This window comes from Bradyrhizobium sp. Leo114, from assembly GCF_055229415.2.
This window is the reverse complement of record NZ_JBUYEN020000048.1, coordinates 1-49,893: the sequence shown is the minus strand read 5'-3', so window position 1 is coordinate 49,893 and position 49,893 is coordinate 1. Positions and strand designations below refer to the sequence as shown.

Annotated in this window: 45 protein-coding genes and 2 pseudogenes; 19 read left to right on the top strand and 28 right to left on the bottom strand. The window is 63.8% G+C overall.

Features of this window, described 5'->3' with window-relative positions; all coding sequences use genetic code 11:
• The 3 genes and pseudogenes from ACZIRK_RS36850 to ACZIRK_RS36840 all read left to right on the top strand — a co-directional run.
• Positions 1–109: pseudogene (locus ACZIRK_RS36850) on the top strand (IS5/IS1182 family transposase); the annotation flags it as partial.
• Positions 110–137: 28 nt separating this feature from the next.
• Entirely contained in the window at positions 138–1,811 is a 1,674-nt protein-coding gene (locus ACZIRK_RS36845; RefSeq protein WP_474419180.1) for a S8 family serine peptidase, read from the top strand.
• Positions 1,812–2,258: 447 nt separating this feature from the next.
• The gene (locus ACZIRK_RS36840) at positions 2,259–2,717 is read left to right on the top strand and encodes a TIGR03809 family protein (RefSeq protein WP_130229375.1); all 459 of its coding nucleotides are present in this window, start codon (positions 2,259–2,261) and stop codon (positions 2,715–2,717) included.
• Between the two features lie 3 nt (positions 2,718–2,720).
• On the opposite strand, the gene ACZIRK_RS36835 is transcribed toward ACZIRK_RS36840, so the two are convergent.
• The 14 genes from ACZIRK_RS36835 to ACZIRK_RS36770 form a co-directional block, all read right to left on the bottom strand.
• The gene (locus ACZIRK_RS36835) at positions 2,721–4,091 is read right to left on the bottom strand and encodes a TIGR03808 family TAT-translocated repetitive protein (RefSeq protein ID WP_474419179.1); all 1,371 of its coding nucleotides are present in this window, start codon (positions 4,089–4,091) and stop codon (positions 2,721–2,723) included.
• A 95-nt stretch (positions 4,092–4,186) separates the two neighbouring features.
• Complete coding sequence (locus ACZIRK_RS36830; RefSeq protein ID WP_130227241.1) at positions 4,187–4,849, bottom strand: pyroglutamyl-peptidase I; 663 nt, start codon at positions 4,847–4,849, stop codon at positions 4,187–4,189.
• Entirely contained in the window at positions 4,846–5,832 is a 987-nt protein-coding gene (gene meaB / locus ACZIRK_RS36825; protein ID WP_130227240.1) for a methylmalonyl Co-A mutase-associated GTPase MeaB, read from the bottom strand. The genes ACZIRK_RS36830 and meaB overlap by 4 nt, the downstream gene beginning before the upstream one ends.
• Positions 5,829–6,611, bottom strand: coding sequence for a DUF3298 and DUF4163 domain-containing protein (locus ACZIRK_RS36820; RefSeq protein ID WP_474419178.1), 783 nt, complete (start codon positions 6,609–6,611; stop codon positions 5,829–5,831). The genes meaB and ACZIRK_RS36820 overlap by 4 nt, the downstream gene beginning before the upstream one ends.
• Positions 6,608–6,904: a HepT-like ribonuclease domain-containing protein gene (locus ACZIRK_RS36815; protein WP_245474812.1), complete on the bottom strand. Its 297-nt coding sequence runs from the start codon at positions 6,902–6,904 to the stop codon at positions 6,608–6,610. Before ACZIRK_RS36815 ends, ACZIRK_RS36820 begins: the two co-directional genes overlap by 4 nt.
• A 43-nt stretch (positions 6,905–6,947) precedes the next feature.
• Positions 6,948–7,244: a nucleotidyltransferase family protein gene (locus ACZIRK_RS36810; protein WP_130227239.1), complete on the bottom strand. Its 297-nt coding sequence runs from the start codon at positions 7,242–7,244 to the stop codon at positions 6,948–6,950.
• A gap of 36 nt (positions 7,245–7,280) precedes the next feature.
• The gene (gene scpA / locus ACZIRK_RS36805) at positions 7,281–9,437 is read right to left on the bottom strand and encodes a methylmalonyl-CoA mutase (RefSeq protein WP_130227238.1); all 2,157 of its coding nucleotides are present in this window, start codon (positions 9,435–9,437) and stop codon (positions 7,281–7,283) included.
• A gap of 203 nt (positions 9,438–9,640) precedes the next feature.
• Positions 9,641–10,105 (bottom strand): GFA family protein, encoded by a 465-nt coding sequence (locus ACZIRK_RS36800; RefSeq protein ID WP_456642982.1) that lies wholly within the window; start codon positions 10,103–10,105, stop codon positions 9,641–9,643.
• Between the two features lie 2 nt (positions 10,106–10,107).
• Entirely contained in the window at positions 10,108–11,973 is a 1,866-nt protein-coding gene (locus ACZIRK_RS36795) for a methylmalonyl-CoA mutase family protein (protein ID WP_474419177.1), read from the bottom strand.
• A 151-nt stretch (positions 11,974–12,124) separates the two neighbouring features.
• Complete coding sequence (gene folK / locus ACZIRK_RS36790; RefSeq protein ID WP_028166174.1) at positions 12,125–12,613, bottom strand: 2-amino-4-hydroxy-6-hydroxymethyldihydropteridine diphosphokinase; 489 nt, start codon at positions 12,611–12,613, stop codon at positions 12,125–12,127.
• A complete protein-coding gene (gene folB, locus ACZIRK_RS36785; protein ID WP_130227235.1) occupies positions 12,606–12,986 on the bottom strand; it encodes a dihydroneopterin aldolase in 381 nt (126 codons plus the stop codon). The genes folK and folB overlap by 8 nt, the downstream gene beginning before the upstream one ends.
• Complete coding sequence (gene folP, locus ACZIRK_RS36780) at positions 12,983–13,819, bottom strand: dihydropteroate synthase (protein ID WP_474419176.1); 837 nt, start codon at positions 13,817–13,819, stop codon at positions 12,983–12,985. Before folP ends, folB begins: the two co-directional genes overlap by 4 nt.
• A 68-nt stretch (positions 13,820–13,887) precedes the next feature.
• Positions 13,888–14,295, bottom strand: coding sequence for a DUF4332 domain-containing protein (locus tag ACZIRK_RS36775; protein ID WP_130227233.1), 408 nt, complete (start codon positions 14,293–14,295; stop codon positions 13,888–13,890).
• Between the two features lie 37 nt (positions 14,296–14,332).
• Complete coding sequence (locus ACZIRK_RS36770; protein ID WP_130227232.1) at positions 14,333–14,698, bottom strand: DUF2267 domain-containing protein; 366 nt, start codon at positions 14,696–14,698, stop codon at positions 14,333–14,335.
• Between the two features lie 345 nt (positions 14,699–15,043).
• Between ACZIRK_RS36770 and ACZIRK_RS36765 the strand changes: the two genes are divergently transcribed.
• The 3 genes from ACZIRK_RS36765 (at position 15,044) to ACZIRK_RS36755 (ending at position 19,587) form a co-directional block, all read left to right on the top strand.
• Positions 15,044–16,666, top strand: a complete 1,623-nt coding sequence (locus tag ACZIRK_RS36765) for a helicase HerA-like domain-containing protein (protein WP_130227231.1) — start codon at positions 15,044–15,046, stop codon at positions 16,664–16,666.
• Between the two features lie 180 nt (positions 16,667–16,846).
• Positions 16,847–18,172 carry a glycosyltransferase family 87 protein gene (locus ACZIRK_RS36760; protein ID WP_245474810.1) on the top strand — a complete coding sequence of 442 codons (1,326 nt, stop codon included), beginning with the start codon at positions 16,847–16,849 and terminating at the stop codon, positions 18,170–18,172.
• 11 nt (positions 18,173–18,183) lie between these two features.
• Positions 18,184–19,587 (top strand): M20/M25/M40 family metallo-hydrolase, encoded by a 1,404-nt coding sequence (locus tag ACZIRK_RS36755; RefSeq protein ID WP_130227230.1) that lies wholly within the window; start codon positions 18,184–18,186, stop codon positions 19,585–19,587.
• A 193-nt stretch (positions 19,588–19,780) separates the two neighbouring features.
• Here ACZIRK_RS36755 and ACZIRK_RS36750 read toward each other — a convergent pair whose 3' ends face one another.
• Positions 19,781–20,560 carry a class II aldolase/adducin family protein gene (locus ACZIRK_RS36750; RefSeq protein ID WP_474419175.1) on the bottom strand — a complete coding sequence of 260 codons (780 nt, stop codon included), beginning with the start codon at positions 20,558–20,560 and terminating at the stop codon, positions 19,781–19,783.
• A gap of 105 nt (positions 20,561–20,665) precedes the next feature.
• Positions 20,666–22,315: a glycosyltransferase family 39 protein gene (locus ACZIRK_RS36745; protein WP_130227228.1), complete on the bottom strand. Its 1,650-nt coding sequence runs from the start codon at positions 22,313–22,315 to the stop codon at positions 20,666–20,668.
• Positions 22,316–22,649: 334 nt separating this feature from the next.
• On the opposite strand from ACZIRK_RS36745, the gene ACZIRK_RS36740 reads away from it, so the two are divergent.
• Positions 22,650–23,585 carry a DUF308 domain-containing protein gene (locus ACZIRK_RS36740; RefSeq protein ID WP_474419174.1) on the top strand — a complete coding sequence of 312 codons (936 nt, stop codon included), beginning with the start codon at positions 22,650–22,652 and terminating at the stop codon, positions 23,583–23,585.
• Between the two features lie 182 nt (positions 23,586–23,767).
• Positions 23,768–24,181 (top strand): Ros/MucR family transcriptional regulator, encoded by a 414-nt coding sequence (locus ACZIRK_RS36735; RefSeq protein WP_028166163.1) that lies wholly within the window; start codon positions 23,768–23,770, stop codon positions 24,179–24,181.
• Between the two features lie 41 nt (positions 24,182–24,222).
• Here ACZIRK_RS36735 and ACZIRK_RS36730 read toward each other — a convergent pair whose 3' ends face one another.
• A complete protein-coding gene (locus tag ACZIRK_RS36730; protein WP_130227227.1) occupies positions 24,223–24,654 on the bottom strand; it encodes a SufE family protein in 432 nt (143 codons plus the stop codon).
• Between the two features lie 91 nt (positions 24,655–24,745).
• On the bottom strand, positions 24,746–25,132 hold the full coding sequence (locus ACZIRK_RS36725) for a DUF5330 domain-containing protein (RefSeq protein ID WP_130227226.1): 387 nt from the start codon (positions 25,130–25,132) through the stop codon (positions 24,746–24,748).
• Between the two features lie 416 nt (positions 25,133–25,548).
• Between ACZIRK_RS36725 and ACZIRK_RS36720 the strand changes: the two genes are divergently transcribed.
• Positions 25,549–27,366: a sensor histidine kinase gene (locus tag ACZIRK_RS36720; RefSeq protein WP_165435310.1), complete on the top strand. Its 1,818-nt coding sequence runs from the start codon at positions 25,549–25,551 to the stop codon at positions 27,364–27,366.
• On the top strand, positions 27,359–28,117 hold the full coding sequence (locus tag ACZIRK_RS36715; RefSeq protein ID WP_165435309.1) for a peptidoglycan-binding domain-containing protein: 759 nt from the start codon (positions 27,359–27,361) through the stop codon (positions 28,115–28,117). Before ACZIRK_RS36720 ends, ACZIRK_RS36715 begins: the two co-directional genes overlap by 8 nt.
• A 74-nt stretch (positions 28,118–28,191) precedes the next feature.
• Here ACZIRK_RS36715 and ACZIRK_RS36710 read toward each other — a convergent pair whose 3' ends face one another.
• From ACZIRK_RS36710 to ACZIRK_RS36695, 4 genes and pseudogenes are all read right to left on the bottom strand, one after another.
• A complete protein-coding gene (locus tag ACZIRK_RS36710; RefSeq protein WP_130227224.1) occupies positions 28,192–29,499 on the bottom strand; it encodes an HlyD family type I secretion periplasmic adaptor subunit in 1,308 nt (435 codons plus the stop codon).
• Positions 29,496–31,250, bottom strand: coding sequence for a type I secretion system permease/ATPase (locus ACZIRK_RS36705; protein ID WP_130227223.1), 1,755 nt, complete (start codon positions 31,248–31,250; stop codon positions 29,496–29,498). The genes ACZIRK_RS36710 and ACZIRK_RS36705 overlap by 4 nt, the downstream gene beginning before the upstream one ends.
• Positions 31,251–31,399: 149 nt before the next feature.
• Positions 31,400–32,995: a phytase gene (locus ACZIRK_RS36700; protein WP_245474813.1), complete on the bottom strand. Its 1,596-nt coding sequence runs from the start codon at positions 32,993–32,995 to the stop codon at positions 31,400–31,402.
• A gap of 69 nt (positions 32,996–33,064) precedes the next feature.
• Positions 33,065–33,307: pseudogene (locus tag ACZIRK_RS36695) on the bottom strand (calcium-binding protein); the annotation flags it as partial.
• Between the two features lie 317 nt (positions 33,308–33,624).
• Between ACZIRK_RS36695 and ACZIRK_RS36690 the strand changes: the two are divergent.
• Positions 33,625–33,969 (top strand): DUF1491 family protein, encoded by a 345-nt coding sequence (locus ACZIRK_RS36690; protein WP_130227221.1) that lies wholly within the window; start codon positions 33,625–33,627, stop codon positions 33,967–33,969.
• A gap of 98 nt (positions 33,970–34,067) precedes the next feature.
• Here ACZIRK_RS36690 and ACZIRK_RS36685 read toward each other — a convergent pair whose 3' ends face one another.
• A complete protein-coding gene (locus ACZIRK_RS36685; protein WP_130227220.1) occupies positions 34,068–35,000 on the bottom strand; it encodes a DUF2336 domain-containing protein in 933 nt (310 codons plus the stop codon).
• Positions 35,001–35,307: 307 nt separating this feature from the next.
• Between ACZIRK_RS36685 and ACZIRK_RS36680 the strand changes: the two genes are divergently transcribed.
• Entirely contained in the window at positions 35,308–35,508 is a 201-nt protein-coding gene (locus tag ACZIRK_RS36680; protein ID WP_084799927.1) for a hypothetical protein, read from the top strand.
• Positions 35,509–35,524: 16 nt separating this feature from the next.
• Positions 35,525–36,304 carry a hypothetical protein gene (locus tag ACZIRK_RS36675; RefSeq protein ID WP_130227219.1) on the top strand — a complete coding sequence of 260 codons (780 nt, stop codon included), beginning with the start codon at positions 35,525–35,527 and terminating at the stop codon, positions 36,302–36,304.
• A 126-nt stretch (positions 36,305–36,430) separates the two neighbouring features.
• On the opposite strand, the gene ACZIRK_RS36670 is transcribed toward ACZIRK_RS36675, so the two are convergent.
• The 3 genes from ACZIRK_RS36670 to ACZIRK_RS36660 are packed head-to-tail and all read right to left on the bottom strand — an operon-like array spanning position 36,431 to position 39,937.
• Positions 36,431–37,051 carry a DUF1254 domain-containing protein gene (locus tag ACZIRK_RS36670; RefSeq protein WP_130227218.1) on the bottom strand — a complete coding sequence of 207 codons (621 nt, stop codon included), beginning with the start codon at positions 37,049–37,051 and terminating at the stop codon, positions 36,431–36,433.
• Positions 37,048–37,626: a DUF1214 domain-containing protein gene (locus ACZIRK_RS36665; protein WP_028166152.1), complete on the bottom strand. Its 579-nt coding sequence runs from the start codon at positions 37,624–37,626 to the stop codon at positions 37,048–37,050. The genes ACZIRK_RS36670 and ACZIRK_RS36665 overlap by 4 nt, the downstream gene beginning before the upstream one ends.
• 40 nt (positions 37,627–37,666) lie before the next feature.
• Positions 37,667–39,937: a transglycosylase domain-containing protein gene (locus ACZIRK_RS36660; protein WP_130227217.1), complete on the bottom strand. Its 2,271-nt coding sequence runs from the start codon at positions 39,935–39,937 to the stop codon at positions 37,667–37,669.
• 295 nt (positions 39,938–40,232) lie between these two features.
• Here ACZIRK_RS36660 and ACZIRK_RS36655 point away from each other — a divergent pair, with 295 nt between their 5' ends.
• The 3 genes from ACZIRK_RS36655 (at position 40,233) to ACZIRK_RS36645 (ending at position 44,624) form a co-directional block, all read left to right on the top strand.
• Complete coding sequence (locus tag ACZIRK_RS36655; RefSeq protein ID WP_028166150.1) at positions 40,233–40,748, top strand: YcgN family cysteine cluster protein; 516 nt, start codon at positions 40,233–40,235, stop codon at positions 40,746–40,748.
• Positions 40,749–40,907: 159 nt separating this feature from the next.
• Entirely contained in the window at positions 40,908–42,488 is a 1,581-nt protein-coding gene (locus ACZIRK_RS36650; RefSeq protein WP_474419173.1) for an MDR family MFS transporter, read from the top strand.
• 1,524 nt (positions 42,489–44,012) lie between these two features.
• Positions 44,013–44,624 carry a hypothetical protein gene (locus ACZIRK_RS36645; protein WP_349645125.1) on the top strand — a complete coding sequence of 204 codons (612 nt, stop codon included), beginning with the start codon at positions 44,013–44,015 and terminating at the stop codon, positions 44,622–44,624.
• Between the two features lie 390 nt (positions 44,625–45,014).
• On the opposite strand, the gene ACZIRK_RS36640 is transcribed toward ACZIRK_RS36645, so the two are convergent.
• On the bottom strand, positions 45,015–45,266 hold the full coding sequence (locus ACZIRK_RS36640) for a hypothetical protein (protein ID WP_165435537.1): 252 nt from the start codon (positions 45,264–45,266) through the stop codon (positions 45,015–45,017).
• Positions 45,267–45,530: 264 nt separating this feature from the next.
• Between ACZIRK_RS36640 and ACZIRK_RS36635 the strand changes: the two genes are divergently transcribed.
• The 3 genes from ACZIRK_RS36635 to ACZIRK_RS36625 are packed head-to-tail and all read left to right on the top strand — an operon-like array spanning position 45,531 to position 48,732.
• The gene (locus ACZIRK_RS36635; protein ID WP_474419172.1) at positions 45,531–47,612 is read left to right on the top strand and encodes an FUSC family protein; all 2,082 of its coding nucleotides are present in this window, start codon (positions 45,531–45,533) and stop codon (positions 47,610–47,612) included.
• Positions 47,609–47,806, top strand: a complete 198-nt coding sequence (locus ACZIRK_RS36630) for a DUF1656 domain-containing protein (RefSeq protein ID WP_130229511.1) — start codon at positions 47,609–47,611, stop codon at positions 47,804–47,806. Before ACZIRK_RS36635 ends, ACZIRK_RS36630 begins: the two co-directional genes overlap by 4 nt.
• Before the next feature lie 20 nt (positions 47,807–47,826).
• Positions 47,827–48,732 (top strand): efflux RND transporter periplasmic adaptor subunit, encoded by a 906-nt coding sequence (locus tag ACZIRK_RS36625; protein WP_130229510.1) that lies wholly within the window; start codon positions 47,827–47,829, stop codon positions 48,730–48,732.
• A gap of 8 nt (positions 48,733–48,740) precedes the next feature.
• Here ACZIRK_RS36625 and ACZIRK_RS36620 read toward each other — a convergent pair whose 3' ends face one another.
• Positions 48,741–49,658, bottom strand: coding sequence for a PaaI family thioesterase (locus tag ACZIRK_RS36620; RefSeq protein WP_130229509.1), 918 nt, complete (start codon positions 49,656–49,658; stop codon positions 48,741–48,743).
• Positions 49,659–49,893: the final 235 nt, after the last annotated feature.

Here is a 49,893-nt window from a genome sequence, read left to right as displayed (position 1 = left end):
CTTCTCGAAACTGAAGCGTTTCAGGCGCGTTGCTACGCGCTACGAAAAAACCGCACGAAATTACTTCGCTGTCGTCGCTATCGCCGCAACTCTGCTCTGGCTAACATAACTGTCCACGCGACCTAGCGCGAGATGCCATGACCCGTGAACGCTCGAAATGGCGGATCGAGATGGCGTTGGTGCTGATTTCGGCGCTGTTCATCGGTTCCACAGGTCCGGCCGCGGCGCAGAGCATCATGCGCACGCCGGAAATCCGCGTCGCCCCACGGGTGCCGAGCGTCAGCACGAATGTCGGGCCGCGGGTCAATACCAATATCGGCGGGGCGGCGGTTGCGCGGACCCCCTCGCGGATCAGCGTCACCACCATGCCCCGCATTGGTGTGCAGTCGACGCTGCCCTCCGCGCGCTATTCGCCCAACCTCCACCGCGCCTGCGACGCTGCCTATCGCGGTAGCGACGGCGAGTGCCTCGACCGTCCCGTCGTCTCCACTGCGGATGGCGGCAGTGGCGGCAAGGCGGCCGGCAGGAAGGCCAAGGGCGGATCGCGCAACAACGCGCCGCGAACCGCGGTTGATTTCCGCGCGGTGCCCAACGAACTCGTGGCCGAAATCGATGGTGCGCTGACCGACGCGCAGATCGAGGAGCTGGCGCGGCGTCATGGCCTGGCGCGGGCGGAGATACGGAACGTCCCGCTGCTCGGCTCCACCATCGGCCTGTTCCGCATCACCGATCGCCGCCCGGTGGACGTGGTGCGCCGGGCGCTGGCCGGCGACGGCCGCGTGCGCTCGGTGCAGCTCAACTTCCGCTACCTGTTGCAGGACCAGAAGACGGCACCGACCGAGGGCGACCCGGCGCAATACGCGCTGGCGCAGCTTCGCCTGCCGCAGGCGCACACACTCGTCCGCGGCATGAACGTGACCATCGCCGTGATCGATTCCGGCATCGATGCCGGCCATCCGGAACTGGCGAATACGATTGCCGACACGTTCGATGCGATCGGCAGCAATGAAGGGCCGCATGCGCACGGTACCGGCATCGCGGGGGTGATCGCCGCCCATGCCAGGCTGATGGGGAGCGCGCCGGAGGTGCGCATTCTCGCGATCCGCGCGTTCGGCGCGACCGCGAACGGGGCGCAGAGCTCGTCCTATGTGATCCTGAAGGGACTGGATTATGCGGTGCTGCACGGCGCGCAGATCATCAATATGAGCTTTGCCGGCCCCAAGGATCCACTGATCGAGCGGGCGGTCGCCGCGAGTGCGGCGCGCGGCATCGTGCCGGTCGCCGCCGCCGGCAATGCCGGGGCGAAATCGGCGCCGCTCTATCCCGCCGCGAACCCGAACGTGATCGCGGTCAGCGGCACCGATGCGCAGGAGAAACTGTTCTCCGCCTCGAACCGGGGCAACTACATCGCACTCGCTGCGCCCGGCGCCGATATCTTCCTGCCGGCGCCGGACGGCAAATACCAGATCACTTCGGGCACGTCGTTTTCCGCCGCCTTCGTCAGCGGCATTGCGGCACTGGTGCTGGAGCGCAATCCTGCGCTGAAACCGAACGAGGTGCGCTCGATCCTGACCGCCACGGCGCGCGATCTCGGCGCCCCCGGACGTGACGATCTGTTTGGGGCAGGGCAGGCCGATGCGTTCGCGGCGGTGTCCGCCGTCGCGCCAGTTCCGCTCGCCTCTGGCAAGCACGCACCGGCTGCGCCCGCGCAGGATAACACTTCTGTGAGCCGGGCGATGGAACAGTCGGCACCGGCCATGGCAGCGGACAAATCGGCCGAAAATGACGTGAAAAGCCCGGCCGCGCAGTGAGTTTTCCCCGCCTTCTGGCCGCAGGCCGTCGCCGCGGAAGGTTAAAAAAATCGAACCGGGATTTTGAACGTCGGGCAGGGTGTCGCGACCAATAAAGTGTGGGAGCGATCCATTCCTCCCCATTAGCTATATCAGGCGCGAGCGCCCATCCACCCCAAGCGCCCATATGGCTTGACCCGTCCGGTTGTCCCCCCGGACGGGTCTTCATTTTTGTGGACAGCGTGGACAACGCTTTCTGGTTGCGCCGTCAGTCATGCTGGCGTCGCGTCGACCGTCTAAGAGCCGCAAACCCAATAATCCGGTATTCCTGCGGACTTCTCTGCGTGCCCCGAGTCGTTTACGAAAAGGTGTTAGACTTTCTTTACCTTTTCCACAGAATATCCCAATCATGTTTTGATTCGGTTCGGTTGCGTCTTGCGTCCGTTTCTCTCCTTACGGGCTGTCTTAATGACAAATCGAACTGACGCGGCCAGAGGCCGCGAGATCGTGGCGCGCTGGTGCGCGCTGGCGGAAGCACGGCTGGAACACCTCACCGAACTGTTCGAATCCGGGCGCTGGCGCCGCTATCACAGCGAGGTGTCCTTCCTCGAGAACGTCCAGGAAGCCAAGCAGGCGGTCGAGACCTGGCGCGAGCTGTTGCGGCGCGAGGCCTCGCTGGACAATTCGCCGATCGACATCTCCTGGCTCGGCCGTGGCCACGTGACGCCGCTGCCGACCCCGGTGCGGTTGCAGCAGCGACCGGTCGAACGGCCGGCACCAGTGGCGCCGCCGGAGCCGCCGATCGAGATTGTCGCGCTCATGCAGGCTGTGGAAGAGGAAGCGCCGGCGCCGGAAGAGGCGCCGCTGCCGCTGCTCGACCTCGCCGCCATTCAGGCGCGCTATCCGCTGCTGCGCAACACGCTCTAGAAATTATCTCCGCACCGCGTTGCCGCCCAGCACGAGCTGCGCATATTGCTGCGCGCCGGCAAGCGATAGATCGGTCGTGATGACCCGCGCATGGTCGAGCCCGACTACGGCGCCGCGCGGCGTTTCCGAGATCATGTTGTTGTGGACCAGCGCGATCCCGGCGCCCGGTACCACCGAGACGCCGATACCGGCGAACGCCTTGCGGATCACGTTGCCGGTAATGGCGACGTCGCGCAGATATTTGCCCCAGCCGGCAACGATGCCGAAGGAGGGCGCGTTCTCGATCACATTGCCGGTGACCGCGGTATCCGCCTCGACATAGATGCCGATGCCGGCATCATCGTCCGGCGCGGTCCCGATCGGCCGCTTCGGGATCAGGTTGCGGATGACGTTGCCCTGGACCGCCGCGATGCGGCCGCCCTCGTTGAAATTGCACACGGAGACGCCAACGGCCGTGCCGTCGACCGTGTTGTTGGCGATGACGGCACCCTCGAAGGAGAACTCCGAGTAGAGCGCGACCTCGCGGACATCGCTGACGCTGTTGTCTGATATATGGATGTTCGACGCCGAATTGCCGCGCACGGCGGAATAGTCGCAGTTCTTGATGCGGTTGCCACGCACAATCACATTGCCGGCCCGGAAGGCGTTGATGGCGTTGCCGTACTGGCCGGAGCCGCCGGGGCCAGCCTTGATGTCCTCGATGCGGTTGTCTGCAACGATGGTGCCATCGTCGCCGATGGCGGTACGCAGGATCTCGATGCCGTTGTCGTTGGTGCCTGAGATCGTGTTACGCGAGACCATCAGGCCCAGCGCGTCGAACGAGACGATGGCGGTGGTCGCAATGTCGGTGAAGATGTTGCCGCTGACGTCGCCCGACACCTGCTCGAACCAGATGCCGTTGCCGCCGCTGCCTTTGATCTCGCATCCGGTGATGCGGACATCGCGCGCCGTGAGGCAATGCACGAGGCCGCGCCGCGTCGGCAGCGGCACACTGCCGCCGTCCAGCGTGAGGCCGGAGAGGCCGATGCCGTCGGCGCCCTCACCAAGAAACATCGACAGCCCGCCGTTGAAGACGAGTTTGGTCGCACCGCGCACGCCAATGAGCTGCGAACCGCGCTGCAGGCGGAGCAGGCCGGTGCGATAGACGCCCGGCGGCAGCGCCAGCGGTGCTTGCGCGCGTGCGGCCTCATCGATCGCGCGCTGCAGGACTTTGGTCTGGTCGTCGGGACTGCCGGGGCGGACGCCATACTGGGTGGCGTCGCGGCCGAGCGCGGAGGTGAGCGGCGCCGCGCGCGCAGCGTCCGCCGACAGCGCCAGCGCGCCGGCGGCGCCCGCTGCGGAAGCTCCGATGAGATGGCGGCGATTGACGTTCATGATGCGTGGCCCCGCGACGCCGCAAATCGTAGCGCAGATCGGCAGTCGCGCGTGGCGGACGCGAGGGCGCGCGCGGGTGATTGTTGGGGGTAGGGTTAATCGCGGGTGGAGATATGCGCTGGGCGCCGCGCCAGCTTCACCATTTCCGTCAGCAGCGCCTCGCCGGCATCGACGAGATCTTCCAGCGTGATGCGCTCGGTTCCCTTGCGCAGCGATGTGCCGTGGCGCGGGATCAGCGGCACATGCACGAATGCGGCGAGCCGCAGGCGGTCGGTCTTCTCCACGGCTTCGATCGCACGCCAGCTTAGGTAGTTGCAGAGATAGCTGCCGGCGTCGCGAGAGGCGCGCGCGTCGATGCCGGTCGCGAGCGCGGCGCGCAGCAGTCTTGCGGTATGCGGTCCGAACATTGTCGCGTCGGCGCCGCCAACGATCGAGCTCTTGCGCGCACGGCGGCGGCCGGCATCGGCGACCAGCGTGGTGACGGCATTGCGGACGCGGGTCTCGATCCGTAAGTGCGCGGTGCGGCTGGCAAGCCCGAACATCAGAAGCGCCCGCGGACGGACGCGCGCGATCAGTTCGGGCAATTCGCGATCGACGGTGTCGTAGGCGACGTGGAAGATGTGGCTCGTCAGCCTGACATCATCGAAGGCGGGACGGCGAAGCTGCGTCAGCCGCTTCACCAGCGGCATGGTCGGATTGAACGGCGCCCCGGGAAACGGACCGAAGCCGGTGATAAGTACGGAGAGCTTTTCGCTCATCGCAACAGTTCCGCGATCTGCTCGGCCGCCACGGCCGGCGAGATGCGGCCGTCAGCAACCTCGGCCTCCGTCTTCTTCACCTTGGCGCGGATCGCGGGGTCGGAGCGCAGGCGCGCCATGATCCGCTGCTCCAGCATTGACCACATCCATTTCACCTGCTGCTCGCGCCGTCGCGCCGCGAACTCGCTGGAGGCGTTCATCGCGGTGCGATGCTCGACGATCTTCTGCCAGAGCTTGTCGATGCCCGCGCCGGTCAAGGCCGAATAGGTTTCGACCGGCGGGTGCCAGTGTTGCGAACGCGGTGCCAAGATATGCAGCGCGCTGCGATAGTCGGCTGCCGCGACATTGGCGCGCTTGAGATTGTCGCCGTCGGCCTTGTTGATCGCGATCATGTCGGCGAGCTCGACCAGGCCCTTCTTGATGCCCTGCAATTCGTCGCCGGCGCCGGGCAGCATCAGCGCGAGGAAGAAATCGGTCATGTCGGAGACCGCCGTCTCGGACTGGCCAATGCCGACGGTTTCTACCAGCACCACGTCAAAGCCGGCCGCCTCGCAGAGCAACATCGCCTCGCGCGTTTTCGCCGCGACGCCGCCGAGCGTGCCGGAGGAAGGCGAGGGGCGGATATAGGCCTGCTCGGACGCCGAGAGCCGCGCCATCCGCGTCTTGTCGCCAAGGATCGAACCGCCGCTGCGCGCTGAGGACGGATCAACCGCCAGCACCGCGACCTTGTGCCCGTGCTCGATCAGGTACATGCCGAGCGCATCGATCGTGGTCGACTTGCCGACCCCGGGCGAGCCGGTGATGCCGACACGGAAAGCCTTGCCGGTGTCCGCGAGCAGCGCCTGCACCAGATCGCGCGCCGCCGCCTGGTGGTCGGCGCGACGGCTTTCGATCAGCGTGATCGCACGCGCCAGCGCCGCGCGGTTGCCGGCGCGCAGTTCATGAGCGAGGGCGTTGATGTCGAGCGCTTTGGTGCCGCTCATTGCTGATCGTCTTCATCCGCTTTGGGCCGCGATCCGCTAAAAACCTTTGCACCGTCCGGCGACAGATATGGCTTCAGCGTCTCCCACGGCACGAACGCGACGTATTGGCCCTCGGCGTAGGGGCCGACGGCATAGGGCGGATAGTGGAAGGTCAGGCCGGAGCTCTTGCCCGTCTCGGTCGAAGGCGCCAGCGTCACCGCGCCGATCTTGAGCAGCGTCGGCTTCAGTTCTTTGTACCACTCGGCGGTCGCGGTCTCATCGGCGCCGCGCTTCTTCTTCTCGGCGTTCAACGAGGCGATGACTGCCTCCAGCATCGCCTTCATGGTCGGTCCGTCGTCGGCGGTCTCCGTGAAGAACGGGCGGATGCTGATGCGCTTCTTGTCGGTGGAATCCCACAGGATCGTGTTGACGTCTGAATTCGGATGCGCGCCGCGAGTATTGATGTAGTCGTTGCGGACAATGCTCACGTAACGGCCACCGACAACCGAGCGGATGTTGTACTTGCGCTCGAAGGTCCAGCCGCCACGGTCGAACAGTTGCGGATCCTGCTTCCGCGTGGATGCCGCCTCCGCAGCGCTCTTGTCGACCCACTTCCTGCCTTCGGCAAGGCAGTCCGCCGCCAGCGCGGGATCGGCCTTGATCTTGTCGTCGAGATAGACGGTGGCTTCGATGCTCCTGTTCTTGACCAAAGCGTCGGGTTTGGGATCTGCGGCGAGAGCCGGCTGGATGCATATAACGCTCAATGCCAGCGCAATGCTCAATTTGTTCAGCAAGTTCAAGGCTTCGCTTCCTTGGCAATTTGTTCTGCAAAGTTCTTGAGAGGTTCGAGATCGTCCTCGACCATGCTCCAAAGCAAGTCCGCGTCGGTTCGGTGATAGGCATGCCGTAACCAGTTTCCAAGATCGGCTAAAGCCCTCCAATTGATGCGAGGCTCTTGCGCCTTCAGATCTATTCGAATGAACCGGGACGCCTCGCTGATGAGCAATCGTTCCACAGCCAGCCGTATCACCAGATCGTTGGCAAAGCTTTCGCGTGTATGCCCAGCGACGATACGTCGAATGTCATCGATCACTATGAGGATATGATCGATTCGGTCGGCTGACGTCGGCCGCACGTCAAAACACTTCGACGATGTCGTCTGCAATGTGCTGCGCGAAGCGGGGGTCGAGCGACCGCCGCGTGGTAGCCTGCGCCTGCAGCCCGGTCGCATCCTCAATGATGTGCTCGACACCAATCAAATTGAGAAGTGAAAACGAAGCGTCCGGCTCGATCTCGACAAGCACGTCGATGTCGCTGTCAGGACGATTGTCGCCGCGTACGCGCGAGCCAAAAATGGCGAGCTTCGACACGCCCGTTGCCTTGATGGCATCGGCGTTCTTTCGTATCGCAGCAATAACCTCGTCACGCGTCATGGCACAACCTGTTGCGCAGTTCAGCCAGTCTATCAGCTACTCCGCCGCCTCGCTATGGCCGAGCCGGGCGTTGAGCTTGTGGATCAGCTCTTCGGCGGCGTCGGAGATCACAGTGCCGGGCGGGAAGATCGCTTCCGCGCCCGCCTGGTACAGCGCCTCGTAATCTTGTGGTGGCACCACGCCGCCGATGATGATCATGATGTCCTCGCGGCCGTATTTCTTCAGCGCCGCCTTCAGTTCCGGCACCGCCGTCAGATGCGCGGCGGCGAGCGAGGAGACGCCGAGGATGTGGACGTCGTTTTCCACCGCCTGCCGGGCCGCTTCGTCAGCGGTGGCAAACAGCGGCCCGATATCGACGTCGAAGCCGATATCGGCAAAGGCCGATGCGATCACCTTCTGGCCGCGATCGTGGCCGTCCTGGCCGATCTTCGCCACCAGGATGCGGGGCCGGCGGCCTTCGGCCTCCTCGAAGGCATCGATCAGCGCCTGCACCTTCTCGACCCGGTTGGACATGGCGGCTGCCTCCCGCTTGTAGACGCCGGTGATGGACTTGATCTCGGCGCGGTGGCGGCCGAACACTTTTTCCATGGCGTCCGAAATCTCGCCGACGGTCGCCTTGGCGCGCGCCGCGTCGATGGCGAGCGCCAGCAGATTGCCGTTGCCTTCGGAGGCCGAACGGCTCAGCGCCGCCAGTGCCTGCTCGACGTCCTGCTGATTGCGCTCCTGCCGCAGCCGCTTCAGCTTGTCGATCTGCAGCCGCCGCACGTTGGTGTTGTCGACCTTCAAGACGTCGATCGGCGCCTCGTTCTCCGGCTTGTACTTGTTGACGCCGATCACTGCCTGCTTACCAGCGTCGATCCGCGCCTGCGTCTTGGCCGAAGCCTCCTCGATCCGCAGCTTCGGCACGCCGGCTTCGATCGCCTTGGCCATGCCGCCGAGCTCTTCGACTTCCTGGATATGGCCCCAGGCCTTGGCGGCGAGATCGCGGGTCAGCCGCTCGACATAGTAGGAGCCGCCCCAGGGATCGATGATCCGGTTGGTGCCGCTTTCCTGCTGCAGGAAGAGCTGGGTGTTGCGCGCAATGCGGGCGGAGAAGTCGGTCGGCAGCGCCAGCGCTTCATCGAGCGCATTGGTGTGCAGCGACTGGGTGTGTCCCTGCGTCGCCGCCATCGCCTCGATGGTCGTGCGCATCACGTTGTTGAAGACATCCTGCGCGGTCAGCGACCAGCCCGAGGTCTGGCAGTGCGTACGCAGCGAGAGCGAGCGCGGGTCCTTCGGGTTGAACGGCTTGAGCAGCTTGGCCCACAGCAGGCGCGCGGCGCGCATCTTGGCGACTTCCATGAAGAAGTTCATGCCGATCGCCCAGAAGAAAGACAGCCGCGGCGCGAACCGGTCGACATCGAGGCCGGCGGCAAGTCCGGCGCGCAGATATTCGACACCGTCGGCGAGCGTATAGGCGAGTTCGAGGTCCTGCGTAGCGCCGGCCTCCTGCATGTGATAGCCGGAGATCGAGATCGAGTTGAACTTCGGCATCCGCTGCGAGGTGAAAGCGAAGATGTCGGAGATGATCCGCATCGAGGGCGACGGCGGGTAGATGTAGGTGTTGCGCACCATGAACTCTTTCAGAATGTCGTTCTGAATGGTGCCCGACAGTTTCTCCGGCGGCACGCCCTGTTCCTCGGCGGCCACCACGAACAGCGCGAGGATCGGCAGCACCGCGCCGTTCATGGTCATCGACACGCTCATCTGGTCGAGCGGAATGCCTGCGAACAGCGTGCGCATGTCGTAGATCGAGTCGATCGCAACGCCGGCCATGCCGACGTCGCCGGAGACGCGCGGATGATCGGAGTCGTAGCCGCGGTGGGTGGCGAGATCGAACGCGACCGAAAGGCCCTTTTGTCCGGCGGCGAGGTTGCGGCGATAGAACGCGTTGGAGTCCTCGGCCGTGGAGAAGCCGGCATATTGCCTGATGGTCCAGGGCTGGTTGACATACATGGTCGGGTAGGGGCCGCGCAGATACGGTGCGACGCCCGGCCAGGTCTCGAGGAAGTCGATGCCGGCGAGATCGGCTTCGCCATAGCTCGCCTTGACCGGGATGCCTTCGGGCGTCAGCCAGGCCTCGATCGCGTCGGTGGGAGGCGCGCTGGCGGTTGGCTTGAAAGCGATATCAGCGAAATTGGGAATGCGCGTCATTCCTTTGTTCCCTCAAACCTGCGATTCCGTTCGATCAATCGCTGTACATTCTCTTTGTAGACGGGATCATCCCGATAATCTTTCGCGAGACCGTCCACTCCCTTTCCTACCAGGGAAGCGATCCATGCGAAGGGATTTAATAGCCAATCTGCCCATTCTAGAATTCGCTTCATCGCGGCATCTCGCTCAGCAACAGGCCGCCCTCAATCATGGTCCGGATGCTGGTGGCTGACGATCGTCGCCATCTTCTCCGGCCCGTAATTCTGTTGCGTGGTCTGGCTCGGCAGGTTCGCGATGCCGACCACCCAGCCGAGGCGGGATTCGGTGCCGTATTGCCGGGTCGGCACCACCATGTCGGGCCGGTCGAAGGCGCCGGTCATGATCTCGATCCGGGGACCGTCGATGAGGTGGAAGCTCAAGGGGGTGCCGCAGGCGGGGCAGAAGTCGCGCTCGGCAATTGAAGAGGAACGGAACGACGCCGGCTTACCACGGGTCCAGGTGAAATCGGTCCGCTCGATATCGGCGAAGGAGGCAAACGGCGCGCCGGAGGCCTTCTGGCACATCCGGCAATGGCAGATGCTGATCCGCGTAGGTGCCGCCGTCACCGCAAAACGGATGGCGCCGCATTGGCAGCCGCCGGTCAGAACGGGTTTTTGGCTCGACGTCATGCTCACTCCATCCGCCGATAGGCTTCCTGCAGCGTCGCCGGCGCGTCGCAGCCGGCGAAGACAAAATCGGTCACGCCGGTCGCGCGCAGCGCGGCTTCCAGCTCCCCCGGCCGTCCAGCCAGATAGATATGCCTTGCGCCGGCGGCTTGAAGGGCCTTGGCAGCCGCAGCGGCCTGTTCCGCGTAGACCTTATCCGAGGAACACAGACAGGCGATCGCGGTCCCCGACGTCTTGAAGGTGGCCGCGAGCGCCGCGGGATCGGAAAATCCCTCGCTGGCGAGCGCCTCGATGCCGCCCGTCTCGAAAAAGCTCTTCGCAAAGGTAGCGCGCGCGGTGAAGTCGGCGGGCGTGCCGAGATTGGCGAGGAAGATTTTTGGACGGGCCCCGCTCGACTTCAACTTTGCGTCGGATTTGTCGCGCAGTGCCTCGAAGGGGTCAGCGAGCCGCATCGGTGACAGCGCGTCGAACTTGAACTTGGCCTCACCATAAGCTGGTAGCACAACCGGTTTTGCTTCCAGCACCGTTGCATCGGCCTCGTGCAGGTTCGGAAACTCGCTGGCGCCGGTCAGCACGTCGCGACGCTTGGCGATGTTGGCCTCGCGCGCCGCGCGCGTCGAGGCGACCTTGCGCTGGATCAGGTTCTGCTGAAGCGCGGCAAAGATGCCGCCGGCTCTTTCGATTTCTTGGAAGAACAACCAGGCCGCTTCGCAAAGCTCCTTCGTCAGCGCCTCGATGCCGCCGGAGCCCGCCGCCGGATCGGATACTTTCGAAAGATTCGACTCTTCCAGGAGAATGAGCTGGGTGTTGCGCGCAACGCGCCGGGCAAAGTCGTCGGGCAGGCCGAGCGCCAGCGTGTGCGGCAGCACGGTGACGGCGTTGGCACCGCCAAGCCCCGCGGCGAACGTGGCCATGGTGGCGCGCAGCATGTTCACATAGGCATCGCGCTTCGTGAGCATCCGCCAGGCGCTGTCGGCGGCGATGAACAATGGCCGTGGCGTCAGTCCGCAGGCTTGCTCGATCCGCGCCCACAGGAGCCGCAGCGCGCGGAATTTCGCCAGCGTCAGGAACTGGTCGGCATCGGCGCTGAGCCGCGCATAGACCATGCCTTGGGCATCCTCGAGCGCGACACCGGCTTGTTCGAGGGCGCGCAGATAGGCGACCCCGCTTGCCAGCACGAAGGCGAGTTCCTGCACCTCCGATCCGCCGGCATTATGGATCACGCGCCCGTCGGCGGCGGCGAAAGGCCCCTTGAAGCCGAGCGCCACCAGGCCTTTGACGGCACCGGTCACCGCCGGCACGATCTCGCCCCACTCATAGGGGCTAAAGCCCCAGACCGCGCAGGCCGCCAGCGGATCGAGCCCGAAACGGATGTCGCAGTTCGCGGGATCAAATCCCCTGCGCTTCACATATTCCGCGACATAGATTGCGGCCATCCGCGATTGCGGGCCGATCTGAAGATCAAGGGCGATGCCGGCGTCGAGATAGATGCCGTCAAGCACCTTGTCGACGGCTTCCGCCGTCGGCTCGAGTCCGAAGCCATGGGCGCCGCTGCCGCCGGCGAAGACCAGCGCGAGGCCGGTGGCGCCATTCTCGAGATCATGCAGCGCCTGCGCATTGGCGCGGCGCGGGTCGGGATCATCGATCCGCTGCATGATCTGCCAGGGCGCAGCCTGGCCGCGGCCGGCGATCGGGCTGGCATTGGTGGCGCGGCGATAGATCGGCTCGATTTTGATCCCGTCATAGGTCTTGCCGACCAGCTTCTCGAACGGCGCGCCCTTCAGGACGCCGTCCACCAGCTTGCGCCAGTCCTCGTAAGTCGCCGGCGCGAAATCGGCCGCCAATCGCAGATCGTCAGTCGTGGTCGTCATCCGCCCTATCGTTCCTCAAGTCGTCCTCGCCGTTTGGCCGGAAATTGCCACGCCGAAGCCGCCAAGCCAAACGCTGTTTTCAGTACCGCAATCCCGTAGCCCGGGTGAAGCGCAGACGCCCACCCGGGTTGCGTGTTCCACCCTACCGGGACTACGGCTCCGGGAGCCGTACAATACCGTCGGTCGAAACCGCCGCCAGCGCATCTTTGATCGTCCGTCCCGCAATGACACGGTCGGGCGCGATCTCCGCCAGCGGCACCAGCACGAAGGCGCGCTCGAACAGACGAGGGTGCGGCAGCGTCAACTCCGGCCGGTCGATCCTGACATCGTCATAGGCGATCAGGTCGAGATCGAGCGTGCGCGGGCCGAAGCGGCGTTCGGGAGAGCGGTCGCGGCCGAACTTGGTCTCGACCTTCTGCAGACAGAATAATAGCGCGTGGGGATCGAGGCTGGTTTCAATCTCGATGCAGGCATTGACGAAGTCTGGCTGTTGCTCGTCGCCCCAGGGGCGCGTGGCATAATCCGCCGAGCGGGCCACCAGCGCGGCCTGCGTCATGCCGCAGATTTGGGGAATAGCCTTGTTGAACGTCGTGCGGACGTCGCCGAGATTGCCGCCCAATGCGATCAGCGCGCTAGCCATGCGCGGCTGATTGCCGCGTGCGCGTCAGCACCACGCCGACATCCTCGAAGATCGCGGCGATCGGCGCGTGCGGCTTGTGCACGGTGACCTTGACTGCGCTGATGCGAGGGAAGGTCGACAGCACCGCCTCCGCCACCGCGCCCGCGGCCCGCTCCAGGAGCTTGTAATTGGTATCCTTGAATGCCTCGGTTGCGGTCGCCACCACGTTTGAATAGGACACGGTGTCGGCAAGCTTGTCGGTGCGCGAGGATTCGGAGAGGTCCACGGAGAGTTCGAGATCGATGACGAAGCGCTGCCCGACTTCGCTCTCGTGTTCCATCACGCCGTGACGGGCATGGATGAAGATGCCGGTGATGAAGATCGTATCGGTCATTGCTGCCCCCTGATCGCTGCCGCCACCCGTAATGCCTGCACCGTTTCCGCAACGTCGTGGGCGCGGATGATCTGCGCGCCGCCTTGCGCGGCGATGAGATGCGCCGCGATCGAGCCGCCGATGCGCCGGTCGGGCTCCGACGGCGTCACGGTGCTGATGAAGCGCTTGCGCGAGGCGCCGACGAGAAGCGGCAGGCCGAACGCGGAAAGCTCTGCAAGCCGCGCCAGCACCATCATGCTCTGCTGCGGCGTCTTGCCGAAGCCGATGCCGGGATCGAGCACGATCTGGTCCGTCGAAATGCCAGTCTTGGCGGCGATGTCGAGCGAACGGGCGAAGAAGGCCGAAACATCCTTCATGATGTCGATCGAGGGATCGGCGTTGTCGCGGTTATGCATGATGATGACGGGCACATGCCGCGCCGCGACCAGGGGCGCCATGCCGGCATCGCGCTGCAGGCCCCAGACATCGTTGGCGATGAGCGCGCCGTGATCGAGCGCCCAGGCCACGACGTCCGATTTCATGCTGTCGATCGATACGGGCACGCCGAGCGCGACGACATCCGCCAGCACGGGTTTAAGCCGCCGCAACTCGTCTTCGGCCGAGACCGGCTGGGAACCATAGGGGCGGGTGGATTCGGCGCCGATGTCGATGATATCAGCGCCATCGGCGACCATCTTGCGCGCCTGCGCCAGCGCCTGTTCGGGCGCGGCAAACCGGCCGCCGTCGGAAAAGGAATCCGGAGTGATGTTGAGCACGCCCATCACGGCCGGGTAGGGCCGGGATAGCAGCGCCGGCAGCACCGCAGTCCCGCCGGAATGGGCGTCCCTTTGCATCGCAGCAATCATGCCGGTCGATTTGCGCGTCCCGCACCGGCGAGTCAAGCCGGGAATAGCGAACAGGTTTAGTAAGTGATCTTGGGCGGCAATTTGCGTGCGCGCTCGATCAAGAGCTCGACGGATTTCTCCGAGGGCAGCACGCGGACGAGCTTACGCTTGGTGTTCACGTCCTTCATGTTCTGCGCAAGGCGCGCCGGATTGCGCAGCGCGAGTTCGCGAACAGTGGTGACGCCGGCGGCGCGGACCAACCCGACCTTTGCCTTGCCCATCCCGGGAATGCGCATGTAGTCGGAAACGTTGGCCCATTCGAGCAATTGTTGTTCGCTGATGCCGGTCTTGGCCGCGAGCGTCTTGCGTCCCTTGACGGTGCGGGCGGCCTCAAGCAGCGCGTCCGTGGTGCGAATGCCCTGAGCCTTCAATTTCGAGGCGCAATAGGCGCTCAGACCGTCGATCTCGGAAAGTGGGTATGTCATGATGTCTGGTATTGAATGACTCAACCTGAGGGTGCGTTCAAGCAAATTGGCTGAGTCCTGGTGTCCCCGCGATGATCTCGCCCATCTGATCCGCTCCGAGTTTGTCGCGCCCGAACCGGAAAAGTTCACGCGCAATCTGCTGAACCTCATTCATGCTGAGGCCGAGCGCCATCAGCCTGGTGCCGACAGCCATCAATCCGCCGCCCATCAATCGCACGAGACCTGCACTGCTGTCCGCGGCCGCGATCGCCGCTTCCGCGCCCGGAATCTGGCCGATCAGCGCTTCAACCTGGCTGGATGGCCCCTCCCGACGGAGGAAACCCAGAACGATGCCGACAGTCTTTTCGGCGACAGCGCTATCGATGCCGGCCTCGGCGGCCAGCCGTCCAACCAGTTCGTCCATCTTGCCCCGCCCTCAGCCGGCTTGCCGCCGGACCTTGCTTGGGAATTGATCTTGAGCGCCTGTGCCATGAATTACAAGCGACGAGCGCAGATGATCCCACTTTTCGTCCTCATCACAGGCGAAGTGTTGCAGTAATGCAAGAGTACGTATGCTAATCGCGCTGTTCTATCGCGTTGCGTCATCGGTTTTTTACGGCTCGCAAGCGAAAGAGAAGATGAGAATGTCGCGTCCGGGTGGCAAAAAAAGCGCTGGCGGCGCTTGACAGTTTTAATCGACGGGCAAGATGCAATATGATGGTTGCGTTCGGGGAAGATACCTTCCCGATACGCGCGAAGAGGCGATGCGATGGCGATTTCCGACAACAAGATTGCCGATACGGACGAGAAGATTTTTATCGGTAAGGGCGAACAAGCGGCGTGGTTGACGCTAGCGCTCGCCAATCGCCACGGACTTGTTACCGGTGCAACGGGAACTGGCAAGACCGTCACACTGCAGGTGATGGCGGAAGGATTTGCGCGCGCCGGCGTTCCGGTCTTTGCCGCCGATATCAAGGGAGATCTGTCCGGGATCGCTGAAGTCGGCGAGGCCAAGGACTTCGTTGTCAAACGCGCCAGCGAGATGGGGCTGAAATTCCAGCCGGACCAGTTCTCGACGGTGTTCTGGGATGTGTTCGGCGAGCAGGGGCATCCGGTGCGAGCGACCGTCACCGAGATGGGACCACTGTTGCTGTCACGAATGCTCGATCTGAACGACGTCCAGGAAGGTGTTCTCAACGTCGCGTTCCGCGTCGCCGACGAGAACGGGCTTGCACTGATCGACATGAAGGATCTGCGCGCGCTTCTGGATGCGATTGTGCCGTCTGGCGGCAAGAAATCCGCCGATGATGAGGACGATCCGCTGGAGCCGCTCCGCAAAGCGGCGCAGAGCTTCGGCAATGTCAGCAAGGCGACCGTCGGGACCATCCAGCGCCAGCTCCTGGTGCTGGAAAATCAGGGCGGCGCGAAATTCTTCGGCGAGCCGGCGTTGACGCTGAAGGATTTCATGAAGACCGACAGCGATGGCCGCGGCATCGTCAATATCCTCGCTGCCGACAAGTTGATGCAGAGCCCGCGGCTCTATGCAACCTTCCTGTTGTGGATGCTTTCAGAATTGTTCGAAGAACTGCCGGAGGCCGGCGACCTGCCGAAGCCGAAGCTGGTGTTCTTCTTCGACGAGGCGCATCTCTTGTTCAACGATGCGCCGAAAGCGCTGCTGGACAAGATCGAGCAGGTGGTGCGGCTGATCCGCTCGAAAGGCGTCGGCGTCTACTTCGTCACCCAGAATCCGATCGATGTGCCGGACAAGGTGCTCGCGCAATTGGGCAACCGCGTGCAGCACGCCTTGCGCGCCTTCACGCCGCGCGACCAGAAGGCGGTCGCCGCCGCCGCGCAGACGTTCCGGCCCAATCCGAAGCTCGATACCGCCCGCGTGATCATGGAACTCGGCAAGGGCGAGGCGCTGGTGTCCTTCCTCGAAGGAAGCGGTACGCCGTCGATGGTCGAGCGCGTGATGATCCGGCCGCCGTCAGCGCGGATCGGGCCGGTTACGCCGGAAGAGCGCAAGAAGATCATCGACGCAAGCCCATTCAAGGGCAAATACGATACCGCGATCGATTCCGAATCCGCTTACGAGATACTCCAGAAGCGGATCGAGGGCACGGCGGCGCCGGCGGACGGTTCGGAAGCCGGTGGAGGCGGTGGCATTCTCGGGCAGATCGGCGATATTGCCGCCACGATCTTTGGCACCAATGTCAGGCGCGGCAGGCTGTCGACCGGCCAGGTCATCGCGCGCAACGTCACCCGTTCGGTCACCAACAAGGTGATCGGCGGCATCGTGGCCGACGTCGGCAAATCGGTCGGCGGTCAGGTCGGCGGCTCGATCGGACGTGCACTGGTGCGCGGCGCACTCGGCGGGCTGTTGCGGCGGTAGGGTCTGGCTGCGACACCAGATTGTGACGAGGGACGGATTGCTTTGTCGCTCCGCTCCTCGCAATGACGAACGGGGACTGCTCTCCGCTCCAACCACCGTGATTGCAATCGAAGCGAAGCAATCCCTGCGTTATCACGAAATGAAAAGGATCAACGGCTTGCTGATGTCTGGAACGAGCTTGTGCTGAGATATCCGTCACTTCGGGCACCGCTCGACATCCTGTTCTTCCTCGGCTGCATCGCGCTGACCGCCGATGTGCTCGTTCCCGAGATTTTCGGACACGGCAAGACCAAGGATTATCCGTTGTGGTACTGGGCCGGGCAGCAGGTGCTGCAGGGAAAGGATCTCTATCCCGCCGATCCCCATACCTATTTTGATTTCATCTACCCGCCGCTGCCGGCGGTGCTGCTCGCAGCGCCCAGCTATTTCGGCAAGGTTGCGCTCTATCTCGCGCTCTCCCTGCTCAACATCGTCGCCTGGTGGATGACGGCGCAGTTGTCGCATGCGATGGCGGGCTCGGGCCGCAAGCCGGGCTGGCTGTTGGAGGCGTTGCCCGGCCTCGTTACGCTCACATTTGTCTTCGATATGTTCGATCTCGGCCAGCCGAACCTGATCCTGCTGGCGATGATGCTGTATGGATTCTGGCTGTTGCGGCAGAAGCGGCCGTGGTTCGCGGGAAGCATGTTTGCGCTGGCGACCGCCATCAAGGTGTTTCCGGTAGCGGTATTGCCCTATCTGATCTGGCGCAGGCATTGGACGGCGGTTGCGAGTACGCTGGTGTTTCTTATCGTGTTCCTGTTCCTGCTGCCGGCGCCGTTCCGCGGCTTCCAGCACAACGTCACGGAATTGAAGACCTGGTATCAGGGCATGGTCGGCTCGAGCTCGGAAAAAGGCTTTGGTCAGCGCGACGAGCAGAACTGGTCCTGGGTCAACCAGTCGATCATCGCGATGACGCATCGGCTGACGCGTCCGGTGAACTACAACCAGGACGATCCATTCAAGGCGAAGCCAGCGCGGTACATGAACATCGTCGATCTCGACTTCAAGACCGCGAACCTGATCGTGCTTGCGATCTCGCTCGCGCTTGGTCTTGGCTATATCGCGGTAATGCCGCCCGCATCGCGCCGGACCGAGAAATCCGATGCGGAGGAGATCGGCATCCTGTTCTGCCTGATGACGGTGGCCTCGCCGCTGGCGCGGCAATACTATTTCCTGTGGCTGTTCTTCCCGATGACGGTCCTGATGCATCGCGCCGCCTATGATCCGCGGCCGGCGGTCAGGACCGGGACATGGATCCTGCTCGGCGTTGCAGGCTGCCTGCTTTTGTTGTCGCTGCCGCTGTTTCCGATCGATGTGCAGGCCTATGGTAACAATCTCGTGGCGACCATCGTGCTCGCGGGGGGATTGGTCTGGCATATGCGGCATTCGCCTGCGGCCGATGCCGCCGACGCTTTGCCTGCGGCGGCAGGCGCGCTAAAACTCGGTGACAACAGCGCCCACAGCTAGGAAATTCAGCGATGTCCAATCCAAAGCTTCAGGCGGTCCTCGACCGCATCGACGCCGATTTCGACAACAGCCTGGAGCGGCTGTTCTCGCTGCTGCGGATCAAATCGATCTCGGCCGATCCGGCCTTCGCGGCTGACTGCAAGGCGGCGGCAGAGCACCTCGCCAAGGACATCGCCACGCTCGGCTTTGCGGCTGAGGTCAGGCCGACCGCGGGCCATCCCGCCATCGTCGCCAAGGCCAATGGCGGCACGGATGGCCGGCCGCACGTTCTGTTCTACGGCCATTACGACGTGCAGCCGGTCGATCCACTTGATCTGTGGCACCGTCCGCCGTTCGAGCCCGTGGTCACCGATCATGCCGATGGCCGCAAGATCATCGTTGCGCGCGGCGCGGAGGACGACAAGGGGCAGTTGATGACCTTCATCGAAGCCTGCCGCGCCTGGAAGCAGGTCGCGGGTTCGCTGCCGGTCGACATCACCATCCTGATCGAGGGCGAGGAGGAGGTTGGCTCGAAGAACTTCGTGCCGTTCCTGGAAGCCAACAAGTCGGAGTTCAAGGCCGATTTCGCGCTGGTCTGCGATACCGGCATGTGGGATCCGAACACGCCGGCGATCACCACGTCGTTGCGCGGCCTCGTCTATGACGAGGTCAAGATCAAGGCCGCCAACCGCGACTTGCATTCCGGCGTGTTCGGCGGCGGGGCGCAGAATCCGATCCGCGTGCTGACCCGCATTCTCGGCGGCTTGTTCGACGACAATGGTCGCATCACCATTCCCGGCTTTTACGACGGGGTGAAGGACCTGCCGGCGGATGTACTGGAGCAGTGGAAGAAGCTCAACCTGACGCCCGAGACTTTCCTGAAGCCGATTGGGCTCTCCGTGCCGGCCGGCGAGAAGGATCGTCTTCTGATTGAGCAGATTTCCTCGCGCCCGACCTGCGACATCAATGGCATCGTGGGCGGCTATATCGGCGAAGGCTCGAAGACGGTGATCCCGTCGCTCGCCTCGGCCAAGGTTTCGTTCCGCCTGGTCGAAGGGCAGGATCCTGCCAAGATCCGAAAGGCGTTCCGCGATTACGTGACGGCGCGGATCCCGGACGATTGTTCGGTTGAGTTCGGCGACCATTCCAGCGCGCCCGCTATTGCGCTCGACTGGAACATGAAGCCGCTCGCCGCCGCCAAGCGCGCATTGACGGAAGAATGGGGCAAGGAAGCGGTTCTCATGGGTTCCGGCGCATCGATCCCGATCGTCGCCGATTTCAAGCGCACGCTCGGCCTCGATTCGCTTCTGGTCGGCTTCGGGCTCGACGACGACAACATCCATTCGCCGAACGAGAAGTACGACCTCAAGAGCTTCCACAAGGGCATCCGCTCCTGGGCCCGGATTTTGGCCGCGCTCGCGGAGGCGCCGAGATAGCGGCGTTGTCGTCACGCGCGGGCTTGGCCCGCGCATCCATCGAAACAGAGTCTTCGCGAGGTTGATGGATTGCCGGGGCAAGCCCGGCAATGACAGCGTCCACAAAGCGAAAACGCCGCCCGGAATTGGGCGGCGTTTTTATTCGGTCGTGCAGAGGTTGTTGAACTCAACCTTACACCAAAATCCCGAAAATTCAATTCCTGTAGCTCGGGTCGATGCGGTCGAGCTTGCGCAAGAGCGGCGGCCAGACCAGCGTTGTCGAGCGCAGTTCGGCGCGGACGGGATTGGAGAGCAGCGCGGTGTTCTTGTCGATCACGGACTGCTCGACCGGGTAGACGGTCGGGCCCAGCATGCGGGTGCGCACCTGCATAGTGCAGGCCCGCTCCAGATGGTACATGCGCTCGAAGGCGGAGGCGACGGAGCGGCCGACCGTCAGCGTGCCGTGATTGCGCAACAGCATATGGTTCTTGCTGCCGAGATCGCGCTGCAGCCGCGGGCGCTCGTCATGATCGAGCGCGATGCCCTCATAGTCGTGATAGGCGAGATCGTGGGTGACGAGCTGGGCGGTCTGGTTCAGCGGCAGCAGCCCTTCCGGATCGCTCGAGACGGCGGTGCCGTCAGGCGTGTGCAGATGAAGCACGCAGCCGGCGTCCTCGCGCACCTCGTGGATGGCGGAATGGATGGTGAAGCCGGCGGGGTTGATGTTGTAGTCGGTCTTCGACAGCAGATTGCCGCCCAGATCGACCTTGACCAGGCTGGAGGCCGTGATCTCCTCGAACATCAGGCCATACGGATTGATCAGGAAATGATGCTCCGGCCCCGGCACGCGCGCGGAGATGTGGGTGTCGACCAGATCGTCCCAGCCATACAGCGCCACGAGGCGGTAGCAGGCGGCGAGGTTGACGCGCTGTTGCCACTCGGCATCCGTCATATCCGAGGACACTTCCTTCAGGCGAGCTTCCGCTGGCGACATGACCGGCTTCTCCCATGTGTTGATTTGTCAATGGGAAGCGTAGCCTTGCCGCCGGCCGGCAGCAAGGCAGGTTCGGCGTGACTGATATGCCCTTGTGCGCGGGCCCTACGGCGCAGGAATCGCGAGCAGGCTCGAAATGCTTCGGCCGCGGATATCGTAGACGCGGGCGAATACGACATCATCGCGCTTGATCTCGACCAGCACGGGCGCGGTCAGGCCCTTGCAGTAGAACTCGCCGAGGGTCATGGCGAAATCGGCGGATTGGCTGTCCCAGCCGATGGTGAAGTCCGGGCCGAGCGCAACCTGCGCCGGGCGTTGCGGGCCGCAGACGGCGACCTTCCATTTGCCGTTAAGCGGCGGAATTTCCTGTCGCTCGATCAACTGCTCGCGCAGGCCATCGGAGGCCTGCTTCAGGGCTAGACCCCAGTAGTCCAGCATGAACAGGTCGTCGGCACCGCGGACCGTGCCGGCGATATGGTTGAAGTGGGTATATTGGTAAGGATGGAGCCGGATCATCTCGCTGAGCGGCAGCAGCAGGCCGAAGGTGAAGACGGCGAGCGCCACCGGCTGCCAGCTCCGACGCTTTTCGCCGAGCCAGTCCATGGTGCGGGCGAAGGCAAAGCCCGCCAGCACCGCCATCGGCGGGATCACGAAGATGAAATGGCGGATGCCGTTATAGAGCGCCGGCCGCTTCACCATTGCGATGACCAGTGGCAGCGTTGCCGCCAGCGTCAGCATCAAGAGGATGGTCTTGCGCCGCGCGGTAACGTCGGCGCGCGACAGCGACATCAGGCTCATGACAACAGCTGCGACCAGGAGGCCCAGCAGCACCTCGGGAAGCTGCAGCGCGAACAGCGTCGGCAGATAGGACCATGGCATATCCGGCACCGAGACCAGCGCGCCGTCGAACATCTCCTTCCAGGGTTTCTCGAAGAAGTGCGAGAAATAGGTCACGGCCTCGAGCGGGTGGCCCGGTTCCATGATCGACCACGGCCAGATCAGGCCCATCACCAGATAGCCGAAGATCAACCCGGGCAGCAGCACGTAGACCACATGGCCGAAGCGATGCGCCGCCTCGCGCGGGCCTTGCTTGCGAACTTCTTCAAGCAACAGCGGCACGAAACCCACCGCGGCGTAGATCAATGCCAGACCGCCGAGAACCCGGCAGCCGAGCGAAAGCCCGGCGCCAAACCCGACGATCAGGATGGTGCGCGGCGAGGGCGCCGGATACTCCTCGGCAAGACGCACAAGGCCCATCAGCAGGATCATCATCGCCACCGCGAATGGCGCATCCTTCGGGTTCATGAACATGTGGCCGTAGAAGGTCGGGCACAGCGCGAGCAACAGGAGCGCGGCAAGGCCGGCCAGGGGACCGCCCACGCGGCGGCCGAGCCGCCAGGTGACCGCGAGCCCGATCACGCCGACGACGGCGCCGAGCAGCCGGCGGGTTTCGAACAGTTCGAGCGGGATGACCTTGTGGAGCAGCGCCGCCGCCATGTCGAAACCGCCGCCATACATGTACAGATTGGCGAATGACAGCGCGCCGGTGTCCTTGAAGCCGGAACCATACATGCGCAGCAGGAGGTCGGCGTATTCGGCGTGGGTGTAATCGTCCCAACCCAGCCCGTAATCACGGAACGTGAGGCCCGCGATCAGCGCGACCGCGCTCAGCACGATGATCGCAAGATCATCGCAAGTCTTTTCCACCGAGCGCCGCGTGGGCGTTTCGATGGCAGAAGTCGTAATGGATGACATGGCTATTGGTGACCCGGCGTCCCTCGGCCCTGGTGGCGCTTTAGGGCCTCATTCCCCGGCATCCATATAGCGCAGTTCCACTAACGAGTAATTGGGAATTGTGGCGTAATTTACTGATGCGTCGCAGCAATTTGGCATCAATTCGTAGCCGGTAAATCTACGGGGGGCGCGTTGCCGGCCGACTGTCCTGAGAGGCGAACAGAGCGGTAATCCTGTTCAAGATCCGGATAGGAACCGTCTCCGGAATTGTTGGTTGGCGATGCACATAATATGACGGTATCGTGGAATAGGGGGCCGGCGCGTAGATTTAGCGCGGTTTTCGGGGGTGAGTTTGATGATGGTCGGGATGTTGGTCGCGGGTTTTGGCCTGCTTTTGGCGGGCCTGCTGGCGATCGGCTATGGCATTCAATACAAGGAATTCAGCGTCGGCAGCACGCTGATTCTCTCCGGTGTGTTCGGGTTCTGCACCGGCCTGATCATGTTCGGCCTCTGGCTCAATGTCCGGGAGCTGCGGAATCTCGCCCGGCGCCTGGGCACGGGGGTGCCTGAAGAGGCGTTCGGCGAAGAGCCGCACCACGAATTCCCGCTGCCACCCGTTGCGCCGCGTGCTGCGGCTGCGCCCGAGGGGGGCTTCCCGTTCAGGCGCGGTCAACCAGCGGCAGACGGTTCTGGGGACGGTGAGCCGGAGGGACCCGCGGCGGCCGGTGCGACCCCGCCGCCCTGGTATCACGAGGCTGCCGCGCGCGATCGTGCCCGCAACGAGTTGCCGCCCGTCGCTCCGCCAGGTGCGGAACCGTCGGAGGTTGGCCCGGCAGGTCCCAAGCGGCGCAACCTGATGTTCTCCTCCACGCGCAAGGAGCGTGAACGGGCCCAGTCACGCACAGGCGAGCCTTTGACGCCCGACATGCTCTCGCCGGAGCCGCGTTCGAATCCACTGGCGTCGGCCGCCGAATCGGGCGAGTCGCAGCAGGTGAACTTCGATGACAACTGGCCGAGACCGGAGCGGCAACGACCGTCCGACCTTCCGCCGCGCCGCGCGCCCCGCATGCCCTCGACCCCAGGCGAGAGCTCCAGCGCGCCGTTGGCCGACCGTCGTCCGCCGCAGCCGCAGGAGCAGCCGCCGGTGACGGTGCTGAAATCGGGCGTCGTCGACGGCATGGCCTATTCGCTCTATTCCGACGGTTCGATCGAGGCGCAGATGCCGGAAGGCATGATGCGCTTCGCCTCCATCGACGAGCTGCGGTCGCATCTCGAGCAGCGTTCGTCATAGATCGGGAAATACTTGCAATCGCGCGTCTTGAAAAATAAAGCCGCGTCGTTCTTGCTAGATTCCCGGTAATCCGCTCATATTTGGCAAGTAATGCGGGGCTCCGCTGATGTATTGGCGTAGCCCGATATTGTCTGCGGTCCTGCCCCTTTGCCAACGTCCAAGCCTCAAGAGAAGGTTGCGCGATGACCGATGCCACCGGCAAAAGCCCTGTCGAACTGACCGCCAACATCGTATCGGCCTATCTCAGCAACAATCCGACCCAGGCCTCGGAGATTCCCAACCTGATCAGCCAGGTGCATGCCGCGCTGATGCGGGTTGCCAGTGGACGGACCGAGGCGCCGCTCGAGCCGGCCAAGCCCGCGGTGTCCGTGAAGAAATCGGTTACATCAGAATATTTGGTCTGCCTGGAAGACGGCAAGCGATTCAAGTCGCTGAAGCGTCACCTGCGCACGCAGTACAACATGACGCCGGAACAATACCGGGAGAAATGGGGACTGCCGGCCGACTATCCGATGGTCGCGCCGAACTACGCGGTGGCGCGCTCACAACTTGCCAAGAAGATGGGTCTCGGTCAGCAGCAGCGGAAGCGGAAGTAACGTTCCGATTCGCGTGAAGAAAGCCTGTCAAAAATGAAGGGTTAGGAAGCGGCGGTCGCGAGCGTCTCGCGTGCGTCCGAGCGGATACGCTCGATCATCGAGCGAAATCCGTTGGAGCGCTGCGGCGTCAGGTGATCGCGGAACCCGAACTCATCGAAGATCGCGGCCGCATCCGTCGCCAGGATTTCCTTGGGCGTGCGGTCCGAATACAGCGTGAGCAGGATCGCGATCAGGCCGCGCACGATATGCGCATCGCTGTCACCGAGATAATGCAGCCGCGGCTCGCCGTTGGCGGCGTGATCGATCTTCCTGGAGAGCCAGACCTGGCTCGCGCAACCCTGCACCTTGTTGGCCGCCGAATGCTCTTCTTCCGGCATCGGCGCAAGGGTGCGGCCGAGTTCGATGACGTACCGGTACCGGTCGTCCCACTCGTCGAGCAGCGAGAAATTCTCCCTGATTTCGTCGATCGTCATCGTCACCCGCGTCCCATCACTCCAACCGTTATATAGGGTCGCGGGCGGCCGAATGCGATGAAAATGCAGCCGGTTCCGGCTTATTTTGCGGTCACGGCGCGGGCGGCGGCCGCCATTCGATGGCCTGGTCGTCGGCCGTCAGGGTGTCACGGGACGCAACCAGGGAGACCTCGGCATCCTCAGGCGAGCCGATCGAGCCGGTGTGGTCCGGCGACTTCTTGTCGATGATGATCTGATAGATTTTCCTTGCACCGTCGGTGGCGCGCTGACCGATCACGGTCGCAGCCTGGCCGCCGACCTCGCAAGCCGCAGGCTGGCGCTTGCAGAACTGGCCCATGTCGCTGACAGCAGCGGTCGCCGCCTGCACGGCTTCGGCGGCGCCGATCTGCGGCAGCTTTTCCGATTCAGGTGTTTTGTCCCTTGGCAGCAGCACGAGCACGAGCCCGAGCCAGAATGCCATGCGCAGCAGGAAAAACATCTCGCGACCCCGTCATCTTCGTTTGCGGTTGATCCGCAATTCGCACGTGACTAGCAGCGGTCAATAAAACGCAAGTGTTTGCCTTGAAGTTAAATCGTCGAAAATTCGCGGAAAATGCGTGCCGAAATGCGCGGGCGCGTTGATTCGCTGTAAATTTTCGATTGATGCCGGCGAGCAGCACGAGCCCGGTCTATCCACCATTTCGAAACCATAAGGTTATCGATCGCGGAAACCTTGCGTTCACCATCCGCGCCAAATGCGCCCGCTGTGATGTGCAAAAGCCGTGCGAATGCACGGAGTCTGGCGGCTGGGCGCTGTGCCTTAGCGTTCGCTTAAGTTCACTCTGACACGGTGAGTCCAAGATGAAGGGGGCGTTCCGACTCGTCTTTGACGCAGGATCGGAAAGCGCGAAAGCCGTGAGTGTTTTGAGTATTATCCGCGATTGTCTCGATGCCCTGCTGCATCCGTCGGCGAGATATGATGCGTTGACGCGGGCGCGGCATCGCGCCTTCATGGCGCCGCGTCTGCTCGGCAGCCTGGCGGCGTTCGCTGCGTTTCCGGTCTATCTCGCGCTGCGCGGCGCGCCGACCGCGATCGAGGTTGCCGCTTTCGCGTGGCTGATCGCCCCGATCCTGTTGTCCTGGTTCCTGTCGCGCACCGGCCGCTATGAAGGCGCGCATGTGCTGTCGTCGCTGGCGCTTGCCGGCTTCGTCATGATTGTGGCGGCGGCCACCGGCGGGATCGCATCCTTTGCCGCGGTCTGGCTCATCGTCGTTCCGATCGAGGCGGCGCTGTCGGCCTCGCGCCGCGTGGTGGCGTTCGCTTTTGCGCTTGCGATGTCATGTGCGGCGGCCTTGATCGTGCTCGGCCATTTCCACCTGCTGCCGCCGTCAAATCTGAGCGCGCCGTTGCAGGGCGCCTTGATCGGGTTCGGTGTCGTTTCAGCGACGCTCTATGCCGCGGGTCTTGCTTTCGGCGCCGAGTCGCTCGCGCGTACCAGCGTGGCGCTGCTCTATCGCGAGGAAGAACGCTACCGTCTCCTGGCGCACAACATGTGCGACGTGCTGTCGCGCCACAGCCGTAACGGCGCGGTGCAATTCATCTCGCCGGCGGCGGAAGCGATGCTCGGCGTGGCGGCGCCGCGGCTGATGGGGCACGGCCTGTTCGATCGCGTCCATGTCGCCGATCGTCCGGCCTATCTCACTGCGTTGTCGGATGCAGCACGGGGCGGCGAGGGACGCAGCGTCGAATTCCGCCTGCGGCGGGAGGCGCCGCGCGGTTTGATGCAGTCGGCGGATTTCATCTGGGTCGAGATGCGCTGCCGCCCGCTCGATCAGGCCGCCGGCGAGGGCGAAGTCGTTGCCGTGATTCGCGACGTCACCGATCGCAAGATGCAGCAGGAGGCGCTGGAGCAGGCGCGCAACGCTGCCGAGCAGGCGGACGCGTCGAAGACGCGGTTCCTCGCCACCATGAGCCACGAATTGCGCACGCCGCTGAATGCCATCATCGGCTTCTCCGACATGATCGCCCAGGAAGACGTGCTGATGCTCGATGCGGCGCGCCGCAAGGAATATGCGCAGCTCATCCGTGATTCCGGCCAGCATTTGTTGTCGGTGGTGAACGGCATCCTCGACATGTCCAAGATGGAAACGGGCACCTTCGAGATTGCGCCCGAGCCTTTCGCGCCGCGCCCGGCGCTGCTCAACTGCTGCAACCTGCTGGCGCTGAAGGCGCGGGAGAACGGCGTCGATCTGATCACCCGCGCGCCGGAGGATCTGCCCATGATGAACGGAGATCCGCGCGCCTTCAAGCAGATCACGCTCAATCTCGTATCCAACGCCATCAAGTTCACCGAGCGCGGTGGCAGCGTCACGGTGTCGGCTGCGGTCGAGGGATCGCGGCTGATGCTCCGCATCACCGATACCGGCGTCGGCATCGATGCTGACGATCTCAAACGGATCGGCAATCCCTTCTTCCAGGCCGGCAAGACCTATCAGCGCCGCCATGAGGGTACGGGACTTGGGCTGTCGATCGTGAAGGGCCTGGTCGGCTTGCACCAGGGCGAGATGAGTGTAGAGAGCAAGCTTGGCGAAGGCACCACCGTGACGGTGACGCTGCCGCTCTCGTTTGCGCCGCCGCCAGTGCAGGAGCCTTCCGGCAAGATCGCGACGCTGAAGCCCGCGTTGCGATCGGGATTACAAGAACAAGCCCAGCAGGTGAAGAAGAGTGCCTAGAAAAGTCGCCGACGATGACGAGATGCCGCGCCGCCGCCGTCGTGGCGCGCAGGCGGTTGCGATCGAAGCCGAGGAAGAGCGCGGCCTCGTGGTGCGCGTGCTGCTGCACAGTCCGAAGGACACGGTCGCCGCCGTGCTCGCGGCCGGCGCCGTCATTGCCATCGTCACCAACGCGCTGTTCCTGCAGGCCGGCCGTCATCCATCGCCGATGTTCGGTTCGGTCGTGACGCTGCCGCCGCCGGCGCCCGCCGTCACCAGCCCGCTGCCGCGTTCGCGGCCTGTCGAGGCAGCTGCGCGTCCGGTTGAATCTCAGCCGGTGGAAGCAAAACCCGCCGAGCCTGCGAAGCCTGCCGAACCAAGGGCGGAACCGCGGGCCTCCGACTCCAAGGCTTCTGTTTCCAAGACTTCCGATTCCAAGACTCCCGATCCCAAGACTTCCGACCCGATGACCAATCTCGTGCTGAAGTCGACTTCAGCCCCGCCGGCTCCGGCAAATGTCATCCGGCCGCCTGCGCCGATCCCCTCGCGCGGCGAGACCACCCAGAGTGCGACATCGAAGCGTATCGCAGCGGTGCAGCGGGCGCTCACCGAATATGGCTACGGCCAGCTCAAGCCGACCGGCACCATCGGTTCCGACACCCAGGCCGCAATCGCCAAATTCGAGCGCGACCGCAAGCTGCCGGTGACCGGCCAGATGTCGGACCGAGTCGTGCGCGAACTCTCGGCAATGATCGGACACCCGGTCGAGTAGGCCTGCGCAACGGCTCGATGCCTCGCGGATCGCCCCCGGACCCTCTACTCCGCTGAACCGATCAGCAAGGTTGTTCAGCGCTCGCGGAAAGCCCGGACAATCTGGTCGGACAGCGGCTTGATGAAATAGGACAGCACGCTGCGATCATGGGTCTTGGCAAAGATTTCGGTCGGCATTCCCGGCAGAAGTCTCGCGTCTCCCAATCGCGCCAGCTCCTCGGGCGTGATCGCCACCCGTGCGGTGTAGAAACTCTGGCCGGTGCGCTGGTCCGATGTCACGTCTGCCGAGATGCGGCTGATCGTGCCCTGGATTTCCGGCGTGGTGCGCTGGTTGAAAGCGGAGAACCGCAGGTTCGCCGCCTGTCCGACATGGAGCTGATCGATATCTCCAGGCGAGATCTTGGCGTCCACGGTCAGAAGATCGGCCTCCGGCACGATCAGCATGACCGGCTCGGCCGGGCTGACCACGCCGCCGACCGTGTGGACACTGAGCTGGTGCACGATCCCGTTCTGAGGGGCGCGGATGTCGACCCGCTTGAGCTGATCCTCCGCTGCGACCTTGCGTTCGATGAATTCTCCGATCTTGCCGTCGATCTCGCGCAGCTCCTTGGCGACCTCGCTGCTGAGGTCCTGATCGATCTGGATGATCTGCAATTCGATTTCGGTGACTTTGCCGCGCACCTGCGCCGTCGCGGCCATCGACTGCGCCAGTTCGCCCTTGAGGCGCGCGGCTTCGCGCTCGAGAACCGTCAGCCGGCTCATCTGGATCAGGTTCTTCTCCCAGAGTGTCCGTACGCCCGTAAGCTCGCGCTGGATCAGCTCGATCTCCTCCGCCTTGGCCTCCTGCAGGGCGGCGTAGCCACGGATTTCATCTTCGAGCTGCGCGATGCGCTGGCGAAGCTGCGACTTCTGCCCCCGGCGCGCTGTGGCTCTCAGCTCCAACAATCGGCGTTCGCTATCGAGCGCCGTGACGAACTCCGGCGAGGGGCGATCGAGCAGCTCGGGCGGGACCACGACCCGGTCGGCGCCATCGCGCTCGCTGCTGAGGCGGGCCTTGCGGGCGCGCATCTCATCCAAGCCTTTGGCGTAGATGGCAAGGCCGGCCCGCAGCGCGGTCTCATCGAGTCGCACCAGGGTATCTCCGGCGCGAACATGATCGCCTTCGCGGACCAGCAATTCTCCAACGATGCCGCCGGTCAGATGTTGGACTTTCTTCACATTGGAATCGACGACAACCGATCCGGATGCAGTAACTGCGCCTGACAATTCCGTGGTGGCGGCCCAGCCGCCGATGCCGCCGGTCAGCACGAGCGCGATAACCATTCCGCCGATCAGATGGTGGCGCAGGCTGCGGTCTTCGCCGCGAAATGTGCTCTCGGTCATGTCGATGTCGCGGTTTGAGGAACGACCTTGAATGGCCCTGCGGGGGGTGGTTCTCGTCGGGTCAGCATCGACAACACTTCGTCCTTGGGGCCAAAGGTTTGCTGCCTGCCGTTGGCCATCGTCATTACGAAGTCGACGGCGGCGAGCGCGCTCGATCGGTGCGCGACGATCACGACGATGCCGCCCCGAGCCCGAACCGCCAGGATCGCGCGGGTCAACGCCTCTTCGCCTTCGGCGTCCAGGTTCGAGTTGGGTTCATCCAGCACGACCAGGAAGGGATCCGCATACAGCGCGCGGGCGAGTGCGACGCGCTGCCTTTGGCCGGCGGAGAGGCGCGCGCCCTGTTCGCCGATCTGGGTGTTGTATCCCTCCGGCAAGCCGACGATGAGCTGATGGATGCCGGCTGCGTTTGCGGCCGCGAGCACCATTTCCATCGGCGGGTTCGGGACAAATCTCGCGATGTTCTCGGCGATGGTGCCTTCGAACAGCTCGACGTCCTGCGGCAGATATCCGATGTGATTTCCGAGCGTCTCGGAGGACCATTGCTCCAGCGCCGCGCCGTCCAGTCGGACGACACCGCGCGACGGCCGCCATGCGCCGACAAGCGCTCGGACCAACGAGGATTTTCCCGATCCGCTGGCGCCAATGATCCCGACCGCGCTGCCCGCCTTGAGGACGAAATTGACGTCGGTGGCCAGCAGCTTTTCGGATTCCGGAGCGGTGACGGAGAGTTTTTCCGCAAGCAGCGTGCGGCTCGGCGCGGGCAGGGGCACCTGCGCCGCGGGCGCGGGGATGGCTGCCAGCAGTTTCGCCAGCCGCCGCCAGCTCTGGCGCGCCGCAACGAAACTCCTCCAGTTGGCGATCGCGAGGTCGACGGGCGCGAGCGCGCGGCCTGTCAGGATCGAGCTGGCAATGATGATTCCGCCGGATGCCTCCTGGTGGATGACGAGGTAGGCGCCCACCGCAAGGACGGCTGATTGCAGCATCATGCGCAGCATGCGTCCGACGACGCCGAAACCGCCCGAGATGTCGCCGGCGATTTTCTGCTGCCGGCGATAGGCATCGCCGAGCTCGCGCCAGCGCGCGAGCAAACGCGCGGACATCCCCATCGCAGCCAAGACTTCCGCATTGCGCCGGCTCGCCTCAGCGAGCCGGTTACGCGCGGCGGCATGGATTGACGCCCTTTGCACCGAGCGGCGGGACAAGCGATCGGTGAGCAGCGTCAGGATCACCAGCACGAGCGCGCCGCCGAGCACGGTGCTGCCGATCAACGGGTGGAACGCAAAGCAGATCACGAGATAGATCGGCAGCCATGGCAAATCGAACAGCGCCGGCAGGCCAGCCCCTGATAGCACCGACCTGATGGTGTCGAGGTCCCGGACCGGCTGCAGCCCGTCGCCGCCGCCGCGGGTGCGGAGCGGCAGACGTATCACCAGATCATAGACGCGGTCGCTGACACGCCAGTCGATCTGGTTTCCGATCCGAAGCAGCATGCGTCCACGCGTCAGCTCCAGGATACCCTGGAAGACGAACAGCATGGCTGCAATGACGCTGAGACCGACAAGCGTGGGCACGCTGCGGCTCGGCAGCACGCGATCATAGACTTCCAGCATGAACAGCGAGCCGGTCAGGCTCAGCAGGTTGATTAGTCCGCTGAACATCGCGATTGCGATCAGCGCGGCGCGGCAGGATGCTAGCGCTATATGCAATTCCGATTCCGCGGCAGGACGGTTTGCTTGCGCGATTGGCATCACGGGGAATTGCTCCGCAGATTGCAGGTGAGGGGCGCGGTTTGAAAGCATGGATGCGGAGGCGGGGAAGAACCCGCGCCTCCGCAAGTCCAAGGGCAAGTCCACGGCTTGGTGACGGACGGGGAATGGCCCGTCCGTCATGATCGCCATCAGACCAGATACTGGTGGATCAGTTGTAGCTGACCACCCTCGACCTGTTCGCCGCCGACGTTGAAGTGGGCCTGGGTATCGATCAGGTAGACGTTCTCACCGGCGTTGCCGAGGATGTGCGAGACGTCGATAACGCCGGACGATTCCTCGTCCTGGGTGAGGAAGTTCGCGCCGCCCGAAGTGAAGCGGCTCGGATCGTGCTCGGCGAGCTGCGTCAGCTTGTCGGTTGCTGGATCGTACTGCCAGACCTTGCCGAGATGCGCATTGTTGCCGACGTCCTCGCAGAGAACAATCTTGCCGTTGGCATCGACGGTCATGTTATCGAACATCTGCTGCCCTTCGGTGCCGTTGAGCAGCAGCTTGATGGTGCCGCCCGCGGCCGGGTTGCTGGCATCGTTGAAGTCCAATGCCCACAGCCGGCTCGGAGCATTGAAGGCGTCCGTCGTCACGAAGTAGAAGCGGTTCGGATTGAGCGTGTCCCAGGCGCCGTCTTCCGGACGAAGGAAGCTGGTGACGCCGGCGGCCTCGCTTGCCGCATCGATCTGAGCGCCGGTCATGCCGCTGACGTCGCCGAGATCGATCATCGAGAAGGTCGACTTCTCGTCCGTCCCGAGCGGGGAGGCGGTGTTCGGCTCGTTGTTGTTCAACGCGCCTTCCAACTCGCTGACGTGAATGCCGAAGAAATGGCCGCCGGTCAGGCCGGCCTTCTCGACGGCGTTACCGGTCGCCTTCTTGTCGCCGACGTAGAAGTAGACCTGGCCGTTCTGGCCATCGTCGAGCGCCGCGACCACAGTCTTGTCACCGGTATGCGCATTGGCGACTACGTTCTCGAAGGACATGTTGCCGAGCCAGGCGAGCTCATAGCTATTGCCGCCCTGCGCACCGCCCACGATATGGGCGAATGCCCGCCCTTCGACGCCTGACTCTTCACCGTTGAGATAGAGCCTGCCGTTGAAGCCGAGGCCGGTTTCCGCGTTGTAGAACGCGCCCTGATCGGCAAGATCGGCCGAGCACAAGCGGTTGAGCGACACCGGGCTGTTGCCGGCGTTGTGATCGACATAGCTCTTGGTCGTCGCGTCGTAGAGCCAGACATCGTGGATGAGGTCCTTGCCCGACACCGCCTGCAGCGTGGTCTTGTCGAACACCCATTCCGAGATGAACGCGCCGGTGCCGCCATGAGCGCGCGCAACGCCCAGGTTTGCGCCGATCTCGTGGTTCATCAGCACGGTGAAGGTCCCATCGCCATTGTCGAATGCGCCAAGGCCGTCGGGAATACCGGCCATCTTATAGCCACCGACACTGTCGCCCGTCGTCAGCAATGATTGGGTGTAGACATAGGAATCGCTGCTGAGGAGGTAGGGCGTCTGCGAGCTTGACGGACCCTTGACCTCATCTGCGATGATAAATTGTTCGGCATGAAGGTTCGCGATCCGCGTATCCTCGATGACGAGCTTGTCGCCATTGCCGAAGCTGATCTGAACGTCGTGGCCGACCTGTCGGGCTGAGTCGATCAGCGCCCGAAAGGAGGCGACATGGAAGTCGCGGATATCGATGCGGTCGCCGAGATCGAGATGCTCGATCGTGTCGGCGCCCATGCCCTTGCGGAACAGGAATTTGTCGTCGCCGTCACCGCCGCTGAGTTCGTCTTTGCCGGCGCCGCCAAGCAGCAGATCCCGTCCGGGGCCGCCGAACAGGCGGTCATTACCTTCGCCGCCAATCAGGGCATCGTTGCCCTTTCCACCGAACAGCGTGTCGTTGCCTTTGCCTCCGTCGATCAGATCGTCGCCCCGAAGGCCGAAGATGATGTCATTGCGGTCCGACCCGAAAAGATCGTCGTCGCTTTTCGTTCCGAACAGCTTCTTCCCGCCGTGGTGATGCGCGTGATGGTGTTGATGACGTCCTGACATTGCTTTCCCCTGGAAAATGGATCGTAGCCCGGTCCGTTAACCAATCGGTCATGACGGTCGCGCGACATCGGGATGAAGTTGCAATCGCTAGAGGCGGAAGCTCGCCCATCTGCGGCAAATGATGTCGATTTTCTCGGGAAATTCGGCTTGTTTTAGTTGCGTGACAAAGAGTCGCGGTGTGTTGGTGCCTTGTGGAAAAATTGGCAAATCGGGCGGCTCTTGCGAGGCCACGGGCTCGCCCGGTTCGGTTGAGCGCCTCGCACAAAACGAGCGGAGAGGCACTGGCGCTGATCTCGCGACCGGCTTATCGTTGTGCAATGCGATTGAAATCAAGCATTTGGGTGTCCGCATATCTGCGGCGCTGCCAGAAGGAAGGCGTGTTCGGTGCGGTGCGCCGGCGCGGCGCGGAGGAGGCGGGGGCGGTGTTCGTCAAGGTGGCGCTGCTCGACGGCAACGCCATGCTTTACACGCCTGCGCCGCAGACAGCCTATGAAGACAGCCGGCCGTTCGACCGCATCTTCGTGCCGATGACGAAGGAGCCGGTACCGGAATCATCGGTGGAGCAACGGCTCGCCAAGGAAATCCGGTTCGATCCCGATGTCTGGGTCGTCGAGACCGAGGACAAGGCCGGACGGCACTTTCTCGACCTGGCGAAGGGTTAGAGCGTTTTCGAGCGAAGTGGAGACCGGTTCGCGTGAAGAAAACGCGTCAAAACAAGAATCTGGAGCTTCGGTTCTGATTCAATCAGAACCGAAATGCTCTAGCGTCCGGAGCTCTGCGAGCGGATCGCGGGCGCATCGCCCGGCTGACCCGCCGGGCGCCTATCGGCAGATGTGGAGCGCGCGCGATGGCGCTCGTCGTCGTAGAGCGAGGGGCGATATTTGGCGCGCGCGACCGCCATGGTCGAGCCGCGCCATGCAGCGAGCATGATGAGCGCCGTGCGCTCGCTCAGCCGATCGTACATTCGCGACAAGCGGAATACGTAGTGCACCGATGAACCCAACGCCGGATTGAGGAACATCAGCACCCGCTGGAACGCCGGGCTCGGCATGTTCAGCGCTCTCGCCGCGCAGGCCAGCGGCTCGCCGCCGGGATCATTCACCACCTGCTCGGCGATGCGCGACGGCAGGATCAGGGCTTCGCCGACCTCGCGCGCGAAATTCTCGATGTCTTCGGCGAAGGCCGCCATTTCCAGGATTTCGATGGCGCGCGCGGCGCGCGCTGCAGGAATCCGGGCTGATGCCTTCAGCGGCGTCTGCACGATGTTCTGCAGGATCTGGACCCGTTCGCTGGCCGTCGCTGCGAAGAACATGTCGGTGATCTCTGCGGCATCGTTGGGCCGCATTGCGAGGCTCGCTGCCATCCGAAGCTGCGCTTCGGTCGGGGGTTGGACCGGCAATGGTGGAGACGGCGGCCCAGCGATTTCAGCGGCGACCGGCAACGGCTGGTCCGGATCGGTGCGCCGCAGGCTAAGCTTGCCGAGAAGCTCCTCCGGCGTCGCCGGATAGACCGAGAGCCGCGCCCGCACCGCCGCGCGCGTCGCATCGTCCACCTGGTCGATCAGGCGCGAGGCAAGTTCGACGAACTGCCGCTCTTCATCAGCCGAATGAGCCTTGGCCTGCACATAGAGGTCGGTGAGCACGCGCAGCAGCGTCGGACGGATGTCGACGCCCTCGCGACGAGAGAGGGTCATCAGCCCGTCGAGGCCTGGAATGACTGGAGCTGCGCTCATGGGAAGGCGTACGCGACTTTCGAGAATGCGCAAAACGTTCTGACGCCAGCCTATGTCGGCGGCTTTAAGAGCCGGTTAAGGAAAACGAGCCGTGAAGGCATCCGTTAAAATGTGAACTATCTGACGGAAGCGATCTGGCGAATAAGGCACACTCGCCACATCGGTAATCGACCGGCGGCTCCGATTAAGAGGTCGTTAACCACGTGCGGTTCTTAATCCGGACGTCGCCTCGCAAATCATCGCCGCGCGGCAGGCAGAGAGAACAGAAATGGGCACCATCATTGAGTTTCCGGCGGATGCGGCTTCGCGGCGGCCGGGCGCAGTCATGGGTGGCGCTGCGAGCGATGGCATGGGGACTGTTCTGATCCTTCCCGTTATCCGGATTGAGCGCGTAACCGAGCAGAGCGACGGTGGACGCGGGCCGGCAGAAGGTGCAGCGCCTCGTCGCCGTCGTCGGCGGCGCACCTGACGATTGGACGTTTGAGATGTGGAAGGGGGGTCTTCCGAGCCGGAGCACGGGACGCCGTCGCGCACGCCCGGTAGTGGCGCTGCTGCTGATCGGCACGGCGCTCGGCGGCTGCAGCGGCGGTGATTTCGGTCGCACCCGCGCCGACTTCCGCAACGACGACATGCACCGCTGGCTCGGCGCGGAAGCGACCGGCAGCATCGGCATGAGGCCCTCGCAGTTCCAGCTTACCGAGAACGAGCGCCAGCTCCGCGATCTCGCCTATCCCCTGATCGAGCCGCCGCATTCGCGGCCGGCCTGGAAGAGCGTGTTCGGCGACTATCAGCCGCTGCCATCGCCATGGCGACAGAAGGTGGTGTTCGACCGCACCGCTTACGGGCGGGCGCTGATCGATGAGCCCCACCGCGCGCACACTTCCCGCTACATGCAGCTGATCGACGACGTGCGCGACGACATCACACGTTTCGACCCTTTCTTTGCGACGGCGTGGCGCGTCATCGAGCTCGACCGTAAGCGCAATGCCAGCCTCGGCATGGTGTCGGACCTGTCGCCGCGGGAGCGGGCTGATGCGATCGCGCGGATGGAGGAGAACACGCTGATCGTGCAGTGGGTCCAGCAATGCCTGGAGCGGCGGATCTCGTCCTATCGCTGGGCGCTGGAGCGGTTGGTGATCCAGGCGCCCGACAACGTCGCGGCCGATGCCGACCGCCTGATCGGCGAGCTTGCCGTGCTGACCGCCAATCCGCCAGTCGCCGCACAGCCGCCGGTGATCGGGCACGCAAGGGTCGTGAAGGGCTAACGACCGCGCCACCGCGCACAGACCTCATCCTGGGGAGCGGGCGTAAGCCCGCGTCTCGAAGGATGGGCCACGGGCCTCATGGTTCGAGACGGCGCTGCGCGCCTCCTCACCATGAGGGCTGGCAGTCTAGCGCTTGCCGGAAGGCCGTGCCGCGGGCGCAGGGGCGGGGAGCGGGATTTCGGCCTGCTTCGGTGCCGGCGGCCAGGCCTGCACCTTGCAGCTTGCGGCCGCGAGCGAGGCCTGGGCCTGCGGCATCAGGCCTGGCTCGGCCGCCAGCGCCTTCAGGAGGATCAGGCCGGTCGTGGTCGGGGAATCGATGATCAGTCGGTCGGCGGCGGTGACGTCCTCATCCTCCGGCAGCTCGTTGTGCTGCGCCTCGGTCATCAAATCGAGCTCGATCACCTTCTTGCCGGCGGAGCGGTCGTTGATGGCGTAATAGGCGAGCTCGTTGCGAGTGTAGAACGACACCGAGGTATAGGCCTGGCTCACCGGCACCGTCAGCTTGATCGGCCCGGTCGAGAGATCGTAGCGGCAGATCGCCATCGCGAATGCCGGGTCCATAAACGGCATCAGCGAATTGCCGGGATCCGCTGATGGCAGTGGCGTGACCGCGTTGAGCTTTGTGATCGGCGTCAGCCGCGAATAGGCATCCTGTGAGGCGATCCGCGGCAGGGCCAGCACGCTGACGAGGTGCACCACGCCGCCCAGCAGCACGCCTGCGATGATCGTGAAGGCGAGGCGGATCATGGGCAGCCCACCGTCGAAATCGTCGGCATCGGCGCGTCGCGCTGGGTCCGCGTCGCCACCCCGACCGGCGTATCGTAGAGCCGCAGCATCAGCGCGTAACGCTCGATGCCGCCCGTCGGCAGCCAGTTGCCGGCGCGCGAGCGCGAGGCGATGCGGATCTCGAAGGTGCCATCGGATGCGCGGATGATCTCCTGGCTGGTGAAGCCGTAGCGCTGCAGCGAATTCGCCACCAGACGGCCCTTGTTGTCGAACAGCGTCAGCGTCCAGAACCGCGCCGGCGGGGTGACGCCGCTGACGACGACGTCGCAGCGTCCGTCGAGCGGTTTCTTGTTGTCATCGGTGGTGGCGGTGAAGCCGATGCCGTCGCCGGTGCCAACAGGCAATTCGCCCGAGCGGGCGATGATCGCGCGGTTGTAGGGGTCGATGTCGGATGTGCCGTTCCGCGGCCGCGCGGTCCATGCGCCGATCTTCAGCGTGCCGATATTGGTGCCGCGCGTCGCGGCGACGTAAGTCGAGCCGAGCCCGATCCCGGCGGCAACGATCAGCGCGAGCAAGGTGATGAGGATCAGCCGCACGGCCTTACAGCTCCGAAGCGATCACTGGCCGGATCATGCTCTAGTTCTTGCGCGGCGTCGGTGGCGCCGCCTGGTCGCCGGCCGCCGTGATGTAATTCTCGGGGAACGCCAGTGCGCTGGACGACGGCTTATCCGGTTGCGCCGGCGCGTTGGACGACGTCTTGCCCAACGTCCTGGCCGCATCGTCGAGCATTTTCTCGACCCGCACCAGGATATCGGCGCCGCGCTTGGTCAGCACTGGCGGCGGCCCGGGCTTGGTCTCGAGTATCTTGGGCGCGGCATTCGCCTGCGCCGCCGGCTCCTTCGGCAGTTTCTGGCCCATGCCGATGCCGGGAATTTCCCGGACCTCGACGCCCTGATGCGCGGCGACCATGATGTCGTGCCAGGTCTGTGCCGGCAGCGAGCCGCCGGTCATGCGATTGGTCGGCGAGTAGTCGTCATTGCCGTACCAGACCGCGCAGGTGAAGTTGCCGGTGTAGCCGACGAACCAGGCGTCACGATAGGCGTTGGTGGTGCCGGTTTTGCCGGCGGTCGGAATGCCGTCGAGCGCGGCGCGGCGGGCGGTGCCTTCGCTCACCACGTGGCTCATCATCCCCGCCATGTCGGCGGCAACGGAGGCCGGGATCGCCTGCCGCGGCTGCGGACCGTCGCGGTCCCAGCGCCAGACGAGGTCGCCGGCGCCGGTGCGGACTTCCAGCACCGAATGCGGCGTGACGGACCGGCCCCTGTTCGGGAACGTCGCGTAGGCGACCGCATGCTCGACCACGGTGACCTCGTCGGAGCCGATCGGCAGCGACGGCGTATCCGGCAGCGGCGCCTTGAGGCCGAAACGACGGGCCACTTCGACGATCTTGGCGCGGCCGGCCTTCGGGCCTTCCTTGCCACCGAGCGCGATCGAGAGTTTCACCGGCACGACGTTGATCGAGCGCGTGATCGCCTGCGTCAGCGTCACCGAGCCGGAATAGGAGTGGCCATAGTTCTGCGGGCACCAATTGCCGATGCACACGGGGCCGTCGACGATCTTCGAGTTCGGCGTGAACCCGTTCAGGAGCGCCGTGGTGTAGACATAGGGTTTGAACGACGAGCCGGGCTGCCGGTAGGCGTCCGTGGCGCGGTTGAACTGACTGGCGCCATAGTCGCGGCCGCCGACCATCGCGCGCACGCCGCCGTCGAGATCGGCGACAACGGTCGCCGCTTGGGTCGCGTGATAATCGCGGCCGAACTGGCGAAGCTGGTTCTCGATCGCTTCCTCAGCGGCGCGCTGTACGTTCATGTCGATGGCGGTACGGACCACGAACACGCGCTCGGTGTAGGATTTCGGGAAGGTGTCCACGAGCCTGCGCATCTCGTCGAATGCCCAGTCGAGATAGTAGTTCGGCGAATTCTCGTCGCGCCGGTCGACCGCCACAGCGGGATTGCGGCGGGCGCCGAACACCTGGCCCTCGGTCATGAAGCCGGCATCGACGAGGTTATCGAGCACGACGTTGGCGCGGGCGCGCGCCGCCGGCAGGTTGATATGCGGTGCGTATTTGGTCGGTGCCTTGAACAGGCCGGCGAGCATCGCGGCTTCCGCCAGATTGACGTCGCGCGCCGACTTGTTGAAGTAGAAATGCGCCGCGCCGTCGACGCCGAAGGTGCCGCCGCCCATATAGGCGCGGTCGAGATAGAGCTTCAGGATCTCGTTCTTGCTGAGGCGGTGCTCGAGCCAGATCGCCAGGAATGCTTCCTTGATCTTGCGCTCGATGGTGCGCTCGTTGTTCAGGAACAGGTTCTTGGCAAGCTGCTGCGTGATCGAGGAGCCGCCCTGGCGCACGCCGCCGGCCTGCGCGTTGGTGACAAGCGCGCGGGCGGTGCCGGCGATGTCGATGCCGAAATGGTCGTAAAAGCGGCGGTCCTCGGTGGCGAGGGTGGCCTTGATCAGAACGTCCGGAAAGTCTTCCAGCGGGATCGAGTCGTTATGCTTGATACCGCGGCTGCCGATCGGATTGCCGTAACGGTCGAGGAAGCTCACCGCGAGATCGGACTTCTTCAGCCAGTCGTCATCGGCGGTTTCGCGGAACGCCGGGATCGCCAGCGCCAGCAGCACGACCATGCCGCCGAGCCCCATGGTGGCGGCTTCCGACAGCGGCTCGATGAACACCCAGCGCTTCCAGCGGCCGACATAGAAGCGGTCCATGAAGGTGGAATAGCGCTCATAAAGCTCACGCAGTCCCCTGGCGGAGGAGAACAGCGTGGAGTCGATGCGCGCATCCAGGTCCAGAAAGAAGTTCCGGAGCTTGGTCGTCCACTGCGGCGGTAGGATCTGGCGCACCGGGGCCCTTGCTCGTTTAGAAACCGCTCACGTGCCCATCCATTTGGGCACCGGTCGAGCGTCTTGATTCCATGTTGCGGCAAACCCAAGGCGCTGTTCGCGTCACCTGGGAGACTCGGTTGTTGTTTCTATCTGAGCGGAGGCTATAAACCAATGGTGTTGCTTGCGATTTTAATGTCAGGCTGAACCTGTTTGTGAACTCGTTCGGCCGCCTTTAGATGAGCCCGCTTGCGCGCCTGCCACTGCCGCCCCTAGATGGGGTGCGAGCCGAGTTAAACCAAATTCTTCGATGTCCATGACCGCACCACCCAAGCGCGCCTCGAACCAGGAGGGATTTTTCTGGAAAACCAAGACGTTGGAGCAAATGTCCAATGTCGAATGGGAAAGCCTGTGCGACGGCTGCGGGCGCTGCTGCCTGGAGAAGCTCGAGGACGAGGACACCGGGAAAATCTACTTCACCCACGTCTCCTGCAAACTCCTGGATGCGGGGCGCTGCGCCTGCAAGGACTATCCGAACCGGTCCGACAAGGTTCCGGACTGCGTCCGGCTGACGCCGGAGAATGTCCGTAGCCTCAATTGGCTGCCGCCGAGCTGCGGCTACAAACTGGTGGCGGAAGGGCGCGATCTCTATTGGTGGCACCCGCTGATTTCCGGCGACCCGAACACCGTGCACGAGGCCGGCGTCTCCGTGCGCGGCCGGGTGCAGGGAACCGAGGACGAGATCCCAGATGCCGAGCTCGAGGACCACATCGTGCGGTGGCCGGCGCTGCTTCCGAAACGGGCGCGACTGAAAAACCGGCCGAAATCGTAGCGTCTCGTCCAAGGCGCAACTCACGTCATTGGGATGACGCGGCCTTGGAATGCGCCCATGCGCTGAGCCGCCTGCCTCAACAGGAATTTGCTGCCTAGATTGAAATTCATAGAACGATTCCATTGCGGCGTTGCGCTGCAGCGAGAAATTGCGCCCGAGATGAACAAGTTCGAACGGCAGAGCCGTGAACCTGCCGACCGACAGACATTGCCTGCAGACGTAGCCGAAGAGCTGTCCCGCCTGCCGACCGAGGTGATCGACCTCGCCGACGCGCCACCCTTGGCGCCGCCGGCTCCGCTTGCCCCGGACGAAGTCCGCACCATCGTGATCAGCCTGATGCTCACGATGTTCCTGGCGGCGCTCGACCAGACCATCGTCGCGACGGCGCTGCCGACCATCGGCCGCCAGTTCGGCGACGTCTCCAACCTGTCCTGGGTAATCACGGCCTACCTCTTGGCGTCGACCGCGGTCGCGCCGGTATTCGGCACGCTGAGTGACATCTATGGCCGCCGCGCCATGATCATCACCTCGCTCAGCCTGTTCGTCGTCGGCTCGATCCTGTGTGCGGTCGCGCCCAACATGCCCATATTGATCCTGGCGCGCGGGCTGCAGGGGCTCGGCGGCGGCGGCATCATGCCGGTCGTGCAGACCGTGATCTCCGACGTGGTCAGCCCGCGCGAGCGCGGCCAATACCAGGCCTATTTCAGCAGCGTCTGGATGGCCGGCGGCATCGCGGGGCCGGTGATCGGCGGCGTGTTCGCCGAGCACCTGCACTGGTCGATGATCTTCTGGATCAACCTGCCGCTGTCGTTTGCCGCACTGGCGCTGCTGTTGCCGAAGATGGGCAAGATCCCGGTGTTCCACCGCAGGCGCAAGGTCGACTGGCTTGGCGGCATCCTGTTGATGGCCTCCGCTGTCGTATTCATGCTGGTGTTGAGCTGGGGTGGCAACCATTTTGCCTGGCTGTCGCCGGTGATCATGGCGATGATCGGCGCGTCGTTTGCGCTCGCCGCCACCTTCGTGTGGCACGCGGGCAGGGCGGACGAGCCGTTCCTGCCGCTGTCGCTCCTGAGCGGAACAGTCGTTCCTTTCGCGATCGTCGCGGGCAGTTGCGCGCTCGGCGCGATCGTCGGGCTGACGGTGCACCTGCCGCTCTACTATGAGGTGGTCTATCACCTCAGCGCCAGCGAGGCCGGGCTGGCGCTGATCCCGCTTGCCGCGGTCTCGACCTGCGGCGCGGCGATTGCCGGCCGGACCATGGCGCGTGCCAAGCATTACAAGCGCGTCGCGATCGTCGGCACCTCGGTCGCCGCCCTCTGCGGCGTGGCGATGGCGATGACCACGCTGCCGCTGTGGGGGCTGCTCACGCTGATGTCGGTGTTCGCGCTCGGCCTCGGCACGACGTTTCCGGTCAGCGTGGTCTCGCTGCAGAATGCGGTGGCGCGCTCGCAGGTCGGCACCGTGACCGGTGCGATGAATTTCTTCCGCGCGCTGATGGCCTCGTTCGCGGTGGCGGCGTTCGCCGCGATCCTGCTGATGGCGCTCGGCGCCGACATCTCGCTTGCCGGCGAACATCATGGCGAGGTGAGCTCGATCCCGGTCGCCGACATGACCAACGCCTTCCGCTTCGTCTTCGGCGCCGCCGCCGTGCTGCTCGCAACGGCTGCGCTGTGCATCACCATCATGGAAGAGCGGCCGCTCGCAGGCCCGACCACGCGCCAGGTGGAAGTGGCGGAGTAGGCGGATCGGGCCTTACGTCGCGGCCCGCCCGTGCTTTCGTGGACGACGTATTCCCTCATTGCGAGCGCAGCGAAGCAACGCATGCCTCAACACGCGGCGCGATGGATTGCTTTGCTGCGCTCGCAATGACGAGGTGAGTTCCGATTCAAATTTCAAACAGCTTTGCGCGGTCATCGTCCGGCTTGACCGGACGATCCAGTATTCCAGAGGCGGTAGTGCTTGAGCCGAGAAGCCGCGGGATACTGGATGCCCGCCGGAGCCTGTCATCGGGCCGCGTACGCGTCGACCCGTTGGCGGGCACGACGGTGGAGTGAGTGGATATGCGTCCGCATTCTCGCGGCGTAATCCGCCCGAGTTTTGCTTACTTTCACCCTCTCATTGAACAGAGGGCGCAGGGAAAGCCGGGTGCTGGTTGCACCCATGGGTCCCATGCAACAAAAGGCACGGGGGTAGGACCACAGGTTCAACCGAAGCATTCCGGCTTTCCCTGCGCGATGGTGTTACGGTTTCCTTCGTGCTCTCCTTGGTGACCGGGCTTTTTGCCACCATCGCCTCTCGCGCGGATTTCTTCGCGCAAAAAAACTTAGCGCCAGCGTCGGGGCGCCAGGACCACACGACTTGAAGTCTAGTGGCTTTTTCGGCCTGTTGAGAACGGCGGAAGCGCCGGAAAATAAAGGCATTTTCTGATCTCTGCTGGGCCGACGAAAGGGCCGCCGAAACCGGCTGGGCCCCGATAGGCCCTAGTTTCACACCCTGTGCGCTGGCGCGCTTCGTCCTGAAAGCCCAAGGACGCACCGTGCGCGCGTCCTTGCTACGAATGTCTATGGGATTGCGAAACGTCGGCCGCTTACGGTCTTGGCTGTCTGAAAACGCCAAGGCGCTTGATGGCGATAGAAGAAGTAGTTCGTCCGAGACCCTCTTCGCCCCCAAACTCGCAAGCAGCGGGAATAAAAACGGATGCCGGACGGTAATAAGGACTGTCTGGTATTCAGGGGCTGAACTCAAGCCCTTAAGTTCCACTTCAGTTCACTCCGCAATCGTTGCTCAACGCAAACAAAGGAGTGTCCAAATGTCTCGTCTTTCAGTTTTCGCAGCGGCAACTTTTCTGTCGGTGTTAGCGACAACCCCGATGGCCTTCGCCACGGAGCATCACCACGTCCGCACAGCGCCGCAGCACATCAGCCTTCCAGCGCGGGCCTACGCAGGGCCTCAGCCATTGATGCACTACCATGACACTCCAAGCTACAACGACCCCTCGAAGAATGGATGCTGCGGCTGACCTGCAATGCAAGTAGAGCATCTCTGAAGACGTGCTCGGTGCTCGACGTAATGCGCAGGCACTGACGGCCTACGCCTTGCGGAAGGGGGCGCGCGCCTTACGCTTCAGTTAGCAGGTCCGCAATCGGTCGTCAGGGTCCTTTGGAGGGTGCCGAAGCCGCGGGGTCCGCGCGACCGCGCCCTGCGAGCGTATTTGCAGTTTTTCAAATCGCTCTAAATTTATGTACCGTTCTAGAGACTCCGGCCATGCCGCGCTCCGATGAACCTGCCGACGTGATCCGAATGGAAAAGGCAGGCCGGTTTCCGAGACCGACCTACATCTCTCCGAACCGGCGCGTCTGGTTCGAGATCGGGTGGCAGAACGAAATCATGGCCGGCGCCGGGGCCGCCGCAACCATCTCCGCCGCTCGAAATCCTGAGGGTGCCGCCGCAGCACGTCGGGGCGCGCTCCGATTGAATTATCGGGACGTCCTGCAAACGAGTAAGGCCGCAGTTGGCGGCTGGTTGCGCAATGTTGCTGAACATCCATTCAAAAAAGTTCCGACACAGTTCCCGAAACTCCACGGCCAGCCGTTCGTTTTCTTGTCAGTTGTAACTAACGAGAGGAGACGAACCATGAGAAAGCTTTCTTACGTTCTCGCCGCGTTAGCAACCATCGCTGTTGCGGCCCCTACAGTCGCAAGCGCTCAGGGTTTTAGTGTTCGGATCGGCAGCGACCGAGACTACTATCGCGACCATGATTATTACGGACCCCGTGCTGGGTTCTATGGGTATGACCGTGGCTGGCATCGCGGATGGTATCATCGCTATGGCGACCGCGACGTAATCATCAGGCGTCACCACTACTGGGACGACTAACGGAAAATGGCCCCTAGCCGGGGCCATTTTTTTTCGTCTGTTGATAGGTGCGATAATGAACTGAAGCAGTCCGATGTATTTAGGGATAACGCGCAGAACTGCGCCGAGATGGCGGAGCGGGCGAAAGATAAAGCGGCGTATAAGCGCTTTAAACGCATGGACTGGCGTTAGCCAAGGAGCAAGAAGGTTGGATGGCGAGATACAACCAAACAGGTCCGTGCTAACCGAAGTCCTTGACGGAAAAACCTGACGGGAGAGCTGTCTCCCTGCCGCGTTAATGCACCAGCGGGCAGATGGCGCGTTTCAGCGTGTTTCAAAAGAAAAAGCCCGGCCAGCGGATGTACTGACCGGGCGCTGCTAAAATGGGCGGTCACCGCCCATTTCCGCTGATCAAGCCGCGCGCCGCAGCTCGTCGTGATCAACGGCCTTCATTGCAGGCTCGCCAATGATGCGCCGCAGCTCGGCCGCGATGCCACTGCGGCGGTTTATCAGCCCGCGCCTCGGCAAGATGGCCGCGAGCACGGTCACCAAGCGCGATATCGCCACACTCTCGGATGATATCGTCGCTGGCCGGTATCCCGGCAGCAAGGCGTCGGTCGCCAATGCCCGCCACATGCGCCGCGCGGCCTCGGGCCTGTTCAATTGGGCCGCTGAGGCGGGCCGCGAATATGTGACCGCGAGCCACGTTGAAATCTCTAGGCAATTTGACATGGATGCGCATTGGCCTTTGGGGGCTCGCGGCGGGGTCAGATGCATTGCCAAACTGATTGGAGCGGTCGGACATGCGAGCACCCGGGCGCTGAATGCGTCACGATCAACGCGAACAGCGGGAACTTGGCCGCCTGATCTGCTTTGAGAATGCGAGGTCGCACGGCCGTGTCGAAGGCCGCCTCACGGGTGGGGAGCATGATCGCGATCATCCGCGGATTTTCCTGGCGGGACTGGCTGTTCTCGCTCAAGTCCTTCGCCGCTGCCGTGCTGGCGCTGTACATCGCATTTCAATTGGACTTGTCGCAACCGAGCTGGAGCGTCACCACGGTCTACGTTGTATCCCAGCCGCTCGCGGGAATGGTGCTCGCCAAATCGCTCTACAGGGTGCTCGGGACGGTGATCGGTGCGGTCGTATCGCTGGTCCTGGTCGCGCTCTTCTCCAATGCGCCAGAGCTATTTTGCCTTGCGCTCGCGCTCTGGATCGGTGCGGGCACAGCCGTTTCCATTTATCTGCGCGACGCGCCGCAGGCCTATGTCGGCATGCTCTCCGGCTATTCGGCCGCCATCATCGGCCTGCCGGCAGCGCTCGCTCCGGAGACCGCCTTTGACTTTGCCGTGGCGCGTTGCCTGGAAATCATCCTCGGAATCGCCTGCGCAACGGTGGTCCACCACCTCGTGTTTCCGCAACGAGCAGGCGCCGCGCTGGTTGATGCGCTGTCATCGACGCTGCCGACGATGGCGCGCTGGGCGGGAGACAGGCTGTCGGCTGAACCGGTCGAGGCCGAAATTCAGATGGACCGGCGCCGCATGGTCGCTGCCGTCGTAGGTCTGGAGCAGTTACGGGTGTTCGCCAATCTGGATACGCCGGCGGTCAGGGCGATGGACAGTCTGGTCCGCCTGTTCGAAGCGAAGCTGCTATCGCTGCTGGCGCATCTTGTCTCGGTTCATGACCGGATATTGCTGCTGCGGCAACGCGACCCGCAGCGAGTCGAGCGGCTGCGGCCGCTTCTGCAGGCGACGACGGCGCATATCGCCGCCTGGACCGGATCCGCGACGCCGGATGAATCGCGGCGGGAAGCAGGTCATGCGGCGAGAATCCAGGCCGAGATCGACGCCGCACAGCCGTCGCGGCGGGAGCTTGAAAGTACACCGAACGCCTTCCTGGTGCGCAACATCTTGCTGCGGTTGCAGGACATCATCGATATCTGGCGCGATGCGGTCTGGATCCGGACTCATATTGGCTTGGGAGTGCTGCCCCCGGAGCGCGAAGCCGCGCCGTCCTTTCAGCCCTATCGCGAGCCAGCGCTCGCGTTGACCGGCGGCGTTGTCGCTGCGTTGACGATCGTCTTGTCCAGTCTGTTCTGGATCTATTCGGCATGGCCCAATGGTGCGACCGCCGTCACCTTCGCCGGCATCATGTGCGCGATCATGGGTGCGCGTGACAACCCGGCCGCGGGCGCGGCGATGTTTTTTCGGATGACGGTTGTCGGCGCCGTCATCGCGGCGGCCTACCTGTTTGTGCTGTTGCCGACGCTCAATACGTTTGCCGCGCTGGTAGTCGCGCTTGCGCCGTTCTACCTTGTCTGTGGGTTGCTGCTCACGATACCTCAGGCCGTTCCGATGGTGATGCCCGTGATCTTCGGCGCGGGCGGCCTGATCGGCATTTCCAACCAGATGACCTATGACTTCGAGGCGTTCGCCAACAACGCGCTAGGCTATTTGGTCGGCATCGGCTTCGGCGCGGTCTCGCTGGCGTTGTTCCGTCCGTTCGGTCGAGAAGTGGCGGCCACCCGTCTGATCCACGGCTTGTTGCGCGATCTGGCCCGCGTTGCCACAGCTGCAACGCCGCAGACGCGTGCTGCGTATGAGAGCCGGACGTTCGATCGCATCAATGCGCTGTTGGCGCAGCTCGACCCTGAATCGCCGCGCTATGGCCAATCGGTGCAGAGCGGCTTTGCCGCGCTTCGCGTCGGGCTGAACATCCTTGTCCTGCGACGGGAACTGCCGCACGTGCCGGGCGATGTGGCTGATGCGATCGAGGGCGCGTTGAGCGGCCTGTCCGCCGCATTTCGGGCAACCCTGTCCGGACATGCCTCGGCGTCTCCCGCACCTCTGCTCGAACAGGCGCGTCATCGTGCGCTCTCGGCCGAGGGCGACCTGTTGGTCGTTGCCGATGCGCTCTATGGAATCCAGACCACCATCGAGCAGCATGAGGGCTTCTTCCTTGGCGACCGACGCCTTGCGTCCCGGTCCATTGGCGAGGCGGCAACCGCATGATCAAGGAGATCAATCTCGGCGGCGTCTACGTCTCTCCGTTCCTTGCCTATATGGCAGCGGCCGCGGTCATCTGGGTGCTGATGCGGCTCGTATTCGACCGGATTGGCCTTTATCGTATCGTCTGGCATCCGGCGCTGTTCAATACGGCGCTCTACCTCATTCTGCTCACATTGGTCGTCGGCGTGAGCATGTGAGCCATTGGTGAGCTGTTGGCATGCCGAGTCTCGGGCGTTTCGCACAATATGCGGTTACGATCGCGGCCGTCGCGGCGGCGATCCTTGCAGGATGGTGGTTGTGGCGGCTGTACGAGGACACGCCGTGGACGCGCGATGGTCGGGTGCGGGCGAACGTCGTCAACGTCGCGCCCGATGTCGCGGGTGCCGTCATCGACCTGCGCGTCAAGGACAACCAGCAAGTCAAGATCGGAGACATTCTTTTCGTCGTCGACCCGGCGCGCTATCAGCTCGCGCTCGAGGAGGCGGAGGCCACAGCCGCGGGAGCCAAGGCGACGCTTGACGAGCGGCAGGAGGAACAAGATCGCCGCGAGAAGCTCAGTGCCGCCGCGATCTCCGTCGAAGCGCTCAATCAGGCGCGAAGCGCCACGCTGGAGGCCCGCGCCGCTTCCGATCAGGCGGTGGCGCAGGTCGGCGTCGCCAAGCTCAACCTCGCACGAACCAACGTGCGGTCGCCCGTTAACGGCCATGTCACCAATCTGCTTCTCAACCGCGGCGACTATGTCACGGCCGGAAAACCGGTCCTTGCCGTCGTGGACCAGGATTCCTTCTACATCGCCGGCTATTTCGAAGAAACGAAGCTGCGCTTCATCAACCTGGGAGACGCCGTTTCGATCCGATTGCTCGGGTACGACGCGCCACTGAAGGGTCATGTCGAAAGCGTCGCTCGTGCCATCACGGATCGGGAAAACGTCATCGGCACGGATCTGATCGCCAACGTCAACCCGACCTTCAGTTGGGTCCGCCTGGCCCAGCGGATTCCCGTTCGCATCGCGATCGATTACGTGCCGGAAGGCATCACGTTGAGTGCCGGAATGACCGCGACGCTGCAGGTCACGGCGCCGGGCCCTCAACCCGATGCCGCGGTTTCGGTTTCGAGCAAATAGTTGGGGGGCTATTCCTCATCCAGGCCAGGTGATCGCCGCAGCATGAAATGACCAAACGCCGAGGCGATCGGCTTGGTCGGGTCATCCTGCCAGGCCTGCGCCTCGAAAGCGACGACACGCCGGCCCTGCTTGACGATGGAAACCTTGGCGTGGCTGTCGAGTGCGCGGCCGGAGCGGAGATAGTTGATGGTCAGGCCAATCGGCTTCGGCGGTGCCGAAACGCCGAGCTCGCGCGTCACGCCCACGACCGCGGCGGTCTCGAGGAATGCGCCGGTCATGCCGCCATGGATGGCGGGCAGCAGTGGGTTGCCGATGATCTTCGGCGAGAAAGGCATCGCCAGCGTGCCATCCTCACTGAGGCGGATGCCGAGACAGCGCGCGAACGGGCTGTTTGCGAACGGGCCGGTGGGATCGTCAGGTGCTTCGAGCACGGGCAGCTCGCCATCATGGCGCGCCTTGTCGAACAGCATGTTGGTGCGGTTGGCGCCGACCATGAAGCAGGCGGTCGCGGTGGCGACCGGATCGTCTTCGGACTCCTGGTAGGCGGTCGCGCGCACGAAGGCAATGGAGCGGGCGACGCGATAGCAGATCGAATGTGCATTGATATCGAGCCCAGGTGTCGCGGGCTTCTGGTAATCGATGCGCAGGTCGAGCGTGGCGATCGCGCGCGTGCCGTCCAGCGCGAGCTGCACGGCCATGCCGCAGGTCTCGTCGAGCATGGCGGTGACCGCGCCGCCATGCAGAACGCCCGTCTGCGTGTCGCCGACGAAGACCGGCCGATAGGGCAGGCATGACCAGGCTTCGCCGGGCGCGGCGCGATCGAGCTGCAGGCCGCTGATCCGTCCGTAGGTGGAGCGGCGCCGTTTGATGGCTTCCGCCAGTTCGTCGAACGGTAGTGGCGTGTTGAACGTCGATGTCTCGGACATGCCGACGTCTTAAACCACCGTAGCTCAGCTTGCGATCAGAATCGTAGGGTGGGCAAAGCGCAGCGTGCCCACCTTCTCTTGCACCGACCGTGGATGGTGGGCACGCTGCGCTTTGCCCACCCTACGGGCTACGAGTGCGCGAATGAGCGGCCGCTCTCTCCCTAGGTCGTCCCGGGCTTGACCGGGACCCATAACCACCAAACATCGTTGTTGAACCACGCGGTAACTCCGAGTC

Excerpts from the sequence above, each read along its gene's own strand:
- ACZIRK_RS36675 (WP_130227219.1), top strand. The coding sequence starts at position 35,525 with ATGTGGAAGGGGGGTCTTCCGAGCCGGAGCACGGGACGCCGTCGCGCA.
- folB (WP_130227235.1), bottom strand. The coding sequence starts at position 12,986 with ATGACCGATACGATCTTCATCACCGGCATCTTCATCCATGCCCGTCAC.
- ACZIRK_RS36635 (WP_474419172.1), top strand. The coding sequence starts at position 45,531 with ATGATCGCGATCATCCGCGGATTTTCCTGGCGGGACTGGCTGTTCTCG.
- ACZIRK_RS36775 (WP_130227233.1), bottom strand. The coding sequence starts at position 14,295 with ATGACATACCCACTTTCCGAGATCGACGGTCTGAGCGCCTATTGCGCC.
- ACZIRK_RS36710 (WP_130227224.1), bottom strand. The coding sequence starts at position 29,499 with ATGACCGAGAGCACATTTCGCGGCGAAGACCGCAGCCTGCGCCACCAT.
- ACZIRK_RS36800 (WP_456642982.1), bottom strand. The coding sequence starts at position 10,105 with ATGACGTCGAGCCAAAAACCCGTTCTGACCGGCGGCTGCCAATGCGGC.
- ACZIRK_RS36685 (WP_130227220.1), bottom strand. The coding sequence starts at position 35,000 with ATGACCCTCTCTCGTCGCGAGGGCGTCGACATCCGTCCGACGCTGCTG.
- ACZIRK_RS36770 (WP_130227232.1), bottom strand. The coding sequence starts at position 14,698 with ATGGACGAACTGGTTGGACGGCTGGCCGCCGAGGCCGGCATCGATAGC.
- ACZIRK_RS36765 (WP_130227231.1), top strand. The coding sequence starts at position 15,044 with ATGGCGATTTCCGACAACAAGATTGCCGATACGGACGAGAAGATTTTT.
- ACZIRK_RS36690 (WP_130227221.1), top strand. The coding sequence starts at position 33,625 with ATGCGATTGAAATCAAGCATTTGGGTGTCCGCATATCTGCGGCGCTGC.
- ACZIRK_RS36810 (WP_130227239.1), bottom strand. The coding sequence starts at position 7,244 with ATGACGCGTGACGAGGTTATTGCTGCGATACGAAAGAACGCCGATGCC.
- ACZIRK_RS36750 (WP_474419175.1), bottom strand. The coding sequence starts at position 20,560 with ATGTCGCCAGCGGAAGCTCGCCTGAAGGAAGTGTCCTCGGATATGACG.
- ACZIRK_RS36740 (WP_474419174.1), top strand. The coding sequence starts at position 22,650 with ATGATGGTCGGGATGTTGGTCGCGGGTTTTGGCCTGCTTTTGGCGGGC.
- ACZIRK_RS36730 (WP_130227227.1), bottom strand. The coding sequence starts at position 24,654 with ATGACGATCGACGAAATCAGGGAGAATTTCTCGCTGCTCGACGAGTGG.
- ACZIRK_RS36655 (WP_028166150.1), top strand. The coding sequence starts at position 40,233 with ATGACCGCACCACCCAAGCGCGCCTCGAACCAGGAGGGATTTTTCTGG.
- ACZIRK_RS36745 (WP_130227228.1), bottom strand. The coding sequence starts at position 22,315 with ATGTCATCCATTACGACTTCTGCCATCGAAACGCCCACGCGGCGCTCG.
- ACZIRK_RS36845 (WP_474419180.1), top strand. The coding sequence starts at position 138 with ATGACCCGTGAACGCTCGAAATGGCGGATCGAGATGGCGTTGGTGCTG.
- ACZIRK_RS36725 (WP_130227226.1), bottom strand. The coding sequence starts at position 25,132 with ATGTTTTTCCTGCTGCGCATGGCATTCTGGCTCGGGCTCGTGCTCGTG.
- ACZIRK_RS36840 (WP_130229375.1), top strand. The coding sequence starts at position 2,259 with ATGACAAATCGAACTGACGCGGCCAGAGGCCGCGAGATCGTGGCGCGC.
- ACZIRK_RS36680 (WP_084799927.1), top strand. The coding sequence starts at position 35,308 with ATGGGCACCATCATTGAGTTTCCGGCGGATGCGGCTTCGCGGCGGCCG.
- ACZIRK_RS36830 (WP_130227241.1), bottom strand. The coding sequence starts at position 4,849 with ATGAGCGAAAAGCTCTCCGTACTTATCACCGGCTTCGGTCCGTTTCCC.
- ACZIRK_RS36795 (WP_474419177.1), bottom strand. The coding sequence starts at position 11,973 with ATGACGACCACGACTGACGATCTGCGATTGGCGGCCGATTTCGCGCCG.
- ACZIRK_RS36735 (WP_028166163.1), top strand. The coding sequence starts at position 23,768 with ATGACCGATGCCACCGGCAAAAGCCCTGTCGAACTGACCGCCAACATC.
- ACZIRK_RS36645 (WP_349645125.1), top strand. The coding sequence starts at position 44,013 with ATGCCGCGCTCCGATGAACCTGCCGACGTGATCCGAATGGAAAAGGCA.
- ACZIRK_RS36630 (WP_130229511.1), top strand. The coding sequence starts at position 47,609 with ATGATCAAGGAGATCAATCTCGGCGGCGTCTACGTCTCTCCGTTCCTT.
- ACZIRK_RS36755 (WP_130227230.1), top strand. The coding sequence starts at position 18,184 with ATGTCCAATCCAAAGCTTCAGGCGGTCCTCGACCGCATCGACGCCGAT.
- ACZIRK_RS36620 (WP_130229509.1), bottom strand. The coding sequence starts at position 49,658 with ATGTCCGAGACATCGACGTTCAACACGCCACTACCGTTCGACGAACTG.
- ACZIRK_RS36700 (WP_245474813.1), bottom strand. The coding sequence starts at position 32,995 with ATGGGCGCCGACACGATCGAGCATCTCGATCTCGGCGACCGCATCGAT.
- ACZIRK_RS36650 (WP_474419173.1), top strand. The coding sequence starts at position 40,908 with ATGAACAAGTTCGAACGGCAGAGCCGTGAACCTGCCGACCGACAGACA.
- folP (WP_474419176.1), bottom strand. The coding sequence starts at position 13,819 with ATGCAAAGGGACGCCCATTCCGGCGGGACTGCGGTGCTGCCGGCGCTG.
- meaB (WP_130227240.1), bottom strand. The coding sequence starts at position 5,832 with ATGAGCGGCACCAAAGCGCTCGACATCAACGCCCTCGCTCATGAACTG.
- scpA (WP_130227238.1), bottom strand. The coding sequence starts at position 9,437 with ATGACGCGCATTCCCAATTTCGCTGATATCGCTTTCAAGCCAACCGCC.
- ACZIRK_RS36835 (WP_474419179.1), bottom strand. The coding sequence starts at position 4,091 with ATGAACGTCAATCGCCGCCATCTCATCGGAGCTTCCGCAGCGGGCGCC.
- ACZIRK_RS36670 (WP_130227218.1), bottom strand. The coding sequence starts at position 37,051 with ATGATCCGCCTCGCCTTCACGATCATCGCAGGCGTGCTGCTGGGCGGC.
- ACZIRK_RS36705 (WP_130227223.1), bottom strand. The coding sequence starts at position 31,250 with ATGCCAATCGCGCAAGCAAACCGTCCTGCCGCGGAATCGGAATTGCAT.
- ACZIRK_RS36625 (WP_130229510.1), top strand. The coding sequence starts at position 47,827 with ATGCCGAGTCTCGGGCGTTTCGCACAATATGCGGTTACGATCGCGGCC.
- folK (WP_028166174.1), bottom strand. The coding sequence starts at position 12,613 with ATGGCTAGCGCGCTGATCGCATTGGGCGGCAATCTCGGCGACGTCCGC.